Annotated in this window: 49 protein-coding genes (1 of these 49 cut by a window edge); 13 read left to right on the forward strand and 36 right to left on the reverse strand. The window is 69.8% G+C overall.

Annotated features, from left to right (window positions below):
* The 4 genes from HGG74_RS21395 to HGG74_RS05535 form a co-directional block, all read right to left on the reverse strand.
* Window positions 1-1,141, reverse strand: a 1,141-nt coding sequence (locus HGG74_RS21395) for a cbb3-type cytochrome c oxidase subunit I (RefSeq protein WP_376766121.1), incomplete at its 3' end; no start/stop codon positions are given.
* Between the two features lie 18 nt (window positions 1,142-1,159).
* A complete protein-coding gene (ctaC, locus tag HGG74_RS05525) occupies window positions 1,160-2,002 on the reverse strand; it encodes an aa3-type cytochrome oxidase subunit II (RefSeq protein WP_168485344.1) in 843 nt (280 codons plus the stop codon).
* Between the two features lie 179 nt (window positions 2,003-2,181).
* Window positions 2,182-2,556: a HesB/IscA family protein gene (locus HGG74_RS05530; protein WP_168485439.1), complete on the reverse strand. Its 375-nt coding sequence runs from the start codon at window positions 2,554-2,556 to the stop codon at window positions 2,182-2,184.
* Between the two features lie 130 nt (window positions 2,557-2,686).
* Entirely contained in the window at window positions 2,687-4,099 is a 1,413-nt protein-coding gene (locus HGG74_RS05535; RefSeq protein WP_168485345.1) for a M20/M25/M40 family metallo-hydrolase, read from the reverse strand.
* 135 nt (window positions 4,100-4,234) lie between these two features.
* Here HGG74_RS05535 and HGG74_RS05540 point away from each other — a divergent pair, with 135 nt between their 5' ends.
* Entirely contained in the window at window positions 4,235-4,831 is a 597-nt protein-coding gene (locus HGG74_RS05540; RefSeq protein ID WP_168485346.1) for a DUF3043 domain-containing protein, read from the forward strand.
* 125 nt (window positions 4,832-4,956) lie between these two features.
* Here the strand turns inward: HGG74_RS05540 and HGG74_RS05545 are convergent, their stop codons facing one another.
* The gene (locus HGG74_RS05545; protein WP_168485347.1) at window positions 4,957-6,024 is read right to left on the reverse strand and encodes a quinone-dependent dihydroorotate dehydrogenase; all 1,068 of its coding nucleotides are present in this window, start codon (window positions 6,022-6,024) and stop codon (window positions 4,957-4,959) included.
* An 88-nt stretch (window positions 6,025-6,112) separates the two neighbouring features.
* Here HGG74_RS05545 and HGG74_RS05550 point away from each other — a divergent pair, with 88 nt between their 5' ends.
* The gene (locus HGG74_RS05550; protein ID WP_168485440.1) at window positions 6,113-7,159 is read left to right on the forward strand and encodes an alpha/beta hydrolase; all 1,047 of its coding nucleotides are present in this window, start codon (window positions 6,113-6,115) and stop codon (window positions 7,157-7,159) included.
* On the opposite strand, the gene HGG74_RS05555 is transcribed toward HGG74_RS05550, so the two are convergent.
* From HGG74_RS05555 to leuA, 3 genes are all read right to left on the reverse strand, one after another.
* Window positions 7,105-7,917 carry an isoprenyl transferase gene (locus HGG74_RS05555; RefSeq protein WP_246262665.1) on the reverse strand — a complete coding sequence of 271 codons (813 nt, stop codon included), beginning with the start codon at window positions 7,915-7,917 and terminating at the stop codon, window positions 7,105-7,107. The genes HGG74_RS05550 and HGG74_RS05555 overlap by 55 nt on opposite strands.
* A 10-nt stretch (window positions 7,918-7,927) precedes the next feature.
* Complete coding sequence (gene recO, locus HGG74_RS05560; RefSeq protein WP_168485349.1) at window positions 7,928-8,680, reverse strand: DNA repair protein RecO; 753 nt, start codon at window positions 8,678-8,680, stop codon at window positions 7,928-7,930.
* A 79-nt stretch (window positions 8,681-8,759) separates the two neighbouring features.
* Entirely contained in the window at window positions 8,760-10,520 is a 1,761-nt protein-coding gene (gene leuA, locus HGG74_RS05565; protein ID WP_168485350.1) for a 2-isopropylmalate synthase, read from the reverse strand.
* 373 nt (window positions 10,521-10,893) lie between these two features.
* Here leuA and HGG74_RS05570 point away from each other — a divergent pair, with 373 nt between their 5' ends.
* Entirely contained in the window at window positions 10,894-12,834 is a 1,941-nt protein-coding gene (locus HGG74_RS05570) for a M13 family metallopeptidase (RefSeq protein WP_168485351.1), read from the forward strand.
* Between the two features lie 78 nt (window positions 12,835-12,912).
* Here the strand turns inward: HGG74_RS05570 and HGG74_RS05575 are convergent, their stop codons facing one another.
* The 5 genes from HGG74_RS05575 to HGG74_RS05595 form a co-directional block, all read right to left on the reverse strand.
* A complete protein-coding gene (locus HGG74_RS05575; protein WP_312856751.1) occupies window positions 12,913-14,514 on the reverse strand; it encodes an LCP family protein in 1,602 nt (533 codons plus the stop codon).
* A gap of 260 nt (window positions 14,515-14,774) precedes the next feature.
* Window positions 14,775-15,722, reverse strand: a complete 948-nt coding sequence (gene era / locus HGG74_RS05580) for a GTPase Era (RefSeq protein ID WP_168485442.1) — start codon at window positions 15,720-15,722, stop codon at window positions 14,775-14,777.
* 40 nt (window positions 15,723-15,762) lie between these two features.
* The gene (locus tag HGG74_RS05585; RefSeq protein WP_168485352.1) at window positions 15,763-17,118 is read right to left on the reverse strand and encodes a hemolysin family protein; all 1,356 of its coding nucleotides are present in this window, start codon (window positions 17,116-17,118) and stop codon (window positions 15,763-15,765) included.
* On the reverse strand, window positions 17,115-17,588 hold the full coding sequence (ybeY, locus tag HGG74_RS05590) for an rRNA maturation RNase YbeY (protein WP_168485353.1): 474 nt from the start codon (window positions 17,586-17,588) through the stop codon (window positions 17,115-17,117). Before ybeY ends, HGG74_RS05585 begins: the two co-directional genes overlap by 4 nt.
* The gene (locus HGG74_RS05595) at window positions 17,585-18,637 is read right to left on the reverse strand and encodes a PhoH family protein (RefSeq protein ID WP_168485354.1); all 1,053 of its coding nucleotides are present in this window, start codon (window positions 18,635-18,637) and stop codon (window positions 17,585-17,587) included. The genes ybeY and HGG74_RS05595 overlap by 4 nt, the downstream gene beginning before the upstream one ends.
* 322 nt (window positions 18,638-18,959) lie before the next feature.
* Here HGG74_RS05595 and HGG74_RS05600 point away from each other — a divergent pair, with 322 nt between their 5' ends.
* Window positions 18,960-19,934: a Gmad2 immunoglobulin-like domain-containing protein gene (locus tag HGG74_RS05600; protein ID WP_168485355.1), complete on the forward strand. Its 975-nt coding sequence runs from the start codon at window positions 18,960-18,962 to the stop codon at window positions 19,932-19,934.
* Between the two features lie 108 nt (window positions 19,935-20,042).
* On the opposite strand, the gene HGG74_RS05605 is transcribed toward HGG74_RS05600, so the two are convergent.
* From HGG74_RS05605 to hrcA, 3 genes are all read right to left on the reverse strand, one after another.
* Window positions 20,043-20,822 (reverse strand): 16S rRNA (uracil(1498)-N(3))-methyltransferase, encoded by a 780-nt coding sequence (locus HGG74_RS05605; protein WP_168485356.1) that lies wholly within the window; start codon window positions 20,820-20,822, stop codon window positions 20,043-20,045.
* Window position 20,823: 1 nt separating this feature from the next.
* Window positions 20,824-21,951: a molecular chaperone DnaJ gene (gene dnaJ, locus HGG74_RS05610; RefSeq protein WP_168485357.1), complete on the reverse strand. Its 1,128-nt coding sequence runs from the start codon at window positions 21,949-21,951 to the stop codon at window positions 20,824-20,826.
* An 85-nt stretch (window positions 21,952-22,036) separates the two neighbouring features.
* Window positions 22,037-23,050 carry a heat-inducible transcriptional repressor HrcA gene (hrcA, locus tag HGG74_RS05615; RefSeq protein WP_168485358.1) on the reverse strand — a complete coding sequence of 338 codons (1,014 nt, stop codon included), beginning with the start codon at window positions 23,048-23,050 and terminating at the stop codon, window positions 22,037-22,039.
* A 233-nt stretch (window positions 23,051-23,283) separates the two neighbouring features.
* Between hrcA and HGG74_RS05620 the strand changes: the two genes are divergently transcribed.
* Together HGG74_RS05620 and HGG74_RS05625 are read left to right on the forward strand one after the other, a co-directional pair.
* Complete coding sequence (locus HGG74_RS05620) at window positions 23,284-24,126, forward strand: DUF3097 family protein (RefSeq protein WP_168485359.1); 843 nt, start codon at window positions 23,284-23,286, stop codon at window positions 24,124-24,126.
* 143 nt (window positions 24,127-24,269) lie between these two features.
* Entirely contained in the window at window positions 24,270-24,713 is a 444-nt protein-coding gene (locus tag HGG74_RS05625) for a DUF4870 domain-containing protein (RefSeq protein WP_168485360.1), read from the forward strand.
* 22 nt (window positions 24,714-24,735) lie between these two features.
* Here HGG74_RS05625 and glf read toward each other — a convergent pair whose 3' ends face one another.
* From glf to HGG74_RS05640, 3 genes are read right to left on the reverse strand one after another with little or no spacing between them, the layout of a single operon-like run.
* The gene (gene glf, locus HGG74_RS05630; protein WP_168485361.1) at window positions 24,736-25,887 is read right to left on the reverse strand and encodes a UDP-galactopyranose mutase; all 1,152 of its coding nucleotides are present in this window, start codon (window positions 25,885-25,887) and stop codon (window positions 24,736-24,738) included.
* On the reverse strand, window positions 25,884-26,189 hold the full coding sequence (locus HGG74_RS05635; protein WP_168485362.1) for a hypothetical protein: 306 nt from the start codon (window positions 26,187-26,189) through the stop codon (window positions 25,884-25,886). Before HGG74_RS05635 ends, glf begins: the two co-directional genes overlap by 4 nt.
* The gene (locus HGG74_RS05640) at window positions 26,186-28,702 is read right to left on the reverse strand and encodes a glycosyltransferase (protein WP_205761414.1); all 2,517 of its coding nucleotides are present in this window, start codon (window positions 28,700-28,702) and stop codon (window positions 26,186-26,188) included. Before HGG74_RS05640 ends, HGG74_RS05635 begins: the two co-directional genes overlap by 4 nt.
* Before the next feature lie 214 nt (window positions 28,703-28,916).
* Between HGG74_RS05640 and HGG74_RS05645 the strand changes: the two genes are divergently transcribed.
* Both HGG74_RS05645 and HGG74_RS05650 read left to right on the forward strand, forming a co-directional pair.
* Window positions 28,917-29,168, forward strand: a complete 252-nt coding sequence (locus HGG74_RS05645) for a hypothetical protein (protein ID WP_168485364.1) — start codon at window positions 28,917-28,919, stop codon at window positions 29,166-29,168.
* 29 nt (window positions 29,169-29,197) lie between these two features.
* On the forward strand, window positions 29,198-29,590 hold the full coding sequence (locus tag HGG74_RS05650) for a PRC-barrel domain containing protein (protein WP_168485365.1): 393 nt from the start codon (window positions 29,198-29,200) through the stop codon (window positions 29,588-29,590).
* Here the strand turns inward: HGG74_RS05650 and hemW are convergent.
* Entirely contained in the window at window positions 29,587-30,816 is a 1,230-nt protein-coding gene (hemW, locus tag HGG74_RS05655) for a radical SAM family heme chaperone HemW (RefSeq protein WP_168485366.1), read from the reverse strand. The genes HGG74_RS05650 and hemW overlap by 4 nt on opposite strands.
* Window positions 30,817-30,864: 48 nt before the next feature.
* A complete protein-coding gene (lepA, locus tag HGG74_RS05660; protein ID WP_205761415.1) occupies window positions 30,865-32,718 on the reverse strand; it encodes a translation elongation factor 4 in 1,854 nt (617 codons plus the stop codon).
* A gap of 156 nt (window positions 32,719-32,874) precedes the next feature.
* Here lepA and HGG74_RS05665 point away from each other — a divergent pair, with 156 nt between their 5' ends.
* Window positions 32,875-33,435: a type II toxin-antitoxin system PemK/MazF family toxin gene (locus tag HGG74_RS05665; RefSeq protein ID WP_168485368.1), complete on the forward strand. Its 561-nt coding sequence runs from the start codon at window positions 32,875-32,877 to the stop codon at window positions 33,433-33,435.
* A gap of 305 nt (window positions 33,436-33,740) precedes the next feature.
* The gene (gene rpsT, locus HGG74_RS05670) at window positions 33,741-34,001 is read left to right on the forward strand and encodes a 30S ribosomal protein S20 (RefSeq protein WP_168485369.1); all 261 of its coding nucleotides are present in this window, start codon (window positions 33,741-33,743) and stop codon (window positions 33,999-34,001) included.
* Window positions 34,002-34,122: 121 nt separating this feature from the next.
* On the opposite strand, the gene holA is transcribed toward rpsT, so the two are convergent.
* The 6 genes from holA to glpK form a co-directional block, all read right to left on the reverse strand.
* Window positions 34,123-35,163, reverse strand: a complete 1,041-nt coding sequence (holA, locus tag HGG74_RS05675; protein ID WP_205761416.1) for a DNA polymerase III subunit delta — start codon at window positions 35,161-35,163, stop codon at window positions 34,123-34,125.
* An 81-nt stretch (window positions 35,164-35,244) separates the two neighbouring features.
* On the reverse strand, window positions 35,245-37,920 hold the full coding sequence (locus HGG74_RS05680; RefSeq protein ID WP_168485370.1) for a ComEC/Rec2 family competence protein: 2,676 nt from the start codon (window positions 37,918-37,920) through the stop codon (window positions 35,245-35,247).
* Window positions 37,917-38,750: a ComEA family DNA-binding protein gene (locus HGG74_RS05685; RefSeq protein WP_246262666.1), complete on the reverse strand. Its 834-nt coding sequence runs from the start codon at window positions 38,748-38,750 to the stop codon at window positions 37,917-37,919. Before HGG74_RS05685 ends, HGG74_RS05680 begins: the two co-directional genes overlap by 4 nt.
* Before the next feature lie 87 nt (window positions 38,751-38,837).
* A complete protein-coding gene (locus tag HGG74_RS05690) occupies window positions 38,838-39,782 on the reverse strand; it encodes a DegV family protein (protein ID WP_312856752.1) in 945 nt (314 codons plus the stop codon).
* Window positions 39,783-39,793: 11 nt separating this feature from the next.
* On the reverse strand, window positions 39,794-42,283 hold the full coding sequence (gene leuS, locus HGG74_RS05695; RefSeq protein WP_168485372.1) for a leucine--tRNA ligase: 2,490 nt from the start codon (window positions 42,281-42,283) through the stop codon (window positions 39,794-39,796).
* Between the two features lie 210 nt (window positions 42,284-42,493).
* Window positions 42,494-44,011: a glycerol kinase GlpK gene (glpK, locus tag HGG74_RS05700; RefSeq protein WP_168485373.1), complete on the reverse strand. Its 1,518-nt coding sequence runs from the start codon at window positions 44,009-44,011 to the stop codon at window positions 42,494-42,496.
* 83 nt (window positions 44,012-44,094) lie between these two features.
* On the opposite strand from glpK, the gene HGG74_RS05705 reads away from it, so the two are divergent.
* Genes HGG74_RS05705 through HGG74_RS05715 form a run of 3 tightly spaced genes read left to right on the forward strand, consistent with a single transcriptional unit; the run spans window position 44,095 to window position 46,911 of the window.
* A complete protein-coding gene (locus HGG74_RS05705) occupies window positions 44,095-44,931 on the forward strand; it encodes an aldo/keto reductase (RefSeq protein ID WP_168485374.1) in 837 nt (278 codons plus the stop codon).
* A gap of 4 nt (window positions 44,932-44,935) precedes the next feature.
* Window positions 44,936-45,817: an alpha/beta fold hydrolase gene (locus tag HGG74_RS05710; protein WP_312856753.1), complete on the forward strand. Its 882-nt coding sequence runs from the start codon at window positions 44,936-44,938 to the stop codon at window positions 45,815-45,817.
* The gene (locus tag HGG74_RS05715; RefSeq protein ID WP_168485375.1) at window positions 45,814-46,911 is read left to right on the forward strand and encodes a glycosyltransferase family 4 protein; all 1,098 of its coding nucleotides are present in this window, start codon (window positions 45,814-45,816) and stop codon (window positions 46,909-46,911) included. The genes HGG74_RS05710 and HGG74_RS05715 overlap by 4 nt, the downstream gene beginning before the upstream one ends.
* A gap of 53 nt (window positions 46,912-46,964) precedes the next feature.
* Here HGG74_RS05715 and HGG74_RS05720 read toward each other — a convergent pair whose 3' ends face one another.
* From HGG74_RS05720 to carA, 9 genes are all read right to left on the reverse strand, one after another.
* Window positions 46,965-49,046: a primosomal protein N' gene (locus HGG74_RS05720; protein WP_168485376.1), complete on the reverse strand. Its 2,082-nt coding sequence runs from the start codon at window positions 49,044-49,046 to the stop codon at window positions 46,965-46,967.
* Between the two features lie 4 nt (window positions 49,047-49,050).
* Window positions 49,051-50,256 (reverse strand): methionine adenosyltransferase, encoded by a 1,206-nt coding sequence (gene metK / locus HGG74_RS05725; RefSeq protein WP_312856754.1) that lies wholly within the window; start codon window positions 50,254-50,256, stop codon window positions 49,051-49,053.
* A gap of 88 nt (window positions 50,257-50,344) precedes the next feature.
* Complete coding sequence (gene coaBC / locus HGG74_RS05730) at window positions 50,345-51,577, reverse strand: bifunctional phosphopantothenoylcysteine decarboxylase/phosphopantothenate--cysteine ligase CoaBC (protein ID WP_168485378.1); 1,233 nt, start codon at window positions 51,575-51,577, stop codon at window positions 50,345-50,347.
* Window positions 51,578-51,612: 35 nt separating this feature from the next.
* Window positions 51,613-51,876 (reverse strand): DNA-directed RNA polymerase subunit omega, encoded by a 264-nt coding sequence (gene rpoZ / locus HGG74_RS05735; RefSeq protein ID WP_168485379.1) that lies wholly within the window; start codon window positions 51,874-51,876, stop codon window positions 51,613-51,615.
* A 29-nt stretch (window positions 51,877-51,905) separates the two neighbouring features.
* Window positions 51,906-52,478, reverse strand: a complete 573-nt coding sequence (gene gmk / locus HGG74_RS05740) for a guanylate kinase (protein ID WP_168485380.1) — start codon at window positions 52,476-52,478, stop codon at window positions 51,906-51,908.
* Window positions 52,479-52,529: 51 nt separating this feature from the next.
* On the reverse strand, window positions 52,530-52,856 hold the full coding sequence (gene mihF, locus HGG74_RS05745; RefSeq protein ID WP_168485381.1) for an integration host factor, actinobacterial type: 327 nt from the start codon (window positions 52,854-52,856) through the stop codon (window positions 52,530-52,532).
* Window positions 52,857-53,065: 209 nt separating this feature from the next.
* Entirely contained in the window at window positions 53,066-53,896 is an 831-nt protein-coding gene (pyrF, locus tag HGG74_RS05750; RefSeq protein ID WP_168485382.1) for an orotidine-5'-phosphate decarboxylase, read from the reverse strand.
* The gene (gene carB / locus HGG74_RS05755) at window positions 53,889-57,185 is read right to left on the reverse strand and encodes a carbamoyl-phosphate synthase large subunit (RefSeq protein ID WP_168485383.1); all 3,297 of its coding nucleotides are present in this window, start codon (window positions 57,183-57,185) and stop codon (window positions 53,889-53,891) included. Before carB ends, pyrF begins: the two co-directional genes overlap by 8 nt.
* On the reverse strand, window positions 57,185-57,671 hold the final stretch of the coding sequence (gene carA / locus HGG74_RS05760; protein WP_168485384.1) for a glutamine-hydrolyzing carbamoyl-phosphate synthase small subunit. It continues 767 nt past the right edge of the window; 487 of the gene's 1,254 nt are visible here — the last part of the coding sequence; the start codon falls outside the window, past its right edge; its stop codon occupies window positions 57,185-57,187. Before carA ends, carB begins: the two co-directional genes overlap by 1 nt.

Consider the following 57,671-nt stretch of genomic DNA (forward strand, 5'->3'; position numbering starts at 1 on the left):
ACAGGATGATGCCGGTCAGGCCGCCGAAGAGGAAGGTGGCCAGGAAGCCCAGGCTCCAGAGCATCGGGGTTTCGAAGGTGATGGAGCCGCGCCACATGGTGCCGATCCAGTTGAAGAACTTCACACCCGTCGGCACCGCGATCAGCATGGTCATGAAGGCGAAGAAGGGCAGCAGGACCGAGCCGGTGACGTACATGTGGTGCGCCCAGACGGTCACGGACAGGGCCGCAATCGCGATGGTCGCGAAGACCAGGCCCTTGTAGCCAAAGATCGGCTTGCGGCTGAAGACCGGGAAGATCTCGGAGACGATGCCGAAGAACGGCAGCGCGATGATGTAGACCTCGGGGTGGCCGAAGAACCAGAACAGGTGCTGCCACAGGATGGCCCCGCCGTTGGTCGGGTCGAAGATGTGCGCGCCGAAGCGGCGGTCCGCACCCAAGGCGAAGAGCGCGGCGGCCAGCGGCGGGAAGGCCATCATCACCAGGATGGCGGTGATCAGGGTGTTCCAGGTGAAGATCGGCATGCGCCACATGGTCATGCCCGGGGCGCGCATGGTGATGATCGTGGTGATGAAGTTCACCGAGCCCAGGATGGTGCCGAAGCCGGACAGGGCCAGGCCGAAGACCCAGAGGTCCCCGCCCACACCGGGCGAGAACGTGGTGCTCGACAGCGGCGTGTAGGCGAACCAGCCGAAGGATGCGGCGCCCTGCGGGGTGATAAAGCCGGAGACGGCAATGGTGCTGCCGAACAGGAAGAACCAGAAGGCCAGGGCGTTCAGGCGCGGGAAGGCCACGTCCGGGGCGCCGATCTGCAGCGGCATGATGACGTTGGCGAAGCCGGCGAAGAGCGGCGTCGCGAACATCAGCAGCATCACGGTGCCGTGCATCGTGAACAGCTGGTTGTACTGTTCCTTGGTCTGGAGGATCTGCATGCCCGGCTCGAAGAGTTCGGCGCGGATGACCAGCGCCATGACGCCGCCCAGGCAGAAGAAGATGAACGATGCAATCAGGTACATGTACCCGATGGTCTTGTGGTCGGTGGAGGTGATCCAGTTGACGATGATACGTCCCTTGGACCGGGGAACCACCCGGGGTGCCACTGTCGTCCCGGCTTCACCGGCTGTGTATTCGTAAGTCGACACTAGTACTCCCTCGCTTCCTTACTCAGCCGCTTCGTACGGGTTACGGTCATATTCGGCGCCAATCTGGCCGTCGTTGAGCCGGGTCATCTGCTCGTCGAACTCCGCCTGGGAGACGACCTCGACGCGGAAGAGCATCTCGGAATGGAATTCGCCGCAGAGCTCGGCGCACTTTCCGTCATAGACACCCTCACGCTGCGGCGTGAAGGAAATGTAGTTGGTCTTGCCCGGGATCATGTCGACCTTCTGCAGGAACGCGGGCACCCAGAACGAGTGGATGACGTCGCGGGAGTTGATCTGCAGCTCCACGGTCTGGTTCACCGGCAGGTAGAGCGTGGGCAGCGTCTCGGGGATGCCGGTCTCACCGGTCAGGTGCGCCTGCACGCCGGCGGAGTACTTGTCCTGCTTCACGTAGTTGAAGTCCCAGGACCACTGCTTGCCGCGGGCGTCGATGACCACCTGCGGGTCGTCGAAGCGCTGGGTCAGGGCGGTCTGGTCGCGGTCGGTGAAGTAGAAGAAGGTCAGGACCAGGACCAGCGGGAGCGCGGTGTAGAAGATCTCGATGGGAAGGTTGTAGCTGAGCTGTCGCGGGAACCCCTCGTCCCCCTTGCGGCGCCGGTAGGCCACGATGCACCACAGGATCAGGGCCCAGGTGATGACACCGACGATCAGCGCGGCAATCCAGGAGTTCACCCACAAATCGATCAGCCGATCGGTGTGGCTGGTGGTGCCCCGCTCGGTGGGCAGCCAACCCAGTCGGACTTCTTCTGAACATCCCGTCAACAGCAGCATGCCCAGAGCGCCCAGGCCTGCGGCCTTGGCGGTCCTGGCACGTCGGCTGCCGGTTCGGTCCTGCGAACTCACAGACGGCCCTTCCTCTTGTTTCGTGCAAGTGATGCGCGCGCCCGCGGCGCACGACAGTGCCCCGCGGGCGCGCGCATTTCCAGTTTTACTACTCACTGTAGAGCTTACCCTCACGGATGACGATCATATGACAGGCGCCCCGCAGTGAGTCGGGGCCCCGCACTCCCCCTGCAGACCCTTTAGTGGAAGGAGTCTCCGCAGGCGCAGGAGCCGCCGGCATTCGGGTTGTCGATCGTGAAGCCCTGCTTCGAAATGGTGTCTTCGAAGTCGATCGTGGCGCCGGTCAGGTAGGGAACGCTCATCTTGTCCACGATGACCTCGACGCCGTCGAAGTCGCGCACGGCGTCCCCGTCCAGCATGCGCTCGTCGAAGTAGAGCTGGTAGATCAGCCCGGAGCAGCCCCCCGGCTGCACCGCTACGCGCAGGCGCAGATCCGTGCGGCCTTCCTGTTCCAGCAGGCTGCGAACCTTGGCGGCCGCCACCTCCGTCAGGGCGACTTCGTGAGTGGGCAGTTCGGTCTGTTCCGGTGCTGCGTTGCTGGAGGTTTCGCTCATTGATGCGCTCATTGCTATTCCTTATCTGTACCGGCCGTCAGGTGACCTGCTGCTATTACTCAGTGGTGCTGCGGCTCCGCCTTCCATGGTACTTGGCCCGCAACCGGCGGCGGTAACCGCAGCCGGCCCGTCAGGGGTTTCCGGGCGCATTCAGCCGGGCCAGCAGGAGCGCCTCGGCCAGGACGGCGTTGCGGAAATCGCCCAGGTGCAGGGACTCGTTGGCCGAATGTGCGCGCGAATCCGGGTCCTCGACTCCGGTGATCAGGATCTGCGCCTGCGGATACACCTCGGTCAGGTCCGCGATGAACGGAATCGATCCGCCCATCCCCGCCTTCACCGGCTCGGTCCGCCAGGCTTCGCCCAAGGCCCAGAGCGCGGCCTGCGCTGCGGGGGCGGCGGTGTCTGCGGCAAAGGCGCTGCCCTGCTCGCCCGGGACGAAGTCCACCTGCGCCCCGAACGGGACGTGCTGCCGGACATGCCGGGCCAGAGCGTCCATGGCCGCTGCCGGATCCTGGCCGGGAGCCAGGCGCAGGCTGATCTTGGCCCGGGCCGACGGCACGAGCGTGTTGGACGCCAGGGCCACCGGCGGGACGTCCATGCCGATCACCGACAGGGCCGGCTTGTTCCAGAGACGGTCGGAAATGCTTCCTGCGCCCGCCAGCACTGCCGAGTCCAGGACGGAGGCATCCCGGCGGAAATCGTCTTCCGGGTAGGCCACGGCGTCGGTATCCCGGGCCACCAGACCCTCGACCGCGACGGCACCGGCGTCGTCGTGGAAGGTGGCGATCAGCCGCGCCAGCAGGGTCGGCGCATCCAGGACCGGGCCGCCGAAGACGCCCGAATGCACCGCGTGCTCCAGTACCCTGAGCTCGATGGTGGCATCCACCAGACCGCGCAGGCTGGTGGTCAGCGCCGGCACGCCGACCTTCCAGTTGGCCGAATCCGCCACCACAATCACGTCCGCCCGGAGCAGCTCCCGGTGCTGCTCGAGGAAGGCCCGGAAGGTCGGCGACCCGGCTTCCTCCTCCCCCTCGATGAAGAAGGTCAGGCCCACGCCGAAGTCCGCCCCCAGCGTGTCCAGCAGCGCGCGCAGGGCCCCGGCATGGACCATGATGCCGGCCTTGTCATCCGCGGCGCCCCGGCCGTACAGCCGGCCGCCGGCTTCGGTGGCGGCGAACGGCTCGGTGGCCCACAGCTGGCGGTCCCCCGGCGGCTGGACATCGTGGTGGGCGTAGAGCAGCACCGTCGGCTTGCCTGCTGCCGCCGCGCGGCGGGCGACGACGGCGGGTCCTGCCGGCGCCGCGCCGCCGGCGCTGAGGATCTGCACATCATCAAGGCCGAGGCTGCGCAGCAGGGCCGCCACGGCGCCGGCGCTGCGCGCCAGCTCGGCCGGGTCGAAGGCCGCCCAGGCAATGCCGGGGATGGCGACCAGGTCCTTGAGGGCGGCGATGGTCTCCCCCATCCGGGCATCGACGGCCCGGGCCAGGGCGTCCACGTCCACACCGGAACCGGGCAGGACAGCGCTGTCAGGAGTACTTGTCATACCCGACACCCTACCGCTGCCGCGCGGCAGCTGTCCGGACCTGTGCGCCCCGGCCCCGGAGCCGGTCCAAAACCGCCGGTCAGCGGCCGCTTTGGCGCGCCCTGCGCAGGGTCCGGCGCAGGGTATTCTTGATGGGTGTTTGGACGAAAGAAAGCGGCTTCCGAGCCGCAGGGCGTAAGCGATCAGCAATCCCCCGCCGGACCTGCGGTGCAGGGCGGCACGGCAGGCAAGGGCGCGCCGACGCCCCGCCGCAAGGACCGCGAGGCGGCCCGGCGCCGTCCCCTGGTGCCCGAGGACCGCAAGGCCGCCCGGGATGCCAACCGCGAGGCGGTGCGCGCGGAACGGCTGCGCATGCGGCAGGCGCTGGACACCGGCGACGAGCGCTACCTGCCCCTGCGTGACAAGGGGCCGCAGAAGAAGTTCGTCCGCGACTACGTCGACGCCCGCTGGGTGGTCGGCGAATTCCTGATCGTCTTCGCCCTGCTGTTCGTGGTGCTCAGCTTCATCCGCAGCGTCGAAGTGCAGTCGGTGATCCTGATCGGCTTCTGGATCCTGCTGGCCGTGGTGGCCGTGGATGCCTTCATCCTGAGCCGCCAGCTCAAAAAGGCCCTGACGGCCAAGTTCGGCGAGGTGGAACGCGGCGCCGTCTGGTACGGCGTGATGCGCGGACTGCAGCTGCGCAAGCTGCGCCTGCCGAAGCCGCAGGTCAAGCGCGGCCAGTACCCGTCCTAGACCGCCGGTCCCCGGATTCTTCGCAAAAATCCCCCGGAAGGGGAATCTGCTGCAGGGTTGAACCTGCAGCAGATTCCCCTTCCGGGGGAAATTTTTTTGGATGGGAGGTATCCCGGGAGGCGCCGTCAGGTGTACTGCTTCGCCAGTTCCCGGTTGATCCGGGCCGCCCAGAACGGACCCTCGTAGAGGAAGGCAGTGTAGCCCTGCACCAAGGTGGCACCGGCATCCAGGCGTTCCTTGACGTCCTCGGCCGTCTCGACGCCGCCGACCGCCACCAGGGTCAGTGACGGACCGGTGATGCTGCGCAGCCGCCGCAGCACTTCCAGCGAGCGGGCTTTCAGCGGCGCGCCGGAGAGCCCGCCCTCGCCGCAGGCGGCGACCTTGGCCGCATCCGAGACCAGCCCGTCGCGGCCGATGGTGGTATTCGTGGCAATGATGCCGTCCAGCTTCAGGTCCAGCGCCAGCCGCGCCACCTCGTCGATATCCTCGTCGCTCAGGTCCGGGGCGATCTTGACCAGCAGCGGCACATGCCGGCCCGCGGCGGCGTCGGCAGCTTCCCGCACGGCGGCCAGCAGCGGGCGCAGGGTGTCCACATGCTGCAGCAGGCGCAGGCCGGGAGTGTTCGGGGAACTGACGTTGACCACCAGGTAGTCCGCGTGCGGGGCCAGCAGCCGGGTGCTCGCCAGATAGTCCTCCACCGCGTGCTCAAGCTCCACCGCCTTGGTCTTGCCGATATTGACCCCGATCACCGGGCGGGGGCGCGCCCCGCCGGCCTCCAGGGCCCGCCGCGCCGCCGCGATCCGCGGCGCGACGGCCGCGGCGCCGTCGTTATTGAAGCCCATCCGGTTGACGACGGCGCGGTCTGCGACGAGCCGGAACAGCCGCGGCTTGGGATTGCCCGGCTGCGCGGCGCCGGTGATGGTTCCCACTTCCACCGCGCCGAACCCCAGGTCGGCCAGGGCCTCGATACCCAGGCCTTCCTTGTCGAACCCGGCGGCCAGCCCGAACGGCGAGGGGAAGCTGACGCCGAAGGCCTCGGTCCGCAGCGACGCGGCGGGCCGCGTCAGCCGGCGCAGCAGGGTCCCGGCACCGGCCTGGTGCGAGGCCCGGATCAGGCGGAAGCCGATCCGGTGGGCGCGTTCGGCGTCCATCCAGGAAAAGGCAGCACGGAAGAAGAGAGGGTAGAGACGCATGTTCCTAGTCTTGCCGCAAAATCCGCCGTGTCCAAACCGGCAGCGGGTGCGGGGTTAGCATGATTTTGTTCAGGAAAGGAGGCCCGTGGTGCAGGCCGTCTGGCAGCCGGACATCCTCGGTCCGGACTTCGAATCCGCCGTGCTGCGCGTCCCGTCGCCGGCAGTTCCCGGACAGCAGGCAACGCTGGTGCGCTACGTCCCGGACGCGGCAGAGCCGCTGGCGGGCAGGCAGGCCCTGCTCTTCCTGCACGGATGGAGCGACTACTTCTTCAATACCGAGCTGGCCCGGTTCTGGCACCGCCTCGGGGTGGCGTTCTATGCGCTGGACATGCACAACTACGGCCGCAGCCTGCGGGACGGGGATCTGCCCGGCTTCGCCGCGGACCTGGCGGACTACGATGCCGAAATTACCTTGGCGCTCTCCGCGGTGCGCGAAGACCTCGCCCGGCGCAGCGACCTGCGGCGCGGTCCGGGCGGGGCACCGGAGGCGGCCCGGGTGACGCTGATGGGCCACTCCACCGGCGGACTGGTTGCAGCCCTCTGGGCCGGGGACCATCCCGGACTGATCCAGTCGCTGGTGCTGAACAGCCCGTGGCTGGAGATGCACCGCAGCCCGCTGGTGCGCCATGCCGCGGCCTCCGTGATCCATCCGCTCTCGCGCGTCCGGCCCGCGGCGCGGCTGTGGATCCCGTCCCGGGGCTTCTATTACCGCAGCATCAGCAAGAGCGCCGAGGGCGAATGGGAACCGGACCCGGTCATGCGTCCGCCCGGGGCCTTCCCGATCCACGCCGGCTGGCTCAGTGCCGTCTGGCGCGGGCAGGCCAGGGTGGCCCGGGGGCTGGGCATCGAAGTGCCGGTCCTGGTGCTGGCCTCGGGCCGGAGCATGAACGGGCCGGTCTGGCACGAGGACATGAAGGCCGCGGACGTGGTCCTGGACGTGGAGACGATGGCCGCCCGGGCGGTGAAGCTGGGCCGCAGCGTGACCCTGGAGCGGATCGACGGCGCCCTCCACGACGTCTTCCTGTCCCGGGCCCCGGTGCGCCGGGAGGCCTACGCCCGGCTGCGGCGCTGGGCCGGCGCCTACATGCTGGACGCCGGCGAGCCGGACAACGCCGCGTCCACGGCCGCCCCGTAGCGGCGGTCCCGCTTCGCGTAGATCTGCACCGCTTCCCACAGGGTCCGCCGGTCCACATCCGGCCACAGGACGTCCAGGAAGACCATCTCGGCGTAGGCGGACTGCCACAGCATGAAGTTGGAGAACCGCTGCTCACCCGAGGTGCGCAGGAACAGGTCCACGTCGGGCAGGTCGGGTTCGTCCAGGAAGCGCTGGATGGTCTTCTCCGAGACGGCGGAGGCCTTCAGCCGCCCGGCGGCCACCTCGGCGGCAATGGCCGCCGCGGCGTCGGCAATCTCGGCCCGGCCGCCGTAGTTCACGCACATGTTCAGCGTGCAGACGGTATTGCCCGCGGTTTGCCGCTCGGCTTCTTCCAGCTCGCGGACCACCGACTGCCACAGCCGGGGACGGCGCCCGGACCAGCGGATCCGCACACCCCATTCGTCCAGCTGGTCACGCTGCCGGCGCAGCACGTCCTTGCTGAAGCCCATCAGGAAACGCACTTCCTCCGGGGAGCGCTTCCAGTTCTCGGTGGAGAAGGCGTAGACGCTCACATGCCCGATGCCGAGCTCGATCGCACCGGCCACCACGTCCAGCAGTGCGGCCTCGCCGGCCCGGTGCCCCTCGGTCCGCGGCAGCCCGCGCTGGTTGGCCCAGCGGCCGTTGCCGTCCATCACGATGGCCACATGCTCCGGAATGACCTCCCGGGGCAGCCGCGGCGCCAGGGCGCCGGACGGATGGGGGGCGGGCGGCAGGGGCCGGTTCCGGCTGGTACTCATCTGCTGGTGCTCACACTCGCTCAACATGTCGAAGGGATTTCAGGGAACGTTCCAAATGCCACTGCAGGTAGCTGGCCACCAGGCCGGCGGATTCGCGGCGGGCCGCCGGCGCGGAACCGTCCGCCCGCGTCCAGTCCGCGCTGAGCAGGGCGGCCAGCAGCTCCATGGTTTCGGGGGCCGGCGAGGCGCTACCCGGCGGCCGGCAGTCGTGGCAGACGGCGCCGCCGAGGGCCGGGGAAAAGGCCGAGTGCGGGCCGGGGGCCCCGCAGCGGGCACAGTCGGTGAAGCTGGGCGCCCAGCCGGCGGTGGCCAGGGCCCGGAGCAGGTAGGAATCCAGGATCAGCTCCGGGTCATGCACGCTGCGGCTGAGCGCCGAGAGCGCCCCGATGACCAGGGCGTACTGGGCGGCGGCGGATTCGCCGTCCACGTCGGTGAGCTTTTCCGCCGTTTCGCAAATGGCCGCGGCCGCGGTGTACTTGCGGTAGTCCGCCGCGATGTCCCGGCCATAGGGGCCCAGCGTCTGGGCCTGGACCACGATGTCCAGGCTGCGCCCGGAGACCAGCTGCAGGTCGGTGACCATGAACGGTTCGAGCATGGCCCCGAACTTGCTGCTGGTGCGCCGCACGCCCTTGGCCACGGCCCGGACCTGTCCGTGATGCTTGGTCAGCAGGATGATGATCCGGTCCGCTTCGCCAAGCTTGTGGGTGCGCAGGACTACCCCCTCGTCACGGTAGGTGCGCGAGGCGAAGGATCGGCTGGTCACTCCCCTATTCTCCCACGGCACGGGCCCGCCCCGCCGACAACCGGCGGAACGGGCCCGTGCGCAGCGGGAGGGCCGGACGTTACCCGGCCGCCGCCGTGCCGCCGGCAGCGGCGCGGCTGTCCCGGATGGCGCGGTTGACCGCCGAGACCACTGCCTTCAGCGCGGCCATGGTGGTGTTCGTGTCGATGCCCACACCCCAGAGCACCCGGTCCGCGACGGCACATTCGACGTACGCGGCCGCTCGGGCGTTGCCGCCCTCGGAGAGGGCGTGCTCGGTGTAGTCCAGCACGCGCACATCCACGCCGTCCTGGGCGAAGATGTCCAGCAGCGCGGCGATCGGGCCACTGCCCTCGGCCGTGCGGCGGCTCGGGACGCCGTCGACGGTCATGGTGGCGTCGAGCCGGAAGGAACCGTCCTCAGCCGTGTCCGTGTGGACCGCGCCAAGCGCGTAGTGGCCCCAGGGCTGCTCGCTGGAGGGCAGGTACTCGTCGCTGAAGATCTCCCACAGTTCGGCAGCGCTGACTTCGCCGCCCACGGTGTCCGTGCGGCGCTGGATGACGCCGGAGAATTCGATCTGGGCGCGGCGGGGCAGGTCCAGCTTGTGCTCGTTCTTGAGCAGGTAGGCCACCCCGCCCTTGCCGGACTGGGAGTTCACCCGGATGACCGCCTCGTAGCTGCGGCCCAGGTCCTTCGGGTCGATCGGCAGGTAGGGCACGGCCCAGACCAGCTCGTCCACGCTCTTGCCGGCGGCCGCGGCGTCCTTCTCCATGGCCTCGAAGCCCTTCTTGATGGCGTCCTGGTGCGAGCCGGAAAAGGCGGTGAAGACCAGGTCGCCGCCGTACGGGGAGCGCTCGGGCACCGGCAACTGGTTGCAGTACTCGACGGTGCGGCGGATTTCGTCGATGTTGGAGAAGTCGATCATCGGGTCGATGCCCTGGACGAACAGGTTCAGGCCCAGGGTCACCAGGTCCACGTTGCCGGTCCGCTCGCCGTTGCCGAACAGGCAGCCTTCGATCCGGTCGGCGCCGGCCAGGTAGCCCAGCTCCGCAGCCGCCACACCGGTGCCGCGGTCGTTGTGCGGATGCAGGGACAGAATGACGTTTTCGCGGTCGTTCAGGTTGCGGGACATCCATTCGATGGAGTCCGCATAGACGTTGGGGGTGGCCATTTCCACCGTGGCCGGCAGGTTGAGGATCACCTGGCGGTCGGCGGACATTTCCAGCACGTCGGTCACCGCGTTGCAGATCCGCGCGGCAAACTCCAGCTCGGTGCCGGTGAAGGATTCCGGCGAATATTCGTAGGTGACCTCGGTGGCCTTCAGGGACTCCTCGTACTTGCGGCACAGCCGCGCCCCCTGCAGGGCGATGTCCACGATCCCGTCCTGGTCCTCGCGGAAGACCACGCGGCGCTGCAGCACGGAGGTGGAGTTGTACAGGTGGACAATGGCGCGGTCCGCCCCCTCGAGCGCCTGGTAGGTGCGCTCGATCAGGTGCTCGCGGGACTGGGTCAGCACCTGGATGGTCACGTCGTCGGGGATCCGGTCCCCTTCGATGAGCTGGCGGACGAATTCAAAATCCGTCTGCGAGGCGGAGGGGAAGCCGACCTCGATTTCCTTGTAGCCCATCCTGACCAGCAGGTCGAACATCTTGTGCTTGCGCTCGGGGCTCATCGGGTCGATCAGCGCCTGGTTGCCGTCGCGCAGGTCCACCGCGCACCAGCGCGGGGCCTTGGTGATCACCTTGTCCGGCCAGGTGCGGTCCGGCAGCTCTACTGTGATCTGGTCCTGGAACGGAATGTACTTGTGGACGGGCATTCCGGAGGGCTTTTGTGCATTACGCATAGTGTCAATTGGCCTTTTCTACGGGGAAACTCGAAACCCAGGCCGGACAGCACAAACTCCGCAGCGAGGGTTCGGCCTGTCAAACAGCTGTTTGCGTAGCCTCGCCGCGGCAGCTAAGAAGTAGCATTCCTGCGCGCACCTTTTCACAGTAGCACGGCGCCCGGACCGGCCGTGAACCGCGCCGCAACGTTGCCGCACACGCCGGGCACCGTGCGGCGCAACCGGTGCCGGACCGTGCCGCGGGCTCCCAACACTGCATAGAGTGGACCCGTTGCATCATCCACAGATCATCAAGCGTGGGGCAGCCGGGTCCCTCCGTGGCGGCCAGGCCGGCCCGGAAGGGCCAGCTCCGCGCGCTAGCGAGAGGCACACCGTGATCCGTTCCGGCATTGTCCTGTCCAATGTAGATCCAGCCGTCCGCCCGCAGGATGACCTGTTCCGGCATGTGAACGGCAAATGGCTGGCCGAGACCGTCATTCCCGAGGACCGGCCGCTGGAGGGCTCGTTCACCGCCCTGCGCGACGCCGCCGAGGAGGCGGTACGCGCCATTATCGAAGACGCCGCGGCGCATCCGGACCCGGCCTCGGAGGCGGGCAAGATGGGCCTGCTGTACGCCGGCTTCATGGATACCGCCGCGGTCGAGGGCAAGGGCTTCACTCCGCTGGCCGCGCAGCTGGCGGCCATCGACGCCGTCGTCGACGCAGAGTCGCTGCTGGAGCTGCTGCCCGGCTTCACCCGCACAGGTGCTGCCTTCCCGCTCGCCATCTACGTCAGCAATGATGCCGGCGATCCCACCCGGTACCTGCTGCACCTGTACCAGGCAGGCCTTGGCCTGCCGGACGAGGCCTACTACCGCGAGGAGGCCTTCGCGGACATCCGTACCGCGTACCTGGACTACGCCCGCCGGATGCTCTCCCTGGCTGGTCTGGACCCGGCCGACGCCGACCTGGCCGTCGGGCTGGAACACAAGCTCGCCTCCGGGCACTTGGACAAGGTCTCCTGCCGGGATCCGCAGCAGACCTACAACCTGCGCACGGTGGATGACCTGGCCGCCACGGTCCCGTGGATCCGCCGCTGGCTCGACGGCCTCGGGGAACCGGCTGCGGCGGTGGAGGAACTGGTGGTGTGCCAGCCGAGGTTCGTGTCCGTGCTCGCCGACCTGGTCGCCAGCGAACCGGCCGCCACCTGGCGGGCCTGGCTGCGGCTGCAGCTGCTCAGCGCTTCGGCCCCGTACCTGCATGACGAGGCGGTCAAGACCCGCTTCAGCTTCTACGGGCAGGTGCTCAGCGGGATCCCGGAGCTGAAGGAGCGCTGGAAGCGCGGGGTGGCCCTGGTCGAGGGCGCCATGGGCGAGGCGGTAGGCCGGGAGTATGTGGCCAGGCACTTCCCGCCCACGCACAAGCAGCACATGGAGGCCCTGGTGCAGAACCTGCTGCAGGCCTACGAGCAGAGCATCTCCTCGCGGCCGTGGCTGAGCCCGGACACCATCGGGCGGGCGCTGGAGAAGCTGAAGGCCTTCCGGACCAAGATCGGCTATCCGTCCAAGTGGATCGACTACTCCAGCCTGGCCATCGGGGACGATGTCTGGACCAACGTGCTGGCGGCCGACGACTTCGAGACCCAGCGCAACCTGGCCAAGCTGGGCGGACCGGTCGACACCGAGGAGTGGCACATGACGCCGCAGACGGTCAACGCCTACTACATGCCGACGATGAACGAGATCGTGTTCCCGGCCGCCATCCTGCAGCCGCCGTTCTTCGATGCCGAGGCGGACGACGCCGCCAACTACGGGGCGATCGGGGCGGTGATCGGGCACGAGATCGGCCACGGCTTCGACGACAAGGGGTCGCAGTTCGACGGCTCGGGGGCGCTGCGCAACTGGTGGAGCGAGGAGGATCTGGCCGCGTTCCGGTCCCTGACCTCGAAGCTGGTGGACCAGTACGCCCGGCTCAGCCCCGAGGAGGCTCCGGGGCACACGGTCAACGGCGAACTGACGCTGGGCGAGAACATCGGCGACCTCGGCGGACTGGCGATCGCCTACCAGGCCTACCAGCTGAGCCTGGGCGGCCGGGAGGCCCCGGTCATCGACGGCCTGACCGGGCCCCAGCGGTTCTTCTATTCGTGGGCCGAATGCTGGCGGCAGAAGATCCGGCCGGAGGAATCGGTCAAGCGCCTGACCGTGGACCCGCACTCGCCCAACGAGTTCCGCTGCAACCAGGTGGTGCGGAACCTGGACGCGTTCCACGAGGCTTTCGCCGTCACCGAGGCGGATGCGCTGTGGCTGGACCCGGCGGAGCGGGTGCGCATCTGGTAGCCGCGCACCTGCCGGCCCCGGCACACCAAGGGCGGGCGGTTCCCTCACCGGAACCGCCCGCCCTTGGCGTGAATCCCGCTAGAAACCGCCGGACTGCTGGCAGGTGACCTGGTCGGCCGTCTGGCCGGAGAGTCCGCCGGCCAGACCGCTGGTGTCCGCCAGCTTGGTGCCGCTGGTGAAATCCTGGCCGACGACGACGGCGACGCCGTCCTGCGTGCCGCCCGAGAGGACGCTGGGCTCGGGCACCCCGAGCTGGGCGGCCAGCGCACGGGCCACTTCCTCGAAGCCCTCGGCGTACAGGATCTGCGTGGCCGGGCTGGTGCCCTCCGCCGGGGCCGGGACAGCCTGGTCATAGCCGAGGCTCCGCAGGTGCGCGGCAACGTCCTGGGCCCGCTCGCCGGTGCCGGATTCGTTGAGGACCTGCACCGGCTGGGCCGCGGCATCGAACGCCGGTTCTTCCGCGTCGTCCGCGGTACCGGATGCCGTGCCGGCGTCGGCGGTGCCGGGACCGGCAGCCTCGTCCACGGCACCGCCGGCTTCTCCGCCGGTGCTGCCGTCTTCGTCCCCGTCCGCCTCCGAGGTCGCAGCCGGACGGCCGCCTGCGGTTCCCTTGCCGCCACCGGATTCCGCGGTCACGTCCCCGTCCTCGCGCAGGATCTGGAAAAGCCGCTGGCCTTCCTCGTCCTTCATCACCAGCCGGTTGGGATCCGGCTCGTAGAGCGTGGTGGGCAGCGACACGAACGCCACCTTGCCCAGGTCGACGCTCTTGACGCGGTCCGCCAGGGCCAGCAGGGACGGGATCTGGGCCAGTCCCTCGTCCACGGTCAGGTTCCGGGCCACGGCCTCGGCAATCGCGTACAGCCGCGGAACGTTGGTTAGGGTGCCTTCGCTGGTCAGCTTGCGCGCCATGGAGGCCAGGAAGCTCTGCTGGGCGCGGACCCGGCCGCGGTCGCCGCCGTCGCCAAAGGCGTGGCGGGTGCGCAGGAAGGCCAGCGCCTGTTCGCCCTGGACGGTGCTGACGCCGGCGGGCAGGACCAGCTTGGAGTAGGTATCGTTGATCGGCTCGTTGACACAGACGTCCACTCCCCCGATCACGGTGGTCAGTTCCTTGACTGCATTGAAGTCGGCCATCATGAAGTGGTCGACCTCCAGCCCGGTGAGCTCATTCACCGCTGCCACCGTGCAGCCGGGACCGCCGTAGCTCAGGGCCATGTTCAGCTGCGAGAACTGCTGCTCAGGGTAGACCTCCCCGGTCGCAGGGTCGGTGCAGGCCGGGATCGTGGTCAGCAGGTCGCGCGGCAGGCTCACCACCGTCACGCGCTCCCGGTCCGCGGAGAGCTGCATGAGCATCATCACGTCCGAATTGCCCGAACCGGTGGAGGAAGGATCCCCGCCGTACCGGCCGCCGGTATTGGCGCGCGAATCCGTGCCCAGCAGCAGGATCTGCAGTGGGTCGGTGCCCCGGTCCACCGGCAGCGCGGTGTGGTCGGTGCCCAGGTTCAGCGGTGCGCTGACGATGCTGGAGCGGAGGGTGAAAAGCTTCACGCCCACGAAGCCGACGCCGGCCACCAGGGCCGCGGCCAGGCCGGCAGCGGCCACTTTCAGCCACAGCGGTGCGCGGCGGGTGCGCATGTGCCGGGCATTGACCTGCCCGCCGGCCAGGACGGCAGCGGCCGGCACGCGCCGGGTTCCCGCACTGCCTGAAGATTGCACCGGGTCATCGCCGGAACTTCCGCGACGACCCACGGGTGTTCCCTCTCTCTGGACTGGTAAACGACGTTTGCACAATATTCTAAGCTCGCGGGCGGGCCGGGACCTCCTGCGCCGCTACTGCGCGGCTATGCGTTCGCTGTGAGTTAGCTGGAAAGCGGGCAGTACCCCGGGAAAACGGCAGCGCCCCGTCCCGGGCCGGTACCGGACGGGGCCCTGCCCCCGGATGCCTAGAAGCCCAGGCGCACCAGCTGCTTCGGGTCCCGCTGCCAGTCCTTGGCGACCTTGACATGCAGGTCCAGGTAGATCCTCGTGCCGAGCAGGGCCTCGATGCCCTTGCGGGCCCGGCTGCCCACGTCGCGCAGCCGCGCCCCGCCCTTGCCGATAATGATGGCCTTCTGGGAAGGCCGTTCCACGAACAGGTTCACCCGCACATCCAGCAGCGGGTTGTCCTCGCTGCGGCCTTCGCGCGGCACGATCTCCTCGACCACCACGGCCAGTGAATGCGGCAGCTCCTCGCGGACGCCCTCCAGGGCCGCCTCGCGGACCAGCTCGGCAACCATGACCGCTTCCGGCTCGTCCGTCAGTTCGCCCTCCGGATACAGCGGCGGGGACACCGGCATGTGCTTGATCAGCACGTCCGCCACGGTGTCGATCTGGAAGCCGCCGGTGGCGGAAACCGGCACGACGTCGCGGAAGCCATCGGCGCCGAACACCTCGGTGCCCAGCCCGGAGACCGCCAGCAGCTGCTCGGCCAGGGCCGCCCGGTCGACCAGGTCGGTCTTGGTGACCAGGGCGACGACGGGCTTGCGGTTCAGTGCCGCCAGCTGGTTGGCGATGAAGCGGTCCCCCGGGCCGATCTTCTCGTTCGCCGGCAGGCAGAAGCCAATTGCGTCCACCTCGGCGAGCGTGTCGGCGACGAGGTCGTTCAGCCGCTGGCCCAGCAACGTCCGGGGCCGGTGCAGGCCGGGCGTATCGACCAGCACGAGCTGGGCATCCGGCCGGTGGACAATGCCGCGGATGGTGTGCCGGGTGGTCTGGGGCTTGGCCGAGGTGATCGCCACCTTCCGGCCCACCAGTGCGTTGGTCAGCGTCGACTTGCCGGCGTTGGGCCGGCCGACCAGGGACACGAAGCCCGCACGGTAGTCCGCCGGCCAGCCGCTGGCCGGCATCGCCATCGCCTTGGCCTGGTGCTTGTCAGGGTGGCTGCTCACTGTTCTATCTCCGATGTTCGGTCTCCGATTCTTCACGCACGCCGCCTTGGTCCGCGTCTGCGCGGGGAGCCTTGCCGTTGCCTGCTGCGTGGCTGTCTTCATCTTGGGGCGCCGGCTCCAACCAGGCAATGATGTGGCTGATCCGGTTGCGCCGCCCTTCCATGCGTTCGGCGCGCAGGTGCAGCCCGTCCAGGTCCACCTCGCTGCCAACGATCGGGACGCGGCCCAAGCTCTTGGCCAGCAGCCCGCCCACCGTGTCCACTTCCTCGTCGTCGAGGTCGAGGCCGAAGAGTTCGCCGACGTCGTTAATGCCGGCCTTGGCGCTGATCCGGTAACGGCCGCCGTCGAGCGCCTCGATGGCGGGCCGCTCCGAGTCGTACTCGTCCACGATCTCGCCGACGATCTCCTCGATCAGGTCCTCCAAGGTGACCAGGCCCGCGGTGCCGCCGTATTCGTCGATCACGATGGCCACATGGGTGGACTCGCGCTGCAGCTCCTGCAGCAGGCTGCCCACCGGCTTGGATTCGGGCACATAGCGCGCCTCCCGGCAGACCTCGTCCACCAGGTCGCCGCGCCCGGCCCGGCCGCTGTACAGCCGCGCGGTGACATCCTTCAGGTACAGGATCCCGCGGACCTGGTCGGCGCTGTCCATAATCACCGGGATCCTCGAGTACCCCGAACGCAGGAACAGGGACATCGCCTGGGCCAGGGTGGAACCGGACTGGATGGTGACCATGTCCGTGCGCGGGACCATGACGGCGCGCACGATGGTGTCGCCGAGGTCGAACACCGACTGGATCAACTCCGCCTCCGCATCCTCGATCATGTCGGACTCGGTGGCCCGCTCGACGAGTTCGCGGAACTCCTCCTCCGAGAAGAAGGCGGCGTCGGCCCGCGGGGCGTTCGGTGCCACCAGGCTGCCCAGCCGGACCAGCCAGCCCGGCACCGGACCCAGCAGCGCGCACAGGATCCGCACGGCCGGGGCGGTGAACAGCACCACGCCGCTGCCGTGCATGCGGCCGAAATGGCGGGGCGAGACTCCCACCAGCACAAATCCGACGGCGGCCATGGTCACGGTGGCCAGCAGTCCGGCGATCCAGATATTGCCCAGGATGTGGAAGAAGAACAGGGCGATCGCCACCGCCCCGGCCATTTCGAACCAGACGCGCCAGAACCGCAGGGCATGCATGTGGGAGGCCGGCGCCTGCAGCACCGCACGCAGCGCCCGGCTGCGTCCGTCGCGCAGCAGCTGCTCGGCCTCCTGGCGCGGCAGGTAGGTGAAGGCGGCCTCGGCCGCGGTCAGGAGTGCGGCGACCAGGATGCATCCCAGCGCCAGGCCCGCGAGGGCGGCAACGATCAACGCGTGGTCTCCGTGGGGGCGTCCTTGCCAAGGAAACTCTCCAGCAGCTTCCGCTGCAGGGAGAACATCTCTTCCTTCTCCTCCGGCTCGGCATGGTCATAGCCGAGCAGGTGCAGGATGCCGTGGGTGGCCAGCAGCAGCATCTCTTCGGCCACCGGGTGCCCGGCCCGCTTCGCCTGTTCGGCGGCCACCTGCGGGCAGATCACGATGTCGCCCAGCACGCCGGGGGGCGTGGGCCGGGCGGCAGTTCCCGGGCGCAGTTCGTCCATGGGGAAGGAAAGGACATCGGTCGGTCCGGGTTCATCCATCCACTCGATGTGCAGGCGCTCCATCGCCTCGGCGTCAACCAAGATGATGGACAGCTCGGCCTCGGGATGGACATAGAGGCTGTCCAGGATGAAGCGTCCCAGCCGGCTGAGCTCCTCCTCGTCGGCCGGCAGGGCGGACTCGTTGTTGACTTCGACGCTCATGGCCTGGATTCCTGTCGCTTGCGGGGGTGCTGCGGACGCTCGGGCGCTGCCCCGCGCCGGCGGCTCTCGTCCCACTGGCTGTAGGCATCGACGATGTCGCTGACCAGCCGGTGCCGGACGACGTCGGAAGCATCCAGCATGGAAAAGTGCACGTCATCCACGCCCTGGAGGATTTCGCTGACGATCTTCAGGCCCGAACTCGTGCCGCCGGGAAGGTCGATCTGCGTGATGTCGCCGGTGACCACCATCTTGGATCCGAAGCCCAGGCGGGTCAGGAACATCTTCATCTGCTCCGGGGTCGTGTTCTGGGCTTCGTCGAGGATGATGAAGGCGTCATTGAGCGTCCGGCCGCGCATATAGGCCAGCGGCGCAACCTCGATGGTGCCGGCGGCCATCAGGCGCGGGATGGAGTCCGGATCCATCATGTCGTGCAGGGCGTCGTAGAGCGGCCGCAGGTAGGGGTCGATCTTGTCGCTGAGGGTGCCGGGCAGGAAGCCCAGCCGCTCCCCCGCCTCCACGGCGGGCCGGGTCAGGATGATCCGGTTGACTTCCTTCTGCTGCAGCGCCTGCACGGCCTTGGCCATGGCCAGGTAGGTCTTGCCCGTGCCGGCCGGACCGATGCCGAAGACCACCGTGTTCACGTCGATGGCGTCCACGTACTTCTTCTGGTTCAGCGTCTTGGGCCGGATGGTGCGGCCCCGCGAGGAGAGGATATTCTGCGTCAGCACATCGGCAGGCCGGGCCACCGACTGGTCCCGGAGCATGCGCAGCAGCTGTTCGACCACCTGCGGAGTGACCCGCGTATCGGCCGCGGCCAGGGTCCGGATCTCGGCGATCAGCCGTTCGGTCCGCTCGACCGCGGCGGCGGGGCCGCTGATCAGGACCTCGTTGCCGCGCACGAGGAGGTCGACATCCCTGAACTCGGCTTCGATGAGCCGGAGCACTTCATCGTGTGCGCCGAGCGTCCTGACCATATGCTCCGGAGATTCGAAGTGGACGGAACGGCTGCTGGATCCGAGCGGATCGACATCCAATCGTGTTTCCGACATAGCGTAAGCCCGCGGGCTTGTCATCGCTCCTTAGATTGTGCGTGCAGTACACTTCCATGCTACGTCACCGGGGCGCCGCCGCCCGGACGGCACCGGCCCGGACGGCGCGGAAAACCCCGAAATTCGGCCTGAATCGATACACCGCAGGGAGGTCTCGATCCTGTTTCGATCGTGCATCAGTCCGGTTGAGGGGCGGCCAAACCACGGTTCCGGCAGCCCGGTTTGTGCCAAGCTGGTGGGGCGGACGCTGCCCGGCGTCCGTTCCAGGTACTGTCCCCCACCCTGCGCTTCAGGATCCCCGGCCAGGCCAGCGAAGAGGATAATGAGCACCACTGCCCCGTCTCCCGGACGTCCGCGACAGTCCCGCGCATTCGCCGTGTGGCTGTCCCTGCTGACGGCCGGGTCCCTGGGCCTGCTCGGCTGCACGCCGCTGCAGCAGGGCGGCACCGCCGGGCCCACGTCCATGCCTTCGGGTGCCGGGGCCCAGGTTCCTGTGCAGACCGGCCCGCTGGTCACCAGCAGCCCGCTGGAAACGGTGCAGAGTTCCTCGCTGTCCCCGGTCTACTTCCTGGGCGCCAACGGGGAGAACGTCTTCCTCTACCGCGAATTCCGGCAGGCCGAGGACCTGGGGGATCCGATCACCACGGCAGTGAGCGCGATGACCCGGCTCAAGCCGCGCGATCCCGACTACTTCAACCCCTGGAGCCCTGCGGCCAAGGTGGGGGCGTCGATCATGGACGGTTCGGTGATCACGCTGGACATTTCCTCCGACGCCTTCAAGGCCAACGTCGACCAAGGCATCGCCGAGCGCGCCGTCGAGCAGCTGGTGTACACCGCCACCGCCGCGGCCGCCAACGCCGGCCTGTCCGCGGCGGAGAACCCGCTGGAGGTGGTGGTCCTGGTCGACGGGCACACCGGCTACCGCGCCTTCGGGCACGTCGAGCTCGGCGCACCCATGTCCCGGAACTATGCCCTGGCTGCGCCCGTGTGGATCATCGATCCGCAGGAGGGGGACACCGCCGAGGACCAGGTGCGCGTGTTCGGGCGGGGGGTGGCCTTCGAGTCGCAGCTGTCCTGGCAGATCTACCGCCTGGAAGGCCCGAAGGACACCGGCGACGGCGAACTGGCCAAAAGCGGCACAGTGTCCATCAACGCGGCCATGGGCGAGACCGGCGAGTTCGAGTTCACCGAAAGCCTGGACCGCGGCTCCTACCGGCTGTACGTGTACCAGGAAGACATGAGCGGGCGCACCCAGGGCCGGCTGAACGCGGACAGCAAGACCTTCACCATCCGCTGACACCCCTCCCCCACCGTCGACGTTGCAGCTAATGCCCCATTCCGGCTCCGGAAGGGGCATTAGCTGCAACGTCGATGGGAGTTTTGGGGGGTTTGGCGGGGCGGGGAATCAGTCCCAGCGGCCCAGCTGCGCGCTGAGCAGGGCGACGGCGGCCGGTCCGGCGGTGGACGAGCGCAGCACGTGCGGGCCGAGCCGCACCGCGCGGGCGCCGGCCGCCAGCATGGCGTCCACCTCGCGCTGGCTCATCCCGCCCTCCGGCCCGACGATCATCACAACGGCGGCCTGCGCGGCGTCCGCCGGAGGGCCGTCTGCGGGGGCCAGCCGGGCGGCAGCGGAAGCCAGGGACTGCCCGGCCTCCTCGTGCAGGACCAGTGCCAGGGCGCTGCTGCCGATCAGCGCACACAAGCCCTTCAGGTCCACCGGCGCCCCCACGGCCGGGATCCGCGCCCGGCGGGACTGCTTGGCCGCGGAGCGCACGGTGGATTCCCACTTGGCCACGCCCTTGGCCTGCTTCTCGGCGCGCCAGCGGACAATGCTGCGTTCGGCCTGCCACGGCACCACCTCGTCGACCCCGAGTTCGGTGGCTGCTTCCACGGCCAGCTCGTCCCGGTCTCCCTTGGCCAGGGCCTGGACCAGCACCAGCCGGTACGGCGGGGCCGGTTCGTCCACCACCGATTCGACCTCCAGGACCAGTTCCGCAGCCGCTGCCGACCGCACGCTGCCGGACAGGCGCCGGCCGGCGCCGTCGACAATGTCCGCCGGCTCCCCTGCGGCAAGCCGGCGGACCGTGACGGCGTGGCGGGCCTCGGCGCCGGAGAGCCGGAAGAGAGAGCCGGGCACCACGTCGTCAAGCTGGCCCGGCTCGGCGAAGAAGACCGGATTCGTCACCTCAGAGGTTGCCCAGCTTGTCGCGCAGCCTGGCGAACATGCCGGAGCCGCTGGAGGCCATCTTGCCTTCGGCCAGCTGCTCGCCGCGCAGCTGCGCCAGCCGGCGGAGCAGCTCTTCCTGCTCGGCGTCGAGCTTGGACGGCGTCTCGACGTGGATGTGGACCTTGAGGTCGCCGCGGCCGTAACCGCGCAGGTGGGTCACGCCCAGGCCGCGCAGCGTAATGACCTCGCCGGACTGGGTGCCCGGCTTCAGCTGCAGTTCCTGTTCGCCGTCGAAGGTCTCCAGGTTCAAGGTGGTGCCCAGCGCCGCGGCCGTCATCGGCACCGTGAGCGTGGCGTTCAGGTCGTCGCCCTCGCGGATGAAGTTCCGGTCCGGGGCCACGCGGATCTCCACGTACAGGTCCCCCTGCGGGCCGCCCGCCGGGCCGGCCTCGCCCTGGCCGGCCAGCTGGATCCGGGTTCCCGTGGCCACGCCCGCAGGGATCTTGATGGTCAGCGACCTGCGGCTGCGGATCCGGCCCTCGCCGTTACACTCGTTGCACGGATCCGGGATGATGGTGCCGAAGCCCTGGCAGCTGCCGCAGGGGGCCGCGGTCATGACCTGGCCCAGGATGGAACGCACGGCGCGCTGGACCTGGCCGGAACCGCCGCAGATGTCGCAGGTGCGCGGGTGGGTGCCTTCGCGGCAGCAGGTGCCGTTGCAGGTGGGGCAGACGACGGCGGTGTCCACCTCGATCTTCTTGTTGACGCCGAAGACGGCGTCCTTCAGGTCGATCCGGACCGTGATCAGGGCGTCCTGACCGCGGCGCATGCGCGTTGCCGGGCCGGCGGTGCCGGTGCCGCCGAAGAAGGTCTCGAAGATGTCCTGGAACGCGAAGCCGGCGCCCGAGTAGCCGCCGCCGAAGCCGCTGTCGGTGCCGTTCTCGTTGCCGGTGGTGTCGTAGATCCGCCGCTTCTGCGGATCCGACAGCACTTCGTAGGCGTGGCTGACCTGCTTGAACTTGTCCGCAGCTTCCGCGCCCGGGTTGACGTCCGGGTGCAGCTTGCGGGCCAGCTTGCGGTAGGCCTTCTTGATTTCCTCGGTGGTGGCGTCGCGGCTGACACCGAGTACGTCGTAGTGGTTGCTCACCTTTGAATACTTCTCTTCCTGCGAATCGTGCTCCGGCGGCCCGGCCGCCCTGTCGGTGCTGCTGCTGATGGGCCGAGGCCCGCGCTCAGCCTGCCAGAATCCTGGACAAATAGCGCGCCACCGCCCGAACGGCGGCCATGGTCGTCGGATAGTCCATGCGGGTCGGACCGAGCACGCCCACCTTGGCCGAGGCGTCCGGCCCGTACCCGGTGGCAACCACGGAGGTGCCCGAGAGCGAGTTGTACGGGACTTCGCTGCCGATCTTGACCGAGACGCCGCGGGCGTCCAGCTGCATCTCGGAGAGCAGCCGCAGCATCACCACCTGCTCTTCCAGCGCCTCCAGGATCGGCGAAATGCTGAGCGGGAAATCCCCGGTGGAGCGGGCCAGGTTCGCGGTTCCGGCCATCAGGATGCGCTCCTCGCGCGTGGGCACGGACAGATGCACCAGCTCCGCGGACAGGGTGCGCAGCGCCTCGTCCTGCGCGGCAGCCACCCCGGGCACCCCGGCGGCAAGCTTGGCCTCCACCTCGGTGAGCGGGACGCCGGCCAAGGTGCCCAGCAGCGCGGTGCGCAGATCGGCCAGGTCCGCCTCGGCGATATCCTCCGGCAGCCTGATGACACGCTGCTCCACCTTGCCGTTGTCGGCAATCAGCACCACGAGCACCTGGCGGGGAGCCAGCAGGACGAACTCGATGTGCCGCACCTTGGCCCGGCCCAGGTGCGGATACTGGATCACCGCCACCTGGTTGGTCAGCTGGGACAGCAGGCGCACCGTGCGGTCCATGACGTCGTCGAGGTCCCCGGCCCCGTCCAGCAGGGTCTGGATGGCACGCCGTTCGGCGGAGGACAGCGGCTTGACGTCCGAAATCCGGTCCACGAACAAGCGGTAGCCCTTGTCCGTGGGGATCCGGCCGGAACTGGTGTGCGGGGCGACGATCAGCCCCTCCTCCTCCAGCGCAGCCATGTCGTTGCGGATGGTGGCGGAGGAAACCCCGAGATGGTGGCGTTCAACCAGGGCCTTGGACCCGACGGGCTCGCGCGAGTGCACATAGTCTTCGACTATGGCGCGTAGCACCTCCAGCCGGCGGACCTCGCTCACCGGTACCTCCTGACGACTTCTCTGCCTCGCCCGCGCCGGAAGGGCGCGGGCACCGTTAGCACTCACCGTGCCTAAGTGCTAAGTCTAATACGTCGTGCCACCACTTGGCATTGCGTGCGCCGCCCGCCCGTCCGCGGCTGGACCGCCGGCCGCTGGGCTAGCATTGTGAAGCTGCGGCAGCCCGGGCGCCGCAGCAGCCTCAGCAGCACCATCGAGCCGAAGGACGGACCACCATGACCAGCTACGGATGGGGACCCCAGGACATCACCACCCGGGCCGCCCGCCGCCAGCTGCGTGCGGTCCCGGCCGAGGCGGGCCTGGTGCTGGAGGATGTGCAGAGCGGCTGGGTTGGGGCGGTGGTGTGCGTGGAGAAATCCGGCGGTATGCACGTGGTGGCCCTGGAGGACCGGCGCGGCAAGACCCGCTCCTTCCCGCTGGGCTTCGGCTTCCTGCTGGACGGGGAACCGGTCGAGGTGGTGCCGGCAGCCGCCGCCGCGCCGAAGGCCGTCCAACGTACGGCCTCCGGCTCCGTCAAGGTCCAGGGGCAGCGGGCCCAGGTGGCCAAGGCCAGCCGGATCTGGGTGGAAGGCAAGCACGACGCCGAGCTGGTGGAGAAGGTCTGGGGCGACGACCTGCGCGTGGAGGGCATCGTCGTCGAACCGCTCCACGGGGTGGACGACCTCGCCGCGGCCGTGGCGGACTTCGCCCCGGGGCCGGACCGCCGGCTCGGGATCCTGGTGGACCATCTGGTCCAGGACTCCAAGGAATGGCGGATTGCCCAGGCGGCGATGGCCGTGCCGGCCGCCCGCGGCAATGTGCTCATCGTGGGGCATCCCTACGTGGATGTCTGGCAGGCGATCAAGCCCTCGGTGATCGGGCTGCAGGCCTGGCCGGTGGTACCCCGCGGCACGGATTGGAAGACCGGGATCCTGGCCGGGCTGGGCTGGCCCAACCGCAGCCAGGCGGACATCGCGGAAGGCTGGCGCCGGCTGCTGGACAGTGTCCGCACCTATGCGGACCTGGAACCCTCCCTGCTGGGGCGTGTCGAAGAAGTCATCGACTTCCTGACCAGTTAGCAGCCGGTGGGGGGCGGCTGCGCACCGCCAGCGGAAGCAGTTGCCGTTACCCTTGTTCATAGCAACACCTGTGCAGCACCGGAAAACGCCGGGAAGCACCGGAAAACCACGTATCCCGCTACCGAGCCACCGAGGTAGGTCCCGTGCAAGACAACGTCGCCCGCAACGAGAACCGCAACGCGGACAGCGACCACTCCCCGCGGACGCCGGCGCCCCGCTCGGAGTACCAGAGCGCCTCGTCCACGGCGCTGCCGCTGACTCCGTCGGAGGACCGGCGGTGGGCCACCCTGGCCCACTTCGGCGGCATCCTGGGCTGCATCCCGGCGCTGGTGATCTACCTGATCTTCAAGGACCGCGGCCCGTTCACTGCCCAGGAATCCAAGGAAGCACTGAACTTCACGCTGCCGCTGACCGTGGTGGCGGTCATCGTCAACCTGCTGATCAATATCCCGGCCGTCAACGCGCTGTTCGCGGTCCTTGCCGCGGCCATCTGGGTCTTCCTGACCGTCTACTCGGTCATCGCCGGCATCGAGGTCAACCGCGGCCGGCCCTACCGCTACCCGCTGAACCTGCGCCTGATCCACTAAGCGCCCGGCTGCCCGCCGGTTCCTAGCGGGCCGCCAGCCTGGGCACCAGGGTGTTGTCGACCATGGACAGTGCGGAGGCGATGGCCATGTGCATGTCCAGGTACTTGTACGTGCCGAGCCTGCCGCCGAAGTGCACGTTGTGTTCGGCCGCGGCGAGGCTGCGGTACTTGAGCAGCCGGTGCCGGTCGGCGGCGGCGTTCACCGGATAGTACGGTTCGTCGCCGGGCGTGGCGGTGCGCGAGTATTCCCTCACGATCACGGTGCTGTCCGCGGGATAGTCGCGTTCGGGGTGGAAGTGCTTGAACTCGTGGATCCGCGTCCAGGGGACGTCTTCGTCGGCGTAGTTCATCACCGGGGTGCCCTGGAAGTCCCCGCAGGCCAGGACCTGGGGTTCGAAGTCGAGGGTCCGCCAGCTGAGCGGTCCCTCGGAGTACTGGAAGTACTTGTCCAGCGGGCCGGTATAGACAACCGGCACGTCCGCGGGCAGGTCCGCGCGGACGTCGAAGAAGTCGGTCTGCAGGCGCACCTCGATCAGTTCCGAGGCGGCCATGCGGGTCAGCCAGGCGGCATAGCCGCCCACCGGCAGCCCCTCGTAGGTGTCGGTGAAGTAGCGGTTGTCGAAGGTGTAGCGGACCGGCAGCCGGGTGATGATGTCCGGGCTGAGTTCCCGCGGGTCGGTCTGCCACTGCTTGGCGGTGTAGCCGCGCACGAAGGCTTCGTACAGGGGCCGGCCAATCAGCGACACGGCCTTGTCCTCCAGGTTCTCCGCCCGGCCGGCGGCGGTCCCGGCCTGGCGGGCCACGAGGGCACGGGCCTGGTCTGGGGTGAAGTACTGGCCGAAGTAGGCGCAGATCGTGCCGAGGTTGATCGGCATCGGGTAGGCCTGGCCCTTGAAGATGGTGAAGACCCGGTGCTGGTAGCCGGTGAACGCGGTGAACCTGTTGACGTACTGCCAGACCCGCTCGTTGGAGGTGTGGAACAGGTGAGCACCGTAGCGGTGGATCTCGATGCCGGTCTGCGGTTCGGCCTCGGACCAGGCGTTGCCGCCCAGATGGGCCCGGCGCTCCAGCAGCAGGATGCGGCAGCCGTGTTCCCGTGCCATGGTCTCGGCTACGGTCAGGCCGAAGAGCCCGGACCCGACGACGATGAGGTCCCACCGGCTGCGCCGGGTCATGGCTGGACCGCCCGGGCGGTCGGGCACGGGGCGGGTGTCCCGCAGGTGGTGCAGTCTCCGCCGGTGTCCCCGGCGGGCGGGTGCAGCACCAGCACGTGCGAGAGCCTGGCCAGCAGCGGGGCCCGCAGGAACGGGGTGGCCGACGTGACGGCGGCGTCGGCCAGCACGGCCACGGCCGATCCGGTCAGCCGGACGCTGCCCAGCGCCGGATCCTGCATGCCGGCGATCGCGGCGCCGACGCCGCGCCCGTGGGCTGATTCAAGCTCCCGGGCCAGCGCGCCGGCGGGCTGCTGCGGGCTCATGCCGTTTCCTCCTGCCCGTCCTGTGCGCCGGCGGCGGTGGCCGCCGTATCCATGAGTGCCAGCATGGCGGCGGCTATGGCGTCCCAGTCGTGGCGGGCGCGCAGCTCGGCGGATTTGCGGTCCCGTTCCAGCAGCGGCTGCTGCGCGGCTTCCAGGCACGCCCGCGCGAAGCCTGGCGCGTCCGCGGCAAAGTGGACGATGCCCGGATAGCCGGCCACGACGTCGGCGACGGGGGTCGAGACCACCGGGAGCCCGGCCGCCAGGTATTCAAGCGTCTTCGTGGGGCTGATCGAGCGCGTCGCCTCATTGAGCGCGAAGGGCATGAGGGCAACGTCGAAACCGGCCATGACGGCCGGCAGCTCGGCATAGGCGGCCATGCCCGGGTACTCGATGTTGGCCGCCCGGGGCAGCCCCGCCGGGTCGATCTTGGCCACCGGGCCCACCATCTGGATGGTCCAGTCCGGCAGGGCCGAGGCCAGCCCTGCGACCAGCTCCAGGTCGAGCCGCTCATCGATGACCCCCACATAGCCGGCCACCTTCGCCGCCCGCTGACCGCCCGCGGCCCGCAGCTGGCGGGACCGGGCATAATGGGCGCCATCGACGCCGCTCGGGAAGAGGTGGCATCCGTGGTTCCGGTGCTCGAGGACGGACCGGTAGAGGGTCCGTCCGCCGGCGAAGACGATGTCGGCTTCGGCCAGCAGCCGGCGCTGGCGCAGCCGCAGGCCTTCGGGCGCGTGGGCGAAGGCGGCCAGGTCGTCCATCACGTCATAGCAGAGCAGGCCCGGATCAAGGGTCATGGCTGCGTCGAAGGCCATCGGGGTGAACAGGAAGGCGGTCGGGCGCACCGGGCGGTGCAGGCCGGCCAGCAGGTCCCGGACCAGTGCGCCGTAGGCCTCGGCGCCCGGCGCGCCGAAGCCGGGGGCGGCCGGCTGCCCGGGGTGCCGGGGGATTTCCAGCCACACCCTGGTGACCGCCCCACAGTCCTGCCGGCGCAGCACCGGCCCGGCGACGTCGCCAGGGACCGGCTCCTCGACGAACCAGGTCCGGGCCGGTTCGAGCTTCTTCGCAAAACGGGTGACCAGGTGCTGCGGGCGCTGCCACACCCAGTCCCAGCGAAGGTGGGAAAAGACCACGAGATCGGCAACCTGGGTATTGGTCATGATCGGTTCCTTCCCGGAAACGGATAAGGGCGGGATGGTCTCGTCTGCCGGCGGGTCCTGCCATGGCCAGTGCTTCATCAGGGGCAGGAACCCGGCCAGCTGCGCATCACAGGGGGCCTGGAAGCGGTAGGCGGGCAGGGCCCGGGCACCAGCGCCTGCCACCGCCGCCTCCCAGGCGGCGGTGAACGTGTTCCGGGCCAGCAGGCCGCCCGGCTCCGGGCCCAGAATCCCCACCGGATCGCGCCGTCCGGCAGGCCGGGCCAGCAGCGAGTCCCAGTCGCAGGAATCCAGGACGGGAAACCAGCAGAAACCGCGCAGGTCGACACCGCGCGCGGCAGCCTGGTCGTATTGTTCGAGCATGTGCCTCAGCCACGAGGCCCGGTCCGGCGGCAGGCCGCGGAGGTTGGTTTCGGTCAGCATCATCGGCAGGCCGTACCGGTCCCCGTACTGCTGCGCGACGGCGGCGAACCCTAAAGGATGCGGCGAGGGCGCATGGCCCCCGGCCTCGTCGTACCACCACTCGGAGTGGGCGTAATAGTCCAGGCCCAGGACATCGATCCGCAGCGGCGGCAGCTGAAGCAGATCCGCGGCACCGGCGCGCAGGACTCCGCCCAGGAAGGGCCGGGACTCATCGAGGTCATGGTGCATGGCCAAATCCAGCACGATGTGCCTGCGGTCATTGGCCAGGGCCGCGTAGCGGGCGGGGGCCCCGGCTGTACCGGCGTGGTGCTCGCAGGTATCCACCCAGACATGCCGGGCACCGGGCAGTTCGCCGGACCAGATCGACGCCGCCTCGGCCAGCGCGGGCAGCACGTTGCGCAGCAGGCGGACGAACCCGTCCATGCCGTGGTCGTACGGCGGCCACAGGGCTTCGTGGCCGGCCAGGAACAGGGTGGCGAATGGCTCGTTGAAGAGCGTGTAGTGCTGCAGCCAGGGGTACCGGGCCGCCACCGCCGCAGCATAACGCACATAGGCCGGGCCGAAACGGCGGTCCCGGAAACCGTCGGACAGCCACGCCGGATAGCTGGTGTGGTGGACCAGGTCGACGACCGGGTCGAATCCCAGTTCGCGCAGCAGGGCCAGTTCGGCATCCGTCGACGTCCAGTCGAAGTGTCCTTCGGCCTGCTCGATCCGGTGCCAGCGCAGCGGGTACCGGACAAGGTCGGCCCCGGCACTGCGCAGCCGGTGCAGCACGGCCGGCACCTGGGCACCGTCGCCGGAGATTTCCAGCACATCCTGTCCATGCAGCGGCAGGTAGGTGCTCTCGAAACCGGCCAGGAACCGGGTCCCGCCGGCCCCTACCCGGCGACGATTACCAGCCGGTCCAATGTGACCTGGAGTCCCATCATCCATAACCTACCCACAGTCGTTTCGAGTCCGCCGGTCAATGCGGACTGACGCCGTTCAAACGCAAAAGCTCCCCTTGTGGAATCCCTGCTTCCTGCCCTGCCTTGCGCCCCAATGCTAAGCATGCTTTGCTTACGATGTAAACAAGTTTCCTCGTGCAGCGTTGCCGGCGGTCCCATTCCCGTCCCGCAGCAGGCCAGGAGGAAGCAGGAGGAAGACCATGGATGTAGATAAGGGCTCCGGGCCGCTCCACGCCGGCAGTGCCGACCCGACAGGTCCGGGGATCGAACTGGCCGGCGCGGACAGCGCCCTCGAGCTCACGCTGGCGACCCGCATGCACTGCCGCCGGCCGATGCAGGTTGTCGAGGACTCCGGGCTGTCCCCGTCCCGGCTGCCGGCGGACACCGTCACATACCGCTGCTGCTGCGGATTCACTATGGATGTGCCGGGCCCGCTGGCCGCAACAGCCTGATCCGCGCCGCATACGGCTTGGGAGAGGGAATGATCGGCAGGGACAACATTGACGGTCTGGCCAGCGGAAGCAGCTCGGTGATCGATGCCGAGGGTAAGAGGACCGGTCCACTTGGCCAGCTGTACCTGGATGACTGGAGCGAGGAACCGACGTGGGCCACAGTCAGGACCGGGCTCTTCGGCTTGTCCGAGACGTTCGTCCCGCTCGCCGGAGCCACCCTCGACGGGGAGGACATCCGGCTGCCGTACACCACGGCGCAGATTAAGGACGCCCCGCGGGTGGAACCGGACGGGCAGCTGGCAGAAGGCGAGGAGAAACGCCTTTACCGGCACTATGGCGTGGCTGGAACCGAAGCCGCCGGCCCGGCCAGCACCGGAACCGGACGGACCAGGCTGCGCAGGTACACCGGCTCCGGCGGCTAATCCTCGAGCAGGCGGCGGACGACGGCGTCGGCCAGCAGTCTGCCCTGCAGCGTGAGCCGGATCCGGCCGCGCACGGCCTGGCCGCCGTCGACCAGGCCATCGGCAATCAGCCCCGCCACTTCGCGCCGCCCCTTGGGGCCCAGCTCCGCGGTGGCCAGCCCGTCGATGATCCGGGTCTGCAGCATTACGTGCTCCAGCCGGCGGGTTGCCTCATCCAGGGTTTCGCGTCCGGCGGCCGGCGATTCGCCGGCGTTGAGCCGCCCGGCGTAGGCGAGCGGATGCTTGACGTTCCACCAGCGGACCCCGCCCACGTGCGAATGCGCGCCCGGGCCGGCGCCCCACCAGTCGTCGCCGCGCCAGTAGGCGAGGTTGTGCCGGCAGCGGTCTGCTTCGGTCCGTGCCCAGTTGCTCACCTCGTACCAGCCGTAGCCTGCGGCCGTAAGCCGCTCGTCGGCCAGCTGGTACTTGGCCGCATGGTCGTCGTCGTCAATGTTGGGCACCTGGCCGCGGCGGATCCGGGCGGCCAGCCGCGTCCCCTCTTCGATGATCAGGGCGTACGCGGAGATGTGGTCCGGCCCGCACGCGATGGCGGCCTCCAGGCTGGCCTCCCAGTCCTGCAAGGACTCCCCCGGGGTCCCGTAGATGAGGTCCAGGCTGACCTTCAGGCCGGCGTCCCGGGCCCAGCGCACGGCCTCCGGCACGCGTGCCGGGTTGTGCGTGCGGTCCAGCACCTTCAGCACGTGCGGGACCGCCGACTGCATGCCGAAGGAGACCCGGGTGAAGCCTGCCGCGGCCAGCAGCTGCAGTGATTCGGGCGTGACCGAGTCCGGATTGGCTTCGGTGGTCACTTCGGCACCGGGCTCAAGGCCCCACAGGCCGGCGGCCCGGGTCAGGATGCGGGCAAGGTCTTCGGCCGGCAGCAGCGTGGGCGTGCCGCCGCCGAAGAACACGGTGGAGAGCCGGCGCGCGGGCACGCCCGAACGCTGGAGCACCTGCGCGGCCAGGTCCAGCTCGGCACCGACGGTGCCGGCGTACTGGTCCTGGGACACGCCGGAGCCCAGCTCCCTGGCCGTGTAGGTGTTGAAGTCGCAGTAGCCGCAGCGCACCGCGCAGAACGGGATGTGCACGTACAGGCAAAAGCGCCGCCCGGCGGCGCCGCCGGCGGCCTGGGGCGGCAGCAGGCCGTCCGCCGGCGCCGGATCCCCGATGGGAAGAACGCTAGGCACGACGGCGCCGCCTGCCGTGGGCGCCCCGGACCGGGGCAGGGTACTGCATCACTTCTTGGCTTTGTCCTTGGGTTCCTCGGAGGACAGCGCGGCAATGAAGGCTTCCTGGGGGACCTCCACCCGGCCCACCATCTTCATGCGCTTCTTGCCTTCCTTCTGCTTTTCCAGCAGCTTGCGCTTGCGCGTGATGTCGCCGCCGTAGCACTTGGCCAGCACGTCCTTGCGGATGGCGCGGATGTTCTCGCGGGCGATGATGCGCGAGCCGATGGCGGCCTGGATCGGCACCTCGAACTGCTGGCGCGGAATCAGCTCGCGCAGCTTGGAGGTCATCATCACCCCGTAGGAGTACGCCTTGTCCTTGTGCGTGATGGCGCTGAAGGCGTCCACCTGCTCGCCCTGGAGCAGGATGTCCACCTTGACCAGGTCCGCCACCTGCTCGCCTTCGGCCTTCCAATCCAGCGAGGCATAGCCGCGGGTCTTGGACTTGAGCTGGTCGAAGAAGTCGAAGACGATTTCGGCCAGCGGCAGCCGGTAGCGCAGCTCCACCCGGTCCTCGGACAGGTAGTCCATGGCCTTCATGTCTCCGCGGCGGGACTGGCACAGCTCCATGATGGCGCCGACGAACTCGTTCGGCGCCAGGATGGTCGCCGAGACCATCGGCTCGCGCACCTCCAGCACCTTCCCCGTGGGGAATTCGCTCGGGTTGGTCACGGTCACGGTCTTCTTGTCCTCGGTGGTGACCTCGTAGATGACGTTCGGGGCGGTGGAGATCAGGTCCAGATTGAACTCGCGTTCCAGCCGTTCGCGCACAATCTCCAGGTGCAGCAGGCCCAGGAAGCCCACCCGGAAGCCGAAGCCCAGGGCCGCGGAGGTCTCCGGTTCGTAGACCAGGGCGGCATCGTTGAGCTTGAGCTTGTCCAGCGCCTCGCGCAGTGCCGGGTAGTCCGAGCCGTCGATCGGGTAGAGGCCGGAGAAAACCATCGGCTTGGGGTCCGCGTAGCCGGCGAGGGATTCCGCCGCCGGCCGGGCCAGGTTCGTGATCGTATCGCCGACCTTGGACTGGCGCACGTCCTTCACACCGGTGATCAGGTAGCCCACCTCGCCCACGCCCAAGCCGTTCGTCGGCGTCGGCTCCGGGGAGCTCACGCCGATCTCCAGCAGTTCGTGGCTGGCCTTGGTGGACATCATCTGGATGCGCTCGCGCGGGGAGAGCTTGCCGTCCACCACGCGGACGTACGTGACCACGCCGCGGTAGGTGTCGTAGACGGAATCGAAGATCATCGCCCGGGCCGGGGCGCTGGCGTCACCCACCGGGGCCGGCAGGTCCCTGACGATCTTGTCCAGCAGCGACTCGACGCCCTCGCCGGTCTTGCCGGAGACTTTCAGCACGTCCGCGGGGTCGCCGCCAATCAGGTTCGCCAGTTCCGCGGCATACTTCTCCGGCTGGGCTGCCGGCAGGTCGATCTTGTTCAGCACCGGGATGATGGTCAGGTCGTTTTCCATCGCCAGGTACAGGTTGGCCAGGGTCTGCGCCTCGATGCCCTGGGCCGCGTCCACCAGCAGGACCGCCCCTTCGCAGGCGGCCAGGGAGCGGGAGACCTCGTAGGTGAAGTCGACGTGTCCGGGAGTGTCGATCATGTTCAGGGCATAGGCGGTGCCGTCCACTTCCCAGGGCATGCGCACGGCCTGCGACTTGATGGTGATCCCGCGTTCGCGCTCGATGTCCATCCGGTCCAGGTACTGGGCACGCATGTCGCGCTGCTCGACGACGCCGGTGAGCTGCAGCATGCGGTCCGCCAGCGTCGACTTCCCATGGTCGATGTGGGCGATGATGCAGAAGTTCCTGATGATCGCCGGATCAGTGGCGGCGGGCACCGGTGCGGTGCGTGCCATGGGTGACAAAGGTGCTCCCTAAAACTTGTGGCGGCAGCCGCAGCGGCCGCGCCCGGCCGGTGAAGTGGCAATGCCGGAATTACAGTCGATTCAACTCGATTTAACAGTGTCCCACGTACCTGGACCAATCCCCCAACGGCAGTCGCCGGACGGTAGCGTTGGACCATGCCACTGGATACGAAGACACTGGGCCGGATCCTCCGGAGCGCCACCCGCATTTTCCGGGCGGCCGCCGGAACGACCGGCAGCAGGACCCGTGCCGAGAAACCAAGCAGCAGGGACCGGGGCACCGCGGCCACGGCCCCGGGACGCAGCCTGCAGCCACACCGGCCCTATGCCGGGGACTTCACGGGACGGAGCGCAGCCGTCTACAGTCCCACCCCGGACGGGCGGCCGGACCCGGGCGAGGTGGTCTGGACCTGGGTGCCCTACGAGGAGGACCACACCCAGGGCAAGGACCGCCCGGTGCTGCTGGTCGGCCGCAGCGGCGGCCTGCTGCTGGGCCTGATGCTGACCAGCAGGGACCGCAACAACGGGCGGCGCCGGGACGAGGACTACCTGGACGTCGGCACCGGGGCCTGGGATCCGCAAGGCAGGCCCAGCGAGGTGAAGCTGGACCGGATCCTGCAGATCGACCCGCGCGACATCCGGCGTGAAGGCGCCGTGCTCGGCCCGGACGAGTTCGGCCGGGTGGCCCGGGCGCTGCGGCAGCTGCACGGCTGGTGATTGGGGCACTCCCGCAGTGTCGGCTTCGCCGCCCGTTCGCGGCCTGCCCCGTACGCTGCGCGCACGGGGACCCCTGGCCGTTCTCTTAGGCGGGGCCCTCGCGCCCCACTCCTTGTAAGCGGAAACCGGATTGCGACACGGCATGGATTCAGGCTCTGGTCTGCTATTATTTATAGCTGTGTGTCCGCGCAGGTCGACGGGCACCCCGGACCGGCTGCCATTAACGGTGCCCCACGCCGCTCAGTCCCTAGTTGGTCCGGCTGCCCTCATTTGACCAGTCCGCATTACAACAGAGAGTTTAATAAGTGGCCAATATCAAGTCCCAGAAGAAGCGCATTCTCACCAACGAGAAGGCCCGCCAGCGCAACATGTCGGTCAAGTCCGAGCTGAAGACGGCTATCCGTGCGGTGAACACCGCTGTCGACGCTGCCAACAAGGACGTTGCCGTCACGGCGCTGGCTGCCGCCAGCCGCAAGCTGGACAAGGCTGTCAGCAAGGGCGTCATCCACAAGAACAACGCCGCCAACCGCAAGTCCGCCATCTCCAAGAAGGTCAACGCCCTCTAAGCGAGCCGCGGACGGCTGCAGTTGCCATAAGGCTGGAGGCCGCCACCCGTCCCGGGTGGCGGCCTCCAGCCTTTTTGCCGTCCCCCGGTCCGGCGCCGCCGCTTTGTCCCGGGGCGCCGGTTCAGCGTCCGGCGCTGGCGGCAATCACCGTTACCGCATGCTCGACGGCGTACTCGGGGTCCTTGGCTGCGCCCTTGACCTGGGCATCGGTTTCGGCCAGCAGCCGGATGCAGCGGGCCAGGGATTCCGAATCCCAGTAGCGGGCTTCCTTGCGCGCCTGGTCGAACTGCCAGGGGGCCATGCCTAGGTCCTTGGCGGTCACGGAGGCCCCCTTGACCTTGGCGATCTGCCGCAGCTTCAGGGCCAGCACGGCGACGATCGGTACGGGATCGACGCCGGTGGCCAGGGCATGGCGCAGGGCAGCCAGGGCCAGGCTTCCCCGCCCCGAGACAGCGGCGTCGGCGACTTTGAACCCGGTGGCCTCGACCCGGCCGCCGTAGTATTTGTCCACCGTTTCCTCAGTAATGCTGCCGGTGGTATCCGCGGCCAGCTGGGAGCAGGCCGCGGCCAGGTCCGGCAGCGAGGACCCGACGGCGGCGACCAGCGCCTGGGCGGCACCGGCGTCGATGCTGCGCCGCGCGTCCTTGAACTCGCGCCGGACGAAATCCAGCTTGTCGCTGTCCTTCTTCAGCGCCTGGCAGTCGACCACCGGCGCGCCCGAGGCCTTGAGCGCATCCAGCAGCTTCTTGCCGCGCACTCCCCCCGCATGGTGGAGGACCAGGATGGCGTCCTCTGCCGGCGACCGGAGGTAGGCCAGGGCGTCGGCGAGGAAGTCGTCGTTCATCTGGGCCAGCGACGAGACCTCGATCAGCTTCGCTTCGCCGAACAGGCTGGGGCTGGCCGTCATCACCAGCTCGCCGGGTGTATAGGTGGAGGCGTCCATAAGCGTCAGTTCGACGTCGGGCTGCTGCGCGCGCACGAGGGTGCGCAGCCGCTGCTTGGCCCGCTGCGCCAGGTAGTCCTCCGGTCCGCTGACCAGCACGACCGGTGCCGGCTCGACCTCCCGCCAGGACACGGTGCCCGCTGCGGAACTGCCGGCCGTCCTGGCCCCGCCGGACGCCTTGGATCCCTTGGATGTCCGGGATGCGGGGGTGGGGTTCAAGCCTGGTTCCTCCTTGGTCCGGCACGCTGCCGCATGCCCGCCTCTACATTGTCACGCTGCCCGGTCAAATCCCAAGCCGGCTCAACGACGTGCCGCGACCTGCAGCCGTCCGCCGCCGGCAGCCACGGTGATCGTGCCGAGCACATCGGTACGGAACACCGGCACTCCGTTCTGCTGCAGGGCGGCGAGGATTTCCGGTGCCGGATGCCCGTAGTCGTTCCCTCGGCCCACCGAGATCACCGCTGCCTTCGGCTGCAGCGCCTCGATCAGCCGCGTCCCACCGTTGCGGGCCCCATGGTGGCTGATCTTGAGCACGTCGACAGCGGGCACGGCCCGGCCCAGCCGCATCAGCAGCATGCCGGCCGCTTCGGCCTCCAGGTCCCCGGTCAGCAACATCGAGATTTCCCCGGCGCTCCCCGTGCCTGCCTGCACGCTGAGCACCAGGCTGGCGTCGTTTTCCTCCCCGGCACCGGCCCCGCCCGGGACCGGCCAGAGGATCTGCCAGCGGGCACTGCCGGCGGTTCCGGACATACCCGCGGCGCCCCGCTCGGGGGCGGCCCCCGCTGCCGCCAGCGCCGTCGTGACCTGTTCCGGCAGCTTCGACCGCGCGCTGCCGACCAGCACCCGGCCCACGCCGCGTCCGTCCAGGGCGCCGGCCAGGCCCCCGTAGTGGTCCAGGTGCATATGCGTCAGTACCAGCACCTCGATCCAGGAAACGCCGAGCCGGTCCAGGCACGCGTCCATGAGGGCAGGCTCGGGACCGGTATCGACCACGATGGCACTCCCGCCGCCGGTATTCACCGCGAGCCCGTCCCCCTGGCCGACATCGCAGGCGGCAACGGTCCAGCCCGGTCCCGCGGTACCGCCGCCGGACCGGAGCAGGACGGCGGCGAGGCCGGAGAGCACCGCGGCCGCCGCCCCCAGGGCCAGCAGCCGGACGGCGGTGCGCCGGATGGAGTTCCCGCCGGCTGCCCGCGGGGCCGGAGCATCCGGCCGGAAGCGCTGCCGGAGGCGCAGCGCCGCCCGGAGCGCGGAGGGCCAGCCGGCGGGGAGCCGGGCCGCCAGGCACAGCAGCGACAGCAGCAGCAGGCCGGCCAGCAGGGCCAGGACCGCCCCCGGTGCACCTTCGGGCCAGGCCAGCACAGCCGCCGGCCACCCGGATACGGTGCGGGCCACTCCGGCGACCCACAAAGACAGCCAGCCGGCCAGCTGCACCGCGGCTGCGGCCGCCCACGGCCAGACCGGGAACAGCAGGACGGCAGCCATACCAATGATCGTCACGGCCGGCACCACCGGCGTGACCAGGACATTGGCCGGCACCGAGTACAGCGGCAACTCCGGCTGCAGCAGGACCAGCACGGGGGAACAGAAAACCTGTGCCGCCAGCGGCAGGCTCACCGCATCCGCCAGCAGCTTGGGCAGGAACCGCTGCAGCCAGCTCGAGCAGCGTTCCCCGAAGAGCACCAGGCCCAAGGTAGCCAGGACCGAGAGCAGGAACCCGTAGCTCGCCGCCAGCCAGGGATCGGCCAGCAGCAGGACGATGACCGCCAGGCAGAGGAAGGCCAGCGAGGCGCGCCGGCGTCCGGCCAGGAGCGCGAAGACTCCGATGGAGCCCATGGACGCCGCACGCAGGACGCTGGGCTCGGGCCTGACCAGCAGGATGAAGCCGGCCAGCGCCGCCAGCGCGAGCAGGCCCCGCACCGGGCGCGGCAGCCGGCAGGCGGCGGACAGGAGGTAGACAAAGCCCAGGACATAGGAACAGTTGGCACCGCTGACAGCGAGAAGATGCGTCAGCCCGGCGGCCCGCATGGCGTTGGCCAGGTCCTCGGGCTGGCTCGAGCGGTCCCCCAGCACCATGCCCGACAGCAGTGCCCGCGCGTCCGGCGGCAGTGCGCCGGTACCGTCCATGAAGCCCTCCCGCAGGGCGTTCGCCGCATCGGCGGCCGGGGGCGAACCGGTGCGGTGGAAGCCGGTGGAGACAATCAGCAGCGCATCCACCGCGCCCGGCTCCTCGGTCCGGACCAGCTTCCCGGCACCCGCCAGGGCGTCCCCGTACCGGGCCTGTGCCCAGGACGAACCGGCAATGACCAGCACCGGCGTGGCAGCTTCGAAACGCTGTCCGCCGGCGGTGGCTTCGAGGATTTCTGCGCGCAGCTGGTACCGGGCCGACCCGTCAAAGGAACCGCCGTCTGCCTTGACCTTCGCCGCGTCCGAGAGCGCCACCATCCGCACTGTGACCGTGGCCCCGGCGTCGAGCGCGGCACGGATGGGCCCGCTCAGCCGTTCCGCCTGCCTGACACCGAGGATCAGGGACAGCAGGGCAACGGCACCGGCCAGGACCAGGATGGCGGTGCACAGGCCCGTGCGCCAGCTGCCGGCCTCCGGCCGCAGCAGCATGCGCAGCAGGATGGCGAGGACGGCAGCGAACAGCAGGGCCGCCAGCACCAAGGCCGTGCCGCGCGGTGCATGCGGCAGCCCGAGTGCGGCCGCCCAGCACACGGCTGCCGTGCCGGCCAGCCGGAAATCCAGCGGGCCGGTGTTCCTGCCGCCGGCAGGGAGCGGATGCGGGCCGGGATTCCCAGCGGCGCGCAGGCGTGCCGCCCATGCCCGCACGCGGGACGGTCCGCGTGCCGCCGCCGGTCCCTCCCGGCCTCCGGCCACCTCCGGGTCGTCCACGCCACCGGCAACGTCCGCCAGGTCCGGCAGCCCCGCGGTGGCAGCCTCGGCGAAGCGCCGCCATGGCGCCGGCCGGCTCATACGGCCACCAGTTCCAGCAGCGCCTCCAGCAGACCCGGACCGATCCCGGGTACGGCGTCCAGGTCTTCCGGGCGGGTGAAGGCCCCGTGCTGCTGCCTGAAATCGATGATCCGCTGCGCCAGGACCGGGCCGATCCGCGGCAGGGACTGCAGTTCCTCGGCGGTGGCGGTATTGATGTTGACCTGCCCGCCGGCGGCTGCCGGGGTGCCGGCCGCCGGTGGGAGTGCTCCGGCCCCCGCATCCGTCTGCAGGGCAGGAGGCGCATGCTCCGGCGAGGGCAGAAAGATCTGCTGGCCATCCGACACCGGGGCAGCCAGGTTCAGTGCGGACTGGTCCGCGCCCTTCGCGGCGCCGCCGGCGGCGGCCACGGCCTCAAAGACCCTCGAGCCTGCCGGCAGCCTGACGACGCCGGGCCTGGCCACAGCCCCGGCGACATGGACCACCAGCACCGCCGGGCTGCCCTTCGGCCGCGGATCCGGCGGAACGGCCTCCTGCACGGTGCCCGGCGGCGCTGCCTCCACCTCCTGCAGGGAGTCCGTACGCTCTGAGCCCGGCACCGGGGGCGGGGACGGCGTTGCGGAAGCTGCGGACAGCGGCACGCTGGCAACCACCTGGGCGACGTCGCGCTCGAGGTCGGCTCCGGCGACCCGGACGATGCCCGTGCCCAGGGCGGCACCGGCAGCCACCACCGCGGCTCCGGCGGCAATCCGGAACCGCATCCGCACCGGGCGCCGCGCCGTCGTGCCCGGCAGGCCGCTGCCGCCTGCACCCTCCGGAGTGCGGCGGAAACTGCTGGATCCGGGCCCGGTGGCCCAGCGGTGGCGGCCCATGGCTCCACGCTAGGGCGCTGCCCCGCGGCAGCGGGGCGGGATGACCGCCGCGGTGGATGGCGCCGGGCCGCTGCCTGCCTGTGGAGGTCAGGAGGCTCCGGGCAGTTCGGGTCCGATCACCACCGCCAGCACGCCCAGCCCGGTGTGGGCGGCGAGCACCGACGGCACCGGCGTCACCAGCACGGGATCGCCCACGTGGGCGGACATCTGCCGGGCCAGTTCCTGGGCCTCGGCTTCGTTGCCGAAATAATGCACGGCCAGCTGCGGCGAGTACTCCAGCTGCTCGATCCTGCGGATGGCCAGCTGCTGCAGCCGCGTCTGGGCCTTGGCCGCGGTCCGGATCCGCTCCAGCGGCACAATCGCCCCGTCCCGCACCCCCAGCAGCGGCTTGATCGCCAGCAGCGAGCCCAGGAACCCCGCGGCCGCCCCGACCCGCCCGCCGCGGCGCAGCTGCTCCAGGCTGGGGACGTAGAAGACGACGTCGGAGGCCCGGGCGGCGGCCCGGGCGCGGTCAGCGACTTCCCGCGCCTCGGCGCCGGTCTGGGCGGCCAGCACGGCAGCGATCACGGCGAACCCCTGGCACATGGCCACCGTGCGGGTATCGACTACCTCGACCGGGATGCCGACGCCGGCGGCCGCCAGCCCGGCCGCTTCCACGGTTCCGGAGAGTTCGGCCGAAATGTGCACGGACACGATCGCGTCGAAGCCCAGCCCCTCCAGCTCCGCATAGGTGCGCTGGAACAGTCCCGGCGACGGCCGGGAGGTCTTGATCTCCTTGCCTTCGGCCAGGCCCATCAGCAGCGCCGCGCGGACGTCGTCCATGCCGTCGCCGTAGATTTGCCCGGAGATCATCACCGGCATCGGCACGATCCGCAGCCAGTCGGCGATGTCCGGCTGCGCCACCCACTCGGCCGGCAGCGCCGCGGCGGAATCGGTCACGACGGCGACCCTGGGCCGCGGCGGCAGATGGCGCTGGGCCCGGGCCTGCAGCAGCCTCCGGGAGCGCTGCACCAGCTGCTCAAGCCAGGACACGGGCACAGGCCTTAAGCCGGGACGACGTTGACCAGTTTCGGCGCGCGGACGATCACCGTGCGGATGCCGCGGCCGTCCAGCGTCCTGGCCACGTGCTCGGATTCCAGGGCCTTGGCCTTCAGCTCCTCCTCGCTGATGTCCGCGGGCACTTCGAGCCGGTCCCGGACCTTGCCCTGGACCTGCACCACGGCGGTGACGGTCGCCTGGACCAGCAGGTCCTGCTCGACCGCAGGCCAGGCGGCCGCGGCCACCGACGGCTCATGGCCCAGCGCCGCCCACAGGTCCTCGGCGGTGTACGGGGCGAACAGGCTCAGGATGATGGCCACGGCCTCGGCGGCCTCGCGCACCGCCGGGTCCGCTCCGCCCACGCCAGAATCGATGGCCTTGCGGGTGGCGTTGACCAGCTCCATCAGGCGCGCGATGACGACGTTGAACTTCCGGCCCTCCAGCAGCTCCTGGGAGTCGGCGATCGTGCGGTGGGTGACCGAGCGCAGGGCACGGTCCCCGGCGGCCGGGTCGGCGCCGGCCGGCGAGGCCACATCCTGGCCCAGCCGCCAGGCGCGGGCCAGGAACTTCGCCGAGCCGGACGGGGACACGTCGGCCCAGTCGACGTCGTCCTCCGGCGGCGAGGCGAAGACCATGGTCAGGCGCACCGCGTCCACGCCGAACTTGTCCAGTTGCTCGCCCAGGTCCACGCCGTTGCCCAGCGACTTGCTCATCGCCTTGCCGCCGTTGAGCACCTGGCCCTGGTTCAGCAGAGCGGTGAAGGGCTCGTCGAAGTTCACCAGGCCCAGGTCCTTAAGGACCTTGGTGAAGAAGCGGCTGTAGAGCAGGTGCAGGATGGCATGCTCGACGCCGCCGACGTACTGCGCGACCGGCAGCCACCTGTCCACGGCCTCCGTGTCGAAGGGGCCCTCGGTGTACTGCGGGGAAGCGAAGCGCAGGTAGTACCAGGAGGAATCCACGAAGGTGTCCATGGTGTCCGTGTCCCGGGTGGCGGCGCGGCCGCAGCTGGGGCAGGAGGTGTTGACCCAGTCGGCGGCGGAGGCCAGCGGCGAGGTGCCCTTGGGGGCCAGGGCCTCCCCGCGCAGGTCGTCGGGCAGGGTCACCGGCAGCTGGTTGTCCGGCACCGGAACCTCGCCGCACTCGGCGCAGTGGATGATCGGGATCGGGGTGCCCCAGAAGCGCTGGCGGGACAGCAGCCAGTCGCGCAGCCGGAAGTTCACCGCGTGCTCGCCGGTGCCGGCGGCCTCGACCAGCTCGATGGCCCGGGCAATGCCCTCGGCCTTGGACAGGCCGTTGAGCTCGTCCGAGTTGATCAGCGTTCCCTCGCCGGCGGTGGCGACCCCGGTTTCGGACGGGTCCTCCTCGCCGGTGTCCAGCACGGTGCGGACCGGAAGGTCGAAGGCCCTGGCGAAGTCCAGGTCCCGCTGGTCATGTGCGGGCACGGCCATGATGGCGCCGGTGCCGTAGTCCGCCAGCACATAGTCGGCGGCCCAGACCGGCAGCTTCTCGCCGTTGAGCGGGTTGACCGCGTAGCGTCCCAGGAAGACGCCGGTCTTCTCCCGCTCGGTGGACTGGCGTTCGATGTCCGAGAGGGCCTTGACCTTTTCCCGGTAGTCCATCAGCGCATCGTGCTGCTCGGCGGTGACCAGGTCCAGGGCCAGGTGGGTATCGGCGGCGACGACGAAGAAGGTCGCCCCGTACAGGGTGTCCGGGCGGGTGGTGAAGACGGTGACGTCGCGGGCGGGCAGGTCCCCGGCAGCCTCGATGGCGAAGTTGACGTGCGCGCCCTCCGAGCGGCCGATCCAGTTCCGCTGCATCGCCAGCACGCGCTCGGGCCAGTGGCCCTTGAGCTCGTCCATGTCCTCGAGCAGGCGGTCGGCGTAGTCGGTGATCTTGAAGTACCACTGGTTCAGGCTCTTCTTCGTCACCGGGGTGCCGCAGCGTTCGCACGCCCCGTTGACCACCTGTTCGTTGGCCAGCACGGTCAGGTCCTTCGGGCACCAGTTGACCGGGGAGTTCTTGCGGTAGGCCAGGCCGCGCTCGTAGAAGCGCAGGAACAGCCACTGGGTCCAGCGGTAGTATTCCGGGTCCGAGGTGTGCAGCCGGCGGGACCAGTCGGCGCTGATCGCGTAGCGCTTGAAGGATGCCGCCTGGGTCTCGATGTTGGCGTAGGTCCACTCGCTGGGGTGGGCGTTGCGCTTGATCGCCGCGTTCTCCGCCGGCAGGCCGAAGGAGTCCCAGCCGATCGGGTGCAGCACGTCGTAGCCCTTCAGGCGCCAGTAGCGGGCGACGACGTCGCCCATCGCGAAGGCTTCGGCGTGGCCCATGTGCAGGTCCCCGGAAGGGTACGGGAACATGTCCAGGACGTAGCGGCGTTCCCGGGATCCGTCGTCGGCCGGCGTGAAGACCCCCAGCTCCTCCCACACGGCAGGCCATTTGGCCTCGATGGCGGAGAAACTGTACTCGCCCTGCCCGTTCCCAGACTGCGTACTCACGTTGACTTGCCTCGTCCTCTTGGGTCTATCTTGCTGCTGGTTGTTGCTGCTTGCTGCCGCGTTGCCTCAGACACACAAAAGCCCCTCCGCATCGAGGGGCGCCGCAGCACGTAGTGCGGGTGGTTGCGCCGGCCGTGGCCGGAACCTGCCTCGGGATGCGGCTAGCTCAGCGAAAGGGCAAACACGCCATTACTCTACCCCAGACCGGTGTCACTGGCGGACGTCCGGGTCCACCCAGTCGAAGGTGCGGGTCACCGCCTTCTTCCACAGCCGCAGCCGGCGGTCCCGTTCCGTGTCCGCCAACTGCGGCACCCAGCGCCGGTCCTCGGCCCAGTTGGCGGCCAGTTCCTCGAGCCCGGACCAGTAACCGGCGGCCAGCCCGGCCGCGTACGCGGCACCGAGCGCCGTGGTTTCGGCCACCTTCGGCCGGACCACCGGCACGCCGAGGATGTCGGCCTGGAACTGCATCAGCGCATCGTTGGCAACCATGCCGCCGTCGACCCGCAGTTCGCGCAGCGGCACCGGAGCGTCCGCGTTCACCGCGTCCAGCACCTCCCGGGTCTGGAAGGCAGTGGCCTCCAGCGCCGCGCGGGCAATATGGGCCTTGGTGACGAACCGGGTCAGCCCGACCAGCGCCCCGCGGGCCTCGGGCCGCCAGTACGGGGCGAACAGGCCCGAAAACGCCGGCACGAAGTACGCGCCGCCGCTGTCCGGGACGGTGGCGGCCAGTTCCTCCGCCTCGGCGGCGGAACCAACGATGCCCAGGTTGTCCCGCAGCCACTGGATGAGCGAACCGGCCACGGCGATGGATCCTTCCAGTGCATAATGCGCCGGCTGCGCACCGATCCGGTAGGCGACGGTGGTGAGCAGCCCGTTGCGCGAGCTGACAATGTCCTGGCCGGTGTTGACCACGACGAAGCAGCCGGTGCCGTAGGTGTTCTTGGCACCCCCGCGGCCGAAGGCGGCCTGGCCGAAGGTGGCCGCCTGCTGGTCGCCGAGGATCCCGGCCACCGGCACCAGCCGCAGCAGCTGGGAGCCGTGGACGGTGCCGTAGACCTCGGCCGAGGACCGGATCTGCGGCAGCATCGCCGGGGGGACGCCGAAGGCGGCCAGGATCCCTTCATCCCACTGCAGCGTGCGGAGGTCCATGAACAGCGTCCGCGACGCGTTGGTGACGTCCGTGGCGTGCACGCCGCCGGCGGGGCCGCCGGTGAGGTTCCACAGCACCCAGGTGTCCATGGTGCCGAAGAGCAGCTCCCCCGCCTCGGCCCGGGACCGGGCGCCGGGCACGTTGTCCAGGATCCAGGCGAGCTTGGTGCCGGAAAAATAGGGTGCCAGCGGCAGCCCGGTCGCCTCCCGGAACCGGTCCGGCCCGCCGTCGGCAGCCAGCCGGTCGCACAGCGGCTGGGTACGTACGTCCTGCCAGACAATCGCATTGCACACCGGCTTCCCGGTGCGCCGGTCCCAGACCACGGTGGTCTCGCGCTGGTTGGTCAGCCCGACGGCGGCAATGTCGTGCCGCGTCAGCCCCGCCCTGGACAGGGCCAGCGCCACGACCTCGCGCACGTTGTCCCAGATTTCGGCCGGGTCGTGCTCCACCCACCCCGGGCGCGGCAGGATCTGCCGGTGCTCCTTCTGCCCGGCGGCCAGAACCCGGCCGGCGTGGTCGAAGACCATGGCCCGGGTGGAGGTGGTGCCTTGGTCGATGGACAAGACGAAATCCGGCATGGGCCAGATCCTACCTGCAGGAGCCGGCGCAATCTGCGGCCCGCGGGCGATGATCCGGGGCAAAGCTCGGTAGAGTCTTGCCTATGCGATCCGAGAAGGTGCCGCTCAACAACGGCGTACTGATGGACCAGGTCGGCTTCGGACTCTACAAGGTCCCGCCGGTCGATGCCGCCGGGCTGTGCCTCCAGGCCCTGGAGATCGGGTACCGCCACCTGGACACTGCCGCGCTGTATGCCAACGAGGCCGGCGTGGGACAGGCGGTGCACCGGTTCACCGCGGAGGAGACCGGGCTCAGCCGCGAGGACATCTTCATCACCACCAAGGTGTGGAACGACCACCACGGCTTCGATGCCGCCCTGCACGCCTATGACCGCTCGCTCAAGGAGCTGGCGCTGGACTATGTGGACCTGTACCTGATCCACTGGCCCCGGCCGCGGCACGGCAAGTTCATCGAGACCTACCGGGCCCTGGAGCGGCTCTACCACGAGGGCCGGGTCCGGGCCATCGGCGTGTCCAACTTCACGATCCACCACCTGGAGCAGCTGCTGGAGGCCACCGAGGTGGTTCCGGCGGTGAACCAGGTCGAACTGCACCCGTGGCTGCAGCAGGCCGAACTGCGCGCCTTCCACGACCGGCACGGCATCCGCACCGAGGCCTGGAGCCCGCTGGGCCGCGGCATGGTGCTGGCGGACCCGGTGGTGCAGGAGCTGGCCCGGGACCTGGGCCGTACCCCGGCACAGGTCATCCTGCGCTGGCACCTGCAGCTGGGCAATATCGTCATCCCCAAGGCCAGCTCGGCCGCCCGCCTCCGGGAAAACTTCGACCTGGCCGGCTTCAGCCTGGACGAGGACGCGATGCAGCGGATGGCGGGGCTGGAACGCGACGGCCGGATCGGCTCGGACCCGGACGAGGTGAACTAAAGCAGTGCCTCCGGTCCGGGAGCGCGCGCTCCGCCATGTCCTGTCCTTCCCGCACGGCAACGTCAGCTACTGGGAATACCCGGCCGAAACCGGCCCGGACGCCCCCGCCCTGCTGATGATCCACGGCTTCCGCGGCGACCATCACGGGCTGGAGCTGATGGCTGCCGCCCTGCCCGGCTTCCGCGTGCTGGTCCCGGACCTGCCCGGCTTCGGTGAGTCCGCGCCGTTCGCGGCCGGCCGGCACGACGTCCCCGGCTATGTCCGCTTCCTGGCCGGATTCGCCGCGGCCACGGGCCTGGGCCCGGAGACCCTCCTGCTGGGCCACTCCTTCGGCTCCATCCTCGCCGCCCGCCTGATCGCCGAGGCTCCGCGGTCCTTCCGTGCGCTGGTCCTGGTGAATCCGATCAGCGAGCCCGCCCTGCAGGGACCGAAGGCGGTGGCCTCGCGGCTGGCCCAGGCCTACTACACGCTCGCGGCGAAGCTGCCCGAACCGGCCGGGCTGGGGCTGCTGCGCCATCCGGCGATCGTGCACGCGATGTCCGCGATGATGGCCAAGACCAAGGACCCGGCGCTGCGCCGGTTCATCCACGACCAGCACCGCCGCTACTTCAGCGCCTTCGCCGGCCGCGACGTCGTGCTGCAGGCCTTCCAGGCCTCCATTTCCGACGACGTCGGCCAGGTGGCCGCCCGGCTCTCCGTGCCGGTGCTGCTGGTGGCCGGTGTCAAGGACGACCTCGGCTCCGTGGCCAGCCAGCGCCGGCTGGCGGGGCTGATCCCGCAGGCCCGGCTGGAATTCATCGAGGAGGTCGGGCACCTGATCCACTACGAGGCACCGGCCGCCGCGGCGGCGCTGGTTGACCGCTTTGCCCGGGAGCTGCCCGCATGAAACTGGTCATGGACGCCCGCTATACCCGCATCGACCAACTGGACGGCATCAGCCGCTACGGGGCCAACCTGATCGAGGCCGCGGCCAGGCGCGCGGACGTCACCATGCTGATCTCGGACGAGCGGCAGCTGAAGTGGCTGCCGGACGTGCCGTGGGTGAAGATCAACAGCCCGCTCTCCCCCGCCGAGCTCTTCGTGGCCCGGACGGTGAACCGGCTCGGGGCGGATGTGGTGTTCTGCCCGATGCAGACCATGGGCAGCTTCGGCCGGCGCTACGGGCTGATCCTGACCCTGCACGACCTGATCTACTACCGGCACCCGAAGCCCCCGGGGTTCCTGCCGCTGCCGGTGCGGCTGTTGTGGCGGCTCTACCACAAGGCCTACTGGCCGCAGCGGCTGCTGCTGGACCGGGCCGACGCCGTCGCCACGGTCAGCGAGACCACGCGCACACTGATGCGGCAGGCACGGCTGACCCGCCGCCCGCTGCACATCGTCTCCAATGCCTCGGTGCCGCTGGGCGAGCCGCGGGATCCGGACGGGCCGCGGGAGAAAACCCTGCTGTATATGGGCTCCTTCATGCCGTACAAGAACGTGGAAACCCTGATCGAGGCCATGGCGGCGCTGCCTGACTACCGGCTGCACCTGCTTAGCCCGGTCGCTGCGGAGCGCCGGCGCGAACTGGCCGCACTCGCCCGCGACCCGGAGCAGCTCGTCTTCCACAACGGGGTCTCCGAGGACCACTACCGCGAGCTGCTGCACCGGGCCACGGCCCTGGTGACCCTGTCCCGGGACGAAGGCTACGGACTGCCGCTGATCGAGGCCATGGCCGCCGGCACCCCTGTGGTTGCCAGCGACATCCCGATCTTCCGCGAAGTGGCCGGCGGCGCGGCGCTGTATGTGGACCCGCAGGATCCGGCAGCCTTTGCCGCGGCCGTCGGCTCGCTCGAGTCGGACGAGCGCTGGCGCCAGGCCTCGGTGGACTCCGTGCGGCGCGCCTCCGGCTACGACTGGGACACCTCCGCCGCCCAGCTGCTGGCCGCCGCCGAAGAGGTCCTCCGGCTGCGCTCCCGGCATTCCCATCGACTGAGCAGATAGCGCCCGTTTGCGCCCCGGAAACGGGCGTGATGTGGGAAGTCGATGGGGGTTGGTCAGAGGAAGTCGAGGCCGTCGAGGCGGACCTGTACCGGATCCGGGGTGCGCTTGGCCGACAGCGCGGCCTTGCGGGTGCGCAGGGCCGCGGTGACTTCGGCTGCCTCCCGGTAGCCGAAGAAGATCAGCAGGCGGTGCAGCTCCGGCGCCGGCTGCCGGTCCTGGACCGGGACCGGGCCTACCAGCCGGGCCTGCGGCAGCGGCAGGTCCTGCAGGAACAGCTCGATGGCGGCCGGGGTGCCGGTCAGCGCGGCGATCCGCACCGCCGGAGGCAGCTGCAGCTCGCGGCGCAGGTCCAGCTCCCGCTGTGCGGCGCCGGCCGGATCCCAGCGCACCAGATGCCCGACGACGGCGTCGCTGTCCGCGGTGACGACGACGATCCCGCCGTCGCCGGCCGGACGAACCAGCGAGGCCGCGGCGAACCAGCGGCGCAGCGTCTGTTCCGAGGCCCGCAGCGATTCGCGGCTGAGCATGGCGTTGCCGTCCAGCAGCAGCGCGGCCGCGTAGCCGGCCTCGGCCACCGGCTCCGCCCCCGGAGTGGCCACCACCAGGGCCGCGCCGGGCCCGACCGTGTCCTTGACGTGCTCGCCGGCCGAGGAGACCACCGCCACGCCCGGGAAGGCACGCCCCAGTTCCTCGGCGGTCCTGGCCGCTCCGGCCACCGCGGCCCGCAGCCGGGCCGAGCCGCAGGCCGGACAGCGGTAGTCCGCCGCGAGCCGGCCGCACCAGCGGCAGGACGGAGCCGCACCCCGGCCGGCCTGTCCCAGCGGGCCGCCGCAGCCGGGGCAGCGCGCCGGGGTCCGGCAGTCCTGGCAGCTCAGCGACGGCGAGAAACCGGTGCGGGCCACCTGCACCAGCACCGGACCGCGCTCCAGCCCGTCGCGGGCCGCGCGCCAGGCCGCCTGCGGCAGCCGGGCACGGGCCAGCAGCGGGTCCCGCTCCTGCTCGAAGGAGTCGGCGGTGTTGACCACCCGCGGCGTCTGGGCGCGCAGCACCGGGCGTTCGCACTGGATGGGCCGGGCCCAGCCGTGCTGGATCAGCCGTTCGGCCTCGGTGCTGCGGGCCGTCGAGGCCAGCAGCACCGCGCAGCCTTCCTGCCCGGCGCGCAGCAGCAGCACCTCGCGGGTGTGCTGGTAGGGGGCGCGCTGTTCCACGTAGAGGTCGTCGCCGTCGTCGCACAGCACGATCAGCCCCAGTTCCTCCACCGGGGCGTAGGCGGCAGAGCGGGTGCCGACGGCCACCTGCACCTCCCCGTGCAGCAGGCGCAGGTAGTTGCGGTAGCGCGGCGTCGGGCCGTCCTCGGCGCTGAGCCGGACGTAGCCGGTGCCGCCGAGCGCCGCCGCCAGCGCGGTTTCCATCCGGGCCAGGTCGCGTGCGTCCGGCACAACCACCAGGGCGCCGCGGCCGCTGTGCACGGTGGCAGCGACGGCGGCGGCCACCTGCGCCGGCCAGCCGGCCGGCCCGTAGGACCGGTGGCTGGTGAGCACCGCGCGCGGGCACTCCCCCGCGGCCAGGTGGGCCAGAAAGGCCGCACCGCTGGGATAGCCGGCAAAGCAGGAGGCATCCACGGCCGGCAGCCCGGGAACTGCCGCAGATGCACCGCCGGCGCCGGCAGGATCCGGGCCGCGACCGGCGAACTCCTGGTCCACCCTGGCCACGCGCGGGGGCACGGCCGCGCGCAGCACGTCGCTGACGGTCCCGGCGTAGCGTTCGGCCACGGCCGTGGCCAGGCGCAGCAGCCCGGCAGTCAGCACCGGCTGCGGCGAGACCACCTTGGTCAGCGCGACCAGGCGCACGCCCTCGGCCGCCTCGGCCTTGCGCGCGGTGATGTAGCCGGGCAGTTCCTGGCTGCCGAAGCGGGCCTTGATCCGGGCCCCGGGCACGGCGGCCACCGACAGCTCTTCGGGCACCAGGTAGTCGAAGAACCGGTCCAGATGCGGCAGCGGGGACTCGACCAGCACCTGCGCGACCGGATCGTGGGCCGCTGCCGCCGAGGTGCCCCGCGGCCGCTTCGGCTGGCCGAAACCCTGCAGCAGGGACAGCTGGACGGGGTCCCCGGACTGCCCGGAGCCTGCAGCCATGGCCTCAGGCGTTGAAGTAGCTGCGCAGCGCCTCGGCCCGGTCGGTCCGCTCCCAGGTGAAGTTCTCGTGCTCGCGGCCGAAGTGGCCGTGCGCAGCAGTCTGCTTGTAGATGGGGCGCTTGAGCTGCAGGTCGTTGATGATGCCCAGCGGGCGCAGGTCGAACACTTCGTTGATGGCCGAGGCGATCTTCAGCGGGTCCACGGTTTCGGTGCCGAAGGTCTCCACGTAGATGCCCACGGGATGGGCCATGCCGATGGCGTAGGCGATCTGGATCTCGGCCCGGCGCGCCAGCCCGGCGGCCACCACGTTCTTGGCCACCCAGCGCATGGCGTAGGCCGCGGAACGGTCCACCTTCGACGGGTCCTTGCCGCTGAAGGCTCCGCCGCCGTGGCGGGCCATGCCGCCGTAGGTATCGACGATGATCTTGCGGCCGGTCACGCCGGCATCACCCACCGGCCCGCCGATGACGAAGTCGCCGGCCGGGTTGAGGATGTGGCGCACGCTGGAGATGTCCAGGCTGGACGTGGCGAGCACCGGCTCGATCACATGCCGGGCCAGATCGGCGCGCAGATGGTTCATTTCCACGCCCGCCTCGTGCTGGCTGGAAATCACCACCGTCTCCACCGACACCGGCTTGTCGCCGTCGTACCCGACGGTGACCTGGGTCTTGCCGTCCGGGCGCAGGTAGGGAACGGTGCCGTCCTTGCGCACCTCGGTCAGCCGCTCGGAGAGCCGGTGCGCCAGCCAGATCGGGGTGGGCATGTAGACGTCGGTCTCGTCGCTGGCGTAGCCGAACATGATGCCCTGGTCGCCGGCACCCTGGAGGTCGTACTCGTCCTGCTGGATGCCCTCGCGCGCCTCCACGGAACTGAACACGCCGGAAGCGATCTCCGGGGACTGCTGGCCGATGGAGACGGAAACGCCGCAGCGCGCGCCGTCGAAGCCCTTGTCGGCGGAGTTGTAGCCGATCTCCAGGATGGTCTCGCGGACAATCTGCGGGATTTCCACATAGCCTTCGGTGGTCACCTCGCCGGCCACATGGACCAGGCCGGTGGTCACCAGGGTCTCCACGGCCACCCGCGAATCGGGGTCGACCGTCAGGAGGGCGTCCAGGATCGCGTCCGAAATCTGGTCGCAGATCTTGTCCGGGTGACCTTCGGTCACGGATTCGGACGTGAAGAGCCGCAGATTGCTGTCAGTTGAAGTCACAAACATACCTTACTTGCTGCCGGGTGCTCCCGTGCCACGGGCTGTGGGTATCCGCAGGGCTTGCTGCCGGTGTTTGCTGCCCTGCGGGCTACCGGGGTTTGAGTTCGCTGCCGATCCGCTCGATGATGGCCGCCGCGGTGGCATCCTTGCTGCCGCTGACGGTGGCCGGTTCGCTGCCGTCCCGGTCCAGGATGGTGACGGTGGTCGTGTCCTGGCCGAAGACCAAGTCCTTGCCGACCTGGTTGAGCACCAGCAGGTCGCAGCCCTTGCGTTCCAGCTTCTGCTGCGCGTACTCAAGCACATCGGCCTCGGCGTCGCCGGTTTCGGCAGCAAAGCCGACGATCAGTTCCGGCCCCGCCTCCTGCTCGGAGCGCCGGGTCACCAGTTCGCGCAGGATGTCGGGATTGCGGACCAGGGTGATGACCGGATCGGCGGCGTCGTCCCGCTTCTTGATCTTGGTGCCTGCCGCCTCGGCGGGGCGGAAGTCGGCCACCGCGGCGGCCATAATCACGACGTCGGCGCCGGCGGCGGCCTGCAGGGCCGCCTGTCGCAGTTCCAGCGCGGTTTCCACCCGGGTCACTTCCATGTCCGCGGGCGCCGGGACCTCCATGTGCGCGGCGACCAGGTGCACCCGGGCGCCGGCGGCGGCGGCCGCGCGGGCCAGCGCCACGCCCTGCTTGCCGGAGGAACGGTTGCCCAGGAAACGCACCGGGTCCAGCGGCTCCCGGGTGCCGCCGGCGGTGATGACCACGTGCCGGCCCTCGAGGGGCAGCTCCGCGGTCCGGGCCGCCCCGGCCGGCAGCAGGTAGGGGGCGACGAAATCGAAGATCTCCGCCGGCTCCGGCAGCCGCCCGGGGCCGGTGTCCTTGCCCGTGAGCCGGCCCACTGCCGGTTCCATGACGATGGTGCCGCGGCCGCGCAGCGTGGCCACGTTCGCCGCCGTCGCCGGATGTTCCCACATTTCGGTGTGCATGGCCGGGACCATGACCACAGTGCCGCGGGCCACCAGCAGGGTGTTGGTCAGCAGGTCCGAGGCCAGGCCGGCGGCGGCCCGGGCGAGCAGGTCCGCGGTCGCCGGCGCGACGACCACGAGGTCGGCTTCCTGTCCCAGCCGCACATGGTTGACCGTTTCCACCGCGTCGAAGACGCTGTTGCTGACCGGGTTGCCCGAGAGCGCCTCCCAGGTGGCCCGGCCGATGAACTTGTCGGCGGCCTCGGTGGGAATGACCGTGACCTCGTGGCCGGCTTCCTTAAACAACCGGAGCAGGGATGCGGCCTTGTAGGCGGCGATTCCACCGCCCACTCCAAGTACGATCCGCATGCCTGCCCCGGGTATCCGTTCTGGGTGCTGTTCTGCTATTCGGCCGGCTGCTCGACAGGCTTGCTGACCAGCAGGCCCTCGTTGATCTCGCGCAGTGCGATGGACAGCGGCTTCTCGTTCAGGCGGGTGTCCACGAGGGGGCCGACGTACTCGAAGAGGCCCTCGTGCAGCTGGGAGTAGTAGGCATTGATCTGGCGGGCGCGCTTGGCGCCGAAGATCACCAGGGCGTACTTCGAGTCCGCCGCCTCCAGCAGGGAGTCGATCGGCGGGTTGATGATGCCTTCGAGGTTGGTCGACACAAATTCTCCAAAGTTCTGTGGGACGTGCGTCAGCGCTGGTGCGGGACCAGTCCCATCAATGACACGAGCTCGTCTGCTGCCCGCTTCACGTCGTCGTTGATGACGGTGAAGTCGAATTCCGGTTCGGCAGCAAGTTCCAGTTTAGCGGTTTCCAGCCGGCGCCGCTGTTCATCGGGGCTTTCGGTGCCGCGGCCGATCAGCCGGCGGACCATTTCGTCCCAGCTGGGCGGGGCCAGGAAGACGAAATTCGCCTCGGGCATGGACTGCTTGACCTGCCGGGCGCCCTGCAGGTCGATCTCCAGCAGCACGGACTTGCCCTCGGCCATGGCCTGCTCCACGGTGGAGCGGAGGGTGCCGTAGCGGTTGACTCCGTGCACCACCGCCCATTCGAGCATCTGGCCGGTTTCGACCAGCCGGTCGAACTCCTCCGGGGAGACGAAGAAGTAGTGCACGCCGTGCACCTCGCCCGGCCGCGGCGGCCGGGTGGTGGCCGAGACCGAGAGCCAGACTTCCGGATAGTTGTCGCGGATGTAGGTGGACACGGTGCCCTTGCCGACGGCGGTGGGCCCGGCAAGGACAGTCAAACGGGAAGTCGATGGCATGCCTTCAATTTACCGGGTCCGATCCGGCAGCCGGAAAATTGCCGGAAAGTGTCAGGAGGACGAGCCGCGTTCGAGCAGGTCGAGCAGGGCCTTGCGCTGGTGGATGCCCAGGCCGCGGACGCGCCGGGTGCGGGCGATGCCCACCGTGTCCATGATCCGGGCCGCGCGCACCTTGCCGACCCCGGGCAGGGACTCGAGCAGTTCGGCGACCCGGAGCCGGCCGATCGCCTCGACCGTCCGGCCGGCGTCGATCACCTGGGCCACGGTCGCCTGGCCCGACTTCAGCTTGGCCTTGACGTCCGCGCGTTCCGCCCGCGCCGCAGTGGCCTTCAGCCGGGCTGCCGTGCGTTCGCCGTCGGTCAGTGGTCGCAGGGTCACGTCGAACCTCCACATCGCTTGCGGCGTCCGCACCATATGGCGCGGATTACATCAGCCTGAACTGAACCTATCCGCTGGCCAGGCGGAAAATCAATGCTTGACCAGCGGCGATGGACCCGCTCCGCGGCGCTACCCCGCCAAAACGAGCGGCCCGGCCGCGCCCTTCCACGGGTGGAGAGGCGCGGCCGGGCCGCTCGGTGGGAAAGCTGCTAGCCGGCCAGGCCGGCCAGGGTCCGTTCGGCCGCCGCGCGCAGCCGGGCCGGGTCCGGTCCGGCTGCCAGGATGTCGCGGCTGGAGGTGCCCAGGACGTTCGCGTAGGCGGGACCGAAAGTGGCCGCCAAGTCCGCGCCGGTGGCCCCTTGGGCGCCCAGTCCGGGTGCCAGCAGGGGCCCGTTGACCGCCGCCAGGTCCAGGCCCAGGTCCGCAATCGCGGAGCCGACCGTCGCCCCGACCACCAGGCCCACCGACCCGAGCCCGGCGGCGGAACGGTTGTCCGCGGCCGCGGCGGCGGCGATCCGGCGGGCCACGGAATCCGTGCCGCCGGCATGCTGCACGGAGGCACCTTCGGGGTTGGAGGTCAGCGCGAGCACGAACACGCCGCGGCCGGTGTCCCGGGCCAGGTCCAGCGCCGGGCGCAGGGACTCGTAGCCCAGGTACGGGCTGAGCGTCACCGCGTCCGCGGCCAGGGCGGAACCGTCCCGCAGCCACGCGTCGGCGTAAGCTGCCATGGTCGAGCCGATGTCGCCGCGCTTCGCGTCGGCGATGGTCAGCACGGAGGCCGCGGCGGCCTCCGCCAGCACGCGCTCGAGCACGGCCAGGCCGCGGGAGCCGTGGCGCTCGTAGAGCGCCACCTGCGGCTTGACGGCGGCAACCTGCTCCCCCACCGCCTCCAGGACGGTGAGCGAAAAGCGCTCCAGGCCCGCGGCGTCGTCATCCAGGCCCCAGGACGTAAGCAGGCCCGGATGCGGGTCGATGCCCACGCACAGCTGCCCGTGCCGGTCCATGGCGCCCCGCAGGCGCTGCCCGAAGGGCTCAGCCATCGAGGACGGCCTTCAGGTTCTGCGCGTGCTCCTGCAGGCTGGTCACGTCCCACTCGTACTGGCGCATGGCCTCGATGGCCTGCACCGCGGCGCCGAACTCGGCCACGGTGGTGATCACCGGGGTGCCCACCGACGTCGCCGCGGCCCGGATTTCGTAGCCGTCGCCGCGCGCCTGGCCGCCGGAGGGGGTGTTCAGGATCATGTCCACAGTGCCGTCGGTGATCAGGTCCACGATGGTGCCTTCGCCGTCGGCAGCGCCCTCGCCGACCTTCCGGACCGTGGTGGTCTGGATGCCGTTGCGGCGCAGCACGTCGGCGGTGCCGCCGGTGGAGAGGATCTCGAAGCCCAGGTCGTTCAGGTGCTTCACCGGCATGATGATCGAGCGCTTGTCCCGGTTGGCCACGGAGACGAACACCTTGCCGGAGGTGGGCAGCGGGTTGTTGGCCGCGGCCTGGCTCTTGGCGAAGGCGGTATCGAAGTACTTGTCGATGCCCATGACCTCGCCGGTGGAGCGCATTTCCGGGCCGAGCAGCGAATCCACCACGGTGCCCTCCGGGGTGCGGAAGCGGCTGAACGGCAGCACTGCCTCCTTCACCGCCACCGGGGCGTTGACCGGCAGGCTGGAACCGTCCCCGGTCCCGGGCAGCATCTTGTACTCGGTGCGCAGCTGGTGGATGGTGACGCCGGTGCCGATCAGGGCGGCGGCCTTGGCCAGCTGCACGCCGGTGGCCTTGGAGACGAACGGCACGGTGCGGGAGGCGCGCGGGTTGGCCTCGATCACGTAGAGCACATCCGAGGCCAGCGCGAACTGGATGTTGATCAGGCCGCGCACGCCCACGCCCTCGGCGATGGCCAGGGTGGCCGCGCGGACCCGGGTGATCACGTCCGCGCCGAGGGTGATCGGCGGCAGCACGCAGGCGGAGTCGCCGGAGTGGATGCCGGCCTCCTCGATGTGCTCCATGATCCCGCCGACGTACAGGTCCTGTCCGTCGTAGAGTGCGTCCACGTCGATCTCGATCGCGTCCTCGAGGAAGCGGTCCACCAGCACCGGATGGTCGGGGGTGATTTCGGTGGCGTTGGCGATGTAGCGGGAGAGGTTCGCCTCGTCGTAGACGATCTCCATGCCGCGCCCGCCCAGCACGTAGGAGGGGCGCACCAGCACCGGGTAGCCAATCTCGTCGGCGATCTTCTTGGCCTGCTCGAAGCTGACGGCGGTGCCGTTCTTCGGGGCGATGAGCCCGGCGGCGTCCAGCACGCGCTGGAAGGCGCCGCGGTGCTCGGCCAGGTCGATGGCCTCCGGCGAGGTGCCCAGGATCGGGATGCCGGCCTCGGCCAGGGCCTTGGCCAGCTTCAGCGGGGTCTGCCCGCCCAGCTGGACGAAGACGCCGAGCACGCCGCCGCTGCGCTCTTCGGCAGCGATCACCTCGAGGACGTCCTCGAGGGTCAGCGGCTCGAAGTACAGGCGGTTGGAGATGTCATAGTCGGTGGACACCGTCTCCGGGTTGCAGTTGACCATGACCGTCTCGTAGCCGGCCTGGCGCAGGGCCATGGTGGCGTGCACGCAGCTGTAGTCGAACTCGATGCCCTGCCCAATCCGGTTCGGCCCGGAACCGAGGATGATCACGCTCGGCTTGGCGTGCAGCTCCACCTCGTCCTCCTCGTCGTAGGAGGAGTAGTGGTACGGCGTGTAGGCGGCGAACTCGGCGGCGCAGGTGTCCACCGTCTTGAACACCGGGCGGATGCCCAGCGCGTGCCGCACGCCGCGGACCACTGCCTCGGGTGTGTTGGTCAGCTTGCCGATCTGGGCGTCGGAGAAGCCGTGGCGCTTGGCCAGGCGCAGGATGTCCTCGGTCAGGGCCGGCGCGGTGCGGATCTGCGCGGCCACCTCGTTGATCAGCTGCAGCTGGTCCACGAACCACGGGTCGATGCCGGTGGCCTCGTAGACCTGCTCCACGGTGGCACCGCCGAGCAGCGCGCGCTGGACGTAGGCCAGCCGCTGGGTGGTGCCCACGCGGGACTTCTCCAGCAGGTCGGCGACCTCGAAGTCGTTGACCGGCTCGAAGCTGAGCTCGGCGTCGCGCTGCTCCAGCGAACGCAGCGCCTTCTGCAGCGCCTCGGTGAAGTTGCGGCCCAACGCCATGGCCTCGCCCACGGACTTCATGGTGGTGGTCAGCGTCGGGTCGGCCGCCGGGAACTTCTCGAAGGCAAAGCGCGGGACCTTGACCACAACGTAGTCCAGGGTCGGCTCGAACGAGGCCGGGGTCTTCTGCGTGATGTCGTTGGGAATCTCGTCCAGGGTGTAGCCGAGCGAGAGCTTGGTGGCGATCTTCGCGATGGCGAAGCCGGTGGCCTTCGAGGCCAGCGCCGAGGAGCGGGAGACGCGCGGGTTCATTTCGATCACGACGACGCGTCCGGTGTCCGGCTCGATGGCGAACTGGATGTTGCAGCCGCCGGTGTCGACGCCGACCTCGCGGATCACGGCGATGGCAATGTCGCGCAGCCGCTGGTATTCGCGGTCGGTCAGGGTCAGCGCCGGCGCCACGGTGATGGAGTCGCCGGTGTGCACGCCCACCGGGTCGAAGTTCTCGATGGAGCAGACCACCACGACGTTGTCGTTCCGGTCCCGCATCATCTCGAGCTCGTATTCCTTCCAGCCCAGGATGCTCTCCTCGAGCAGCACCTCGCTGGTGGGGCTGTACTGGATGCCGGCACCGGCGATGCGGCGCAGGTCCTGCTCGTTGTAGGCCATGCCCGAGCCCAGCCCGCCCATGGTGAAGGAGGGGCGGACCACCATCGGGTAGCCCAGTTCGCCGGCAGCCTTCAGCGCCTCGTCCATCGAATGCACGATGATGGACCGGGCGGACTCGGCGCCGCAGCGCTCGACGACGCCCTTGAACTTCTCGCGGTCCTCGCCGAGCTCGATCGCCTCGATGTTCGCGCCGATCAGCTCGACGTTGTACTTCTGCAGCACGCCCTTCTTGTCCAGGGCGATGGCGGTGTTCAGCGCGGTCTGGCCGCCCAGGGTCGGCAGCACCGCGTCGGGGCGTTCCTTGGCGATGATCTTCTCGACCACCTCCGGGGTGATCGGCTCGACGTAGGTGGCGTCGGCGAACTCCGGGTCGGTCATGATGGTGGCCGGGTTGGAGTTGACCAGGATGACGCGCAGGCCTTCTTCCTTGAGCACGCGCAGCGCCTGGGTGCCGGAGTAGTCGAACTCGGCCGCCTGGCCGATGACGATGGGCCCGGAGCCGATGACAAGGACGGACTTCAGATCTTCTCTCTTGGGCATTACTTGGCTTCCTTGGCGTCGGTGGTGGCTTTGGAGACGTCGGCGGCATCGGTCGCGCCCGGATGCTGCTTTTCAGCTGCCATCAGGTCGATGAACCGGTCGAAGAGGTAGGCCGAATCGTGCGGCCCGGCGGCCGCTTCCGGGTGGTACTGGACGGAGAAGGCGGGGATGTCCAGGCAGGCCAGGCCCTCCACGACGTCGTCGTTCAGGCTCACGTGGCTGACCTGGACCCGGCCGAAACGCTGCTCGGGCGCCGTCGTCGGGCCCTCGGTCGGGGCATCGACGGCGAAGCCGTGGTTCTGCGAGGTGATCTCGACCTTGCCGGTGCGCCGGTCCATGACCGGCTGGTTGATCCCGCGGTGGCCGTAGCGCAGCTTGTAGGTGCCGAAGCCCAGGGCGCGGCCGAGGATCTGGTTGCCGAAGCAGATGCCGAAGAAGGGCAGGCGGGCCTCGAGCACCTGGCGCAGCAGGCCTACCTGGGTGTCG

The organism is Arthrobacter mobilis, assembly GCF_012395835.1.
GTDB lineage: Bacteria > Actinomycetota > Actinomycetes > Actinomycetales > Micrococcaceae > Crystallibacter > Crystallibacter mobilis.

Coding starts and splice junctions, on each gene's coding strand:
- HGG74_RS05720 (WP_168485376.1), bottom strand. CDS start 49,046: ATGGCTGCAGGCTCCGGGCAGTCCGGGGACCCCGTCCAGCTGTCCCTG.
- HGG74_RS05665 (WP_168485368.1), top strand. CDS start 32,875: ATGCCACTGGATACGAAGACACTGGGCCGGATCCTCCGGAGCGCCACC.
- HGG74_RS05545 (WP_168485347.1), bottom strand. CDS start 6,024: ATGCGTCTCTACCCTCTCTTCTTCCGTGCTGCCTTTTCCTGGATGGAC.
- HGG74_RS05535 (WP_168485345.1), bottom strand. CDS start 4,099: ATGACAAGTACTCCTGACAGCGCTGTCCTGCCCGGTTCCGGTGTGGAC.
- HGG74_RS05555 (WP_246262665.1), bottom strand. CDS start 7,917: ATGAGTACCAGCCGGAACCGGCCCCTGCCGCCCGCCCCCCATCCGTCC.
- HGG74_RS05715 (WP_168485375.1), top strand. CDS start 45,814: ATGAAACTGGTCATGGACGCCCGCTATACCCGCATCGACCAACTGGAC.
- HGG74_RS05595 (WP_168485354.1), bottom strand. CDS start 18,637: ATGTCGGAAACACGATTGGATGTCGATCCGCTCGGATCCAGCAGCCGT.
- HGG74_RS05680 (WP_168485370.1), bottom strand. CDS start 37,920: ATGAGCCGGCCGGCGCCATGGCGGCGCTTCGCCGAGGCTGCCACCGCG.
- HGG74_RS05600 (WP_168485355.1), top strand. CDS start 18,960: ATGAGCACCACTGCCCCGTCTCCCGGACGTCCGCGACAGTCCCGCGCA.
- ybeY (WP_168485353.1), bottom strand. CDS start 17,588: ATGAGCGTCGAAGTCAACAACGAGTCCGCCCTGCCGGCCGACGAGGAG.
- HGG74_RS05530 (WP_168485439.1), bottom strand. CDS start 2,556: ATGAGCGAAACCTCCAGCAACGCAGCACCGGAACAGACCGAACTGCCC.
- leuA (WP_168485350.1), bottom strand. CDS start 10,520: ATGCGTAATGCACAAAAGCCCTCCGGAATGCCCGTCCACAAGTACATT.
- coaBC (WP_168485378.1), bottom strand. CDS start 51,577: ATGCGGATCGTACTTGGAGTGGGCGGTGGAATCGCCGCCTACAAGGCC.
- HGG74_RS05685 (WP_246262666.1), bottom strand. CDS start 38,750: ATGGGCCGCCACCGCTGGGCCACCGGGCCCGGATCCAGCAGTTTCCGC.
- HGG74_RS05645 (WP_168485364.1), top strand. CDS start 28,917: ATGGATGTAGATAAGGGCTCCGGGCCGCTCCACGCCGGCAGTGCCGAC.
- pyrF (WP_168485382.1), bottom strand. CDS start 53,896: ATGGCTGAGCCCTTCGGGCAGCGCCTGCGGGGCGCCATGGACCGGCAC.
- era (WP_168485442.1), bottom strand. CDS start 15,722: ATGGCGATGCCGGCCAGCGGCTGGCCGGCGGACTACCGTGCGGGCTTC.
- HGG74_RS05620 (WP_168485359.1), top strand. CDS start 23,284: ATGACCAGCTACGGATGGGGACCCCAGGACATCACCACCCGGGCCGCC.
- HGG74_RS05650 (WP_168485365.1), top strand. CDS start 29,198: ATGATCGGCAGGGACAACATTGACGGTCTGGCCAGCGGAAGCAGCTCG.
- gmk (WP_168485380.1), bottom strand. CDS start 52,478: ATGCCATCGACTTCCCGTTTGACTGTCCTTGCCGGGCCCACCGCCGTC.
- carB (WP_168485383.1), bottom strand. CDS start 57,185: ATGCCCAAGAGAGAAGATCTGAAGTCCGTCCTTGTCATCGGCTCCGGG.
- HGG74_RS05640 (WP_205761414.1), bottom strand. CDS start 28,702: ATGGATGATGGGACTCCAGGTCACATTGGACCGGCTGGTAATCGTCGC.
- HGG74_RS05635 (WP_168485362.1), bottom strand. CDS start 26,189: ATGAGCCCGCAGCAGCCCGCCGGCGCGCTGGCCCGGGAGCTTGAATCA.
- HGG74_RS05705 (WP_168485374.1), top strand. CDS start 44,095: ATGCGATCCGAGAAGGTGCCGCTCAACAACGGCGTACTGATGGACCAG.
- glpK (WP_168485373.1), bottom strand. CDS start 44,011: ATGCCGGATTTCGTCTTGTCCATCGACCAAGGCACCACCTCCACCCGG.
- glf (WP_168485361.1), bottom strand. CDS start 25,887: ATGACCCGGCGCAGCCGGTGGGACCTCATCGTCGTCGGGTCCGGGCTC.